This is a genomic window from Streptomyces sp. NPDC058246, assembly GCF_042881985.1.
In the GTDB taxonomy this organism is placed as follows: Bacteria; Actinomycetota; Actinomycetes; order Streptomycetales; family Streptomycetaceae; genus Streptomyces.
In genome coordinates this window covers 1-56475 of the sequence record NZ_JBHVWZ010000004.1, presented here as the reverse complement: position 1 = coordinate 56475, position 56475 = coordinate 1, and the positions used below count along the sequence as shown (strand labels likewise).

The window sequence follows — 56475 nt, the reverse complement described above, 5'->3', positions numbered from 1 at the left end:
GCGTGGGTCCTCGGCACCGATCAGCGCAACGCCGAGCTGGTCGCCGCGACACGGGACCGCGCCGACCTGGTCGTCGACGCGGCCGTCACCGAGGCCGCAGCTCCAGCTCACGCTCCGCACCCTGATCGCCGCCCGTCGGATCGCCGATCCGCGCGATGAACGCCTCGGCGCGGACGGTCAGTTCGGCCGAGGTGCGCTGCCCCTGGCGGGCGCTGACCGTCATACGGGCGGCACGGCGCCAAAGGAGGGCACGCTGACCGCCGGTTCCCGGAACGCGCTGGGACACGGTGACGTCCGGGTGACGGGCGGCGCCCCGCGGGCGCCCTGCCACGACGGCCCGGGTGCGCGGCGCCTACGCGTGCCGGGCGGTGCCCGTGGACACGGCCGAGGGGCTGTCCGTACGTCTGATCAAGCGCTGATCCTCGTCGTCCCACTTCAAGGGCCGAGGGCGGGCGCCATCGGCCCGGCGCGTGCCGTGCGGCCGACGGCAGGCGCCATCGGCCCGCGTACCGTGCGACAGGTCGATGTCCGGATCCCGCCGGACCCCGCGCCGGACACGCGGCAAAATGGCTGGTGAAGCGATACCTACAGCGCTTGAGGACCCGCGAGAGGACACGGCCGATGACGGTCTGCACCACCATGGACAGCCCACTGGGCGAGCTGCTGCTCGTGGGCGAGGAGTCGGCCACCGCGCGGGGCGGCACGGCGCTGGCCTCGCTGTCCATGCCCGGCCAGAAGCGCGGCGCCGTCGTCCAGGACGGCTGGGTCGAGGACGCGGCCGCCTTCGCCGAGATCATCTCCCAGCTGCGCTCCTACTTCGGCGGCGCGCTCACTCACTTCGACATCGAGTACGTCACGAGCGGCAGCGACTTCCAGCAGCGGGTCTGGAAGGCTTTGGAGGCCGTCCCGTACGGGACCACGCTCAGCTACGGGGAGATCGCCGCGCGGATCGGCGCGTCGAGGGCCGCGGTGCGCGCCGTCGGTACGGCGATCGGCGCCAACCCGTTGCTGGTCGTGCGCCCCTGCCACCGGGTGATCGGCGCGAACGGCGCCCTCACCGGCTATGCCGCCGGTCTTGAGCGCAAGCGGTGGCTCCTGGATCTGGAGCACGTGCCTTCCTGAACCACTTCCTGAACGCCTTCCTCAACGCCTTCCTGAACGGGGCACACCGGTGGCCCGGGCGTCACTTGATGACCGCGTTGGCGACGACGACGATCACGCCGAGGAGGGCGTCGACGCAACCGGTCACGAAGGCCACACCCCAAGTGCGACGCGCGGCGCGTGCCGCGGAGAGGCCCCAGCCGAAGAGGAACACGATGTTGTAGGCGAAGGCCGCGTACTCGATGTTCGCGGACGGCCACCAGCCCCAGCCCGCGCCGAGCAGCATCACCACCGTGGGCACGGTGGCCGTCACGAGTGGCCACTCGTCGAGGAGCACGCGCAGTGCGCCGATCGGTCCGGGGCGGGTCCCGAAGCCCCGGCGGGCGATGAGGTGCGCGTATCCGTGCGCGAGGGCCGAGGCGAACGCGGTGAAGAGCAGCCACTGGGCGTCGTACAGCCGGACCTCGCGTGTGGTGTGGCCGTACTGGGTGAGCGCGGCGACCATCGAACTCGCCAGCACGGCACCGTACACACCGCCGAACAGCACATTGGGCCGCGAGGCCTCGCGGCGCAGGCCATGGCCGCAGCGGTGGAGGATCTGCGGGGTGCGCATGGTGGAAGCTCCTCGGAGGTCACAGAGGTTCGGGCGTCACGTCATCACCCCTATGAATCCATAGGAATCCATGACAGTCGGCTCATGACCGGCGTCGCCATCCGTCACGTCACCGGAACCACCCCACCGGCGGGGCCCACGGCCTCCGGGATGTCACACCTCGGCCCTCCGACGCCCTCTTGGTAGGGAACGCGGCCCCATCCAGGAGGCAATCATGGAGCGAGAGATCGAGCTGTCCGCCGGGACGATCGAGTACGCGGACACCGGCGGTGACGGGCCCGTGCTGGTGCTGCTGCACGGCCTGCTGATGGACGCGTCCCTGTGGGACGGAGTAGTCGCGGACCTGTCCGCCGACTACCGGTGCGTCGTGCCGACCCTGCCGCGGGGCGCGCCCCCCCGGGGCGGGGGCGCCGGCGCCCATCTGGCGGTTCGCCGCGGGGCGCGGCGGGTGGGCGGGTGGCGAGACCGGCGCCGGCGGGCTTTGGGTCGGTTTTTGGGGGGCCCGTGCCCCCCCCTCCCGGGGGCGCGGGCCCCCCCCGCCGGCGGGGCCCCCCCCGCGGGGGGGCCCGCCCCGACGCCGATCTGTCGTTGCCCGGCGTGGCGCGTCTGGTCGGCGAGTTCCTCGACCGGCTCGACCTGCGGGATGTCGTCCTGGTCGGCAACGACACCGGCGGGGCGCTCGTCCAACTGCTGATGTGCGACGGCGCGGATCGCGTGGGGCGGGCCGTCCTCGTCTCGTGCGACGCGTTCGACAACTTCCCGCCCGGGCTGACGGGCAGGACGCTCGTTCTCTCCGGCAAGCTACCGCCGCGGCTGTTCGGGCTGTTCATGCAGCAGATGCGCCTCAGGCTGCTCCGACGGCTTCCGCTCGCGTTCGGATGGCTGACCCGCCGAGGGGACGCGGCGACGGCGCGCTGGATCAGGCCGGTCCTCCGGCAGCCCGAGATCCGTCGTGACGCCGTACGCGTGCTGCGCTCGGCCGCCGCCCACACCGGCCTGCTGACGGCCGCGGCCGAGCGGCTGCCCGGCTTCAAGCGCCCCGTCCTCGTGGTGTGGGCCGGCGAGGACCGGGTGATGCCGCCCGAGCACGGCCGACGCCTCGCCGGACTCCTCCCGGACGGACGGTTGGTCGAGGTCGCGGACAGCTACACCCTCGTCCCCCTGGACCAGCCGGGAGAACTCGCCCGGTCCGTAAGGGAGTTCACCCGCGCAGCGCACACGGACTGACACGCTGACGCCGAGCCGGTCGAGCTCACGAGGTCGTGCGGGATTCGAGAGCCGCGCGGGTGTCGTTGCCGTAGACGCCCGTCTCATCGCCCCGGATGCCGTACCAGAGCTGGAAGCGGGCCACGGCGGCGGTGAGCGTGAGGTCGTAGGTGCCGCTGGTGGCGCCGTGGTCGTACACGTCCGGGATGCGGAGCAGCCGTTCCTGGAGCTCTGTCACCTGGGGGCCGCTGTCTCCCTCGCGCAGGGTGCCCGCACCGTCCGGGTCGGAGGTCCGGGAGGGGGCCTGGGCGGTGGGCGCCGGCGTGGGCCGAGTCCCGGCCCCGGGAGCGTCGTCCCGTTCGCCGGGCGGCAGCAGGAGGGCGAGGGCGAAGCCGACCAGTGCCGCGGCCGTGATCGCGACGGCGATCGCGGCGCGCCCCGGGCCGGCGCCCCACCCGAGGCCGCGCCCGCCTCCGTACCGCCGCCGGGGCCTGACGGATCCGCCACCGTCACCGGCGTGTCCCTCCCCTGCCGGTACCGGCGGCAGCTCCTGCGTCTCGTACTCCTCAGCCCCGTAGGTCTCCGGGGGCGGCAGCAGTCTCGTCGAGTTCGAGGGGACCGGGACCGACTCGTACTCCTGCTCCGAGTCGGCTGCCCCGTCCTGCTCGCGCACCTGCCTCAGCAACTCGGCCAGCGTCTGCGAGCGGCGGCTGCGCTGGACATGGGTGGGTTCGAGCGCGGGACGCCTCGCCGGCTGCCCGGGCTCGGGCGGTATCGCCACACCGTTCTCCTTCCGTGCGCGCGGTCTCCCGCCATCCCCGTGGAGGGATACGAGGGTTGGGCCCCGGCGGTTCAGCGGTGGTCCGACGCATGCCGTGCGGGGTCCGGCAGCCGTCCGGCACACGCCGGGCGGCAGTCCGGCGGCAGTCCGGCGAGTGATTCCATCTCACCAAACGATCGATATGTTCAATTCGGTAAGAGTTATTGAGCGTTTGAACAAGAGCGTGCTACAAACCGCCGTCATGACGACTCGTTGGTCACGCCGCGGCTTCCTGGCCGCGAGCAGCGGAACCGCGCTCGCGCTCGGGGTGCACGCCACCGCCGATGCCACTCCCCTCACCTCAACCAAGAGAGCCGAAGCCGCCGAAGCCGCCGAGAGCGCCGAGGCCGCGGACGAGTTCGCGACCCTGCGCGCGAAGTGGCGCACGCTGATCCTCGGCGAGGGATTCAGCCCCACCGCCGAACCCTTCAAGACCCGGCTCACCGACCTGGGCACCACCGCGAGCGGGCTGCGGTCGACGATGGCCCCGGCATCCGGCTCGCTCTGGCCGGATCTGGTGTACGCCGACCCGGAACCCGACACCGACCAGGAGTCGTACGGCTACTCGGGCAACATGAACACCAGCTACACCCGGCTCAGCACGCTCGCCCAGGCCTACTCCCAGCAGGGCACCGGGCTGACCGGCGACACCGGCCTGCGCGACGACATCCTGACCGGCCTCGATCACCTCTACTCCGAGGTCTACAACGAGAACCAGGCCCGCTACGGGAACTGGTACAGCTGGCAGATCGGCGCACCGCAGGCGCTCCTCGACGTCTGCGTGCTGATGTACGACCAGCTGTCGGCCACGCGGATCGCCAACTACCTCACAGCGATCGACCACTTCGTGCCGGACTCGGCGGTCTCCAGTTACAGCGGTACGAGCACGGGCGCCAACCGGGTCGACCTGTGCCGGGTGCTGGCGCTGCGCGGAGTGGTGGGCGCGAGCTCCGCGAAGGTCGCGCTGGCCCGGGACGCGCTCTCCCCCGTCTTCCCGTACGTCAGCGGTGGCGACGGGCTCTACACCGACGGCTCGTTCATCCAGCACACCACCGTCCCCTACACCGGATCGTACGGTTCGGTGATGCTGGGCGGGCTCGGGATGCTCTTCGCGCTGCTGGCCGGGTCCACCTGGCAAGTCACCGACGCCAACCGGCAGATCGTGTTCGACGCGGTAGAGAACGCCTGGGCGCCTTTCCTCTACAACGGCCTGGTGATGGACGGCGTGTCCGGGCGGGCGGTGAGCCGCGGCCTGTCCGCGTCCGACGCCAAGCAGATCCAGCAGGACGACCATCTGCGCGGTCATCCGATCCTGGCCTCGATCGTGCTGCTCGGACAGGGGGCGAGCAGCACCCAGAACGCCCGCTGGCGCGGCCTGGTGAAAGGCTGGATGCAGCGCGACTACTACAGCCCGCCTCTGAGCGACCCCGCACTGGGGCTCACAAGTCTGGCCAGGCTCAAGGGAGTTCAGGACGACACCTCGGTCACCGCGATCGCCGAGCCGACCGGGCACCGGCTGTTCACCAACATGTCCCGTGCCACCCACCGCCGCCCCGGCTGGGCCGCGTCGATCAGCATGGCGGACCGGCGGATCACGTACTACGAGACGGGCAACGGCGAGAACCTGCACGGCTGGCACACCGGTTCCGGAATGCTCTACTGGTGGGGCGACACCTTCTGCAACGGCCAGTACAGCGATGCCTTCTGGCCCACCGTCGACCCGTACCGGCTGCCCGGGACCACGGCCTCCCGCAAGGTGCTCGCGGACGCGGCGGGCGGCGACTGGGGGGCCTCCCTGCCGGACGTCAACTGGGTCGGGGGCGCCACCGACGGGCAGCGGGCCGCGATCGGCCAGTACCTCAAGGGACTGCAGAGCACGCTGCTGGCGAAGAAGTCGTGGTTCTGTCTGGACGACTCGATCGTGTGTCTCGGCGCGGGGATCAGGTGCACGGACGGCACGGCCGTGGAGTCGACGGTGGAGAACCGCAATCTCGGGCCCACCGGCACCACGTCCTTCACGGTCGACGGCACCGCCAAGCCCACCGCCTCCCCCTGGTCGCAGACGCTCACCGGCGCCACGTGGGCGCACATCGGAGGCCACGGCGGCTATGTCTTCCCGGGCGGCGCCACCGTCAAGGCGCTGCGCGAGGCCCGGGACGGCAGGTGGAGCGACATCAACAAGGGCGGCACGACCACGGTCCTGAACCGCAAGTACCTGACGATGTACGTCGATCACGGCACCGACCCGGCCAACGCCACGTACGCCTATCTCCTCATGCCCGGCGCGAGCGCCGCACAGACGCAGACCCGGGCCGCCGCGGCGAGCTGGCTGACGATCCTCGCCAACACCGACAACCAGCAGGGCGTCAGCGTCCCTTCGCTCGGCTTCACCGGAGTCACCTTCTGGTTCGGCGGTACGGTCGGCGCGCTCACGGCGAGCAATCCGTGCTGCGTGATGATCAACGAGAAGAGCGACGGCACCGCGGTCATCTGTGTCAGCGACCCGATGCGGATGCAGACCGGTCTCACCCTCACCTGGAACAAGGCGGTCGCCTCGGTGACCTCCAAGCCGTCCACCGTCACCTCGGCGACCACCGGCTCCTCCCTGAAGCTCACCTTCGGCGACCTCAGCGGCACCGCCGGCGTCACCCAGAAGATCACCGTCAAGCTCGGCTGAACCGGACGAGCCCGGGCGCGGCCCGAGTGTGCGGGGCTCCGGGCGTCCCCTCCGACGCCCGGAGCCCCGCTGTCCCGATGTCCGCGAACGGACGGCCCTCGAGTGTCCAGTGACGGTCGGGTTCACACCCCAGCGACACGAACACCTGGGTGGCGATGTCGACTTGGCGTACTCGTGGGGGTGCCGAGCCGAGGCCGGGCCCCGCGGCGATCAGCCAGGCGGTGCGCTCCCACGGTGAGCGGCCGCCGTGGCCGCCCGCGTCGACATGGCCGTGGTCGGTGACGACGAGGACCGTCCACTGTTCGGCGGCGTACGCGGGCCGGGAGCGTACGGCGTCCAGCAGGCGGCCCAGGCGTGTGTCGGCGCGCAGGATCGCGGCCTCGTACGCCGCGCCGCAGCCGAGGACGTGCGCGGTCTCGTCGGGTGCGCCGAGGTAGACGAAGGACGCGTCCATGTCGTCGCCCGCGAGGACGCCTGCCGCCTCCTCGGTGATCTGTTCGTCGCAGGTCTCCCAGGCCTCGGGGGTGTCCTCGGCCGGGGAGACGTAGGCGGTCCTTGACGGGGCGCGGAACAGCGGGCCGCCGTCGCGAGCCTGCAGCAGCGGCTGCCAGCCGGCCGCGACGAAGGTGCGCCGCCCGTTCCGCCCGGCGAGCCGGGTGGCGAAGTCGGGGAAGACGTCGAGGCGGTGGCCGCTGAAGTCGTTGCTCCACACGCCGTGCTTCTCGACACCCACGCCGGTGACGATCGTCGCCCAGCAGGGGCCCGACATGGTCGGCGTGCGGTCGTCGACCTCGATCGGTGTGAGGAAACCGTCGGCCGCGAGGGAGTCCAGATGCGGGGTGGGCAGACGGTTGAGCGTGTCGAGGCGTACGCCGTCGATGCCGACGACCAGGACGCGGTGGACGGCCTCGGACATGGGCGATCCCTTCGATGAGTCGGTCACGGGCTGCTCCGTACGGCGGTCACAGGCCGCGCAGGGTCAGGTGGAGGGCGGTCGGCCCGGCGTGCAGGGTGTGCTCCGGCAGGGTGCCCGGGCCGCAGGAGGCGGTGCCGATGCCGTGGTGGGCCGCGTCGAGGTTGACGTACACCTGGTCCCCGGGTGTGAGGTCGCAGGTGTGGCGGGCCGAGTCGAGCTGCTCGCTGGTCCAGCGGCGGACGGTGAGGTCGAAGCCGCCGGTCACCTCCAGGCCGCCGCCGTCGCCGGTGAGCCGGGCCCGGCGCACCTCGCGCCGGTTGCCGTTCTCCTGCGGGCGGACGTACGGGGTCTGCATCGCGTCGACACCGCGGCGGAAGCGGCCCAGGCGCGCGGCGGCGGTCGTGTCGCGGTAGGCCTCGCCCGGGCCTCTGCCGTACCAGTCGACGGTGTCGATCCAGCCGGGCAGCGCGAGGCGCACCCCGAGCCGGGGGACGGGCAGCGGCCAGTCTCCGGCCGGCTCGACGGTGAGGTGCAGCCGGAGCGCGGTGTCGTCGGCCTGCCAGCGGTATGTGGTGGTCAGCGCCGAGTCGCCGCCCGCGGGCGCGGCGCGGGTGACGACGGTGAGTCCCTCCGCGTTCACGTCGACGCCGAGGACCCTGGTGGTGAGGCGGTGCAGTCCGAAGGCGCGCCAGCGGTCGGCGAGGCGTGGGCCGAGTACGTCGTTGTCGGTGGGCGCGCGCCACACGTCGAGCCGGGGTCCGTCGAGTGGCAGGCCTCCGAGGCGGCGCAGTGCGCCGGTGGCGGGGTCGAAGCGGGCCGGCCCGAGTTCCAGGCGGTCGGCGGTGCGCCGGACGGTCGCGCGGGGGCCGGGCTCGGGCGCTCGAGAGGGTTCGCCGGTCACCGCCTGGCCCCAGGCGATCTCGTGGCCGGCCCTGGCCCAGGGTTCGTCGTGGGCGAGTTCCGCGACCACGGTCAGGACGCGCTCGCCCTCGCCGGCGTCCGGCAGGTCCGGCCAGGGCAGTACGGTGCGCTCGCCCGGCGCCAGGACGGGCACGTCCAGGGCGGCCTCGGTGCACGGTTCGCCGTCGTCGGCAGCCTGCCACCGGAAGCGCAGATGGGAGGTGTCACGGAAGTCGTGTACGTTCCGGACCTCGATGATGCGGGCGTCCGCGTCGACGGCGATCCGTACGGGCTCGATGACCTTCTTGTACTCGGCCAGGCCGGGCGAGGGTGTGCGGTCCGGGAGGACGAGGCCGTCGGCGACGAAGTTGCCGTCGTGGACGGGCTCGCCGAAGTCGCCTCCGTAGGCGAAGAACTGACGTCCGTCGGCGGTCCGGCGGGCGATGCCGTGGTCGATCCACTCCCACACGAAGCCGCCCTGGAGCCGTGGGTGGGTCTCGAACAGCCGCTGGTACTCGGTCAGTCCGCCGGGGCCGTTCCCCATGGCGTGGGCGTATTCGCAGAGGATGAAGGGCAGTCGGCGCCGGTGAGCGTCCAGCTCCGGGTCGCCGGTGGGAGGTTCCGCGGCTAGGCCGATCAGCTCGGTCTCGGCGTGGTCGGCGTACATGCGGCTGTAGACGTCGACGTATCCGCTGTCCCGGTCGCCCTCGTAGTGGATCGGGCGGGACGGGTCGCGGTCGCGGGTCCAGGCGGCCATGGCGGCGAGGTTCTCGCCCGTTCCGCTCTCGTTGCCGAGGGACCACATGATGACGCTGGGGTGGTTCTTGTCGCGTTCGACGACGCGGCGCATCCGGTCCAGGCAGGCCTCGCGCCAATGAGCGTCGGCGGTGGGGTTGCCGCGCCAGTCGACCTGTTCGAAGCCGTGCGTCTCCAGGTCGCACTCGTCGACGACCCACAGCCCGTACTCGTCGCACAGGGCGAGGAATTCACTGCTGGGCGGATAGTGGCTGGTGCGTACGGCGTTGATGTTGTGCCGCTTCATCAGCAGGACGTCGCGCAGCATGGTGTCGTCCGAGAGGGTCCGGCCGGTCTCCGGGTCCCATTCGTGACGGTTGACGCCGCGCAGCAGCAGGGGGCGGCCGTTGACCTTCAGCAGACCGTCCTCCACGGCGACCGTGCGGAAGCCGACGCGTACGTGGATACGCTCGCCGTCCGTCGTCAACTCGCCCAGATACAGATGGGGTTGCTCCGCGCTCCACGGGACGACATGGTCGAAGACGTGCGGTCCGGCGGGATCGGCGTCGGTGAGACCGAGGGCGGGCACGGTGAGCCGGGCCGCGGCGCTCGTCTCGACGCGCAGGGTGCCGGCGCCCGTGGTGTGGTCGTAGTCGGCGTGCACGAAGAAGTCGTCGAGGCCGCCCGCCGGCCTGGACAGCAGACGGACCGAGCGGAAGATCCCGGACAGCCACCACATGTCCTGGTCCTCCAGATAGCTGCCCGCGGACCATTGGTGGACGCGCACGGCGAGGACGTTGCGGCCGGGACGCAGCGCGGCGGTGGCGTCGAACTCCGTCGGCATCCGGCTGCCTTTGCCGTCACCGAGGCGTACGCCGTTGAGCCACACCGCGAAGCAGGAGTCGACCCCGTCGAAACGGAGCAGACCGCGGCCCGCGGGCCAGTCGCCGGGGAGCGTGAACGCGCGGCGGTACTCCCCGGTCGGGTTCTCGTCGGGCACGCGCGGCGGGTCGATCGGGAACGGATAGGTGACGTTGGTGTACGCGGGCGCGCCGACGCCGTGCAGCTGCCAGCAGGACGGGACGGGCAGTCGGTCCCAGTGGGTGTCGTCGAAGGCGGGCGCCTCGAATCCGGGGGTGAGGTCGCCGAGCCCGGCGGCGGCGCGGAAGCGCCAGGGGCCGTCGAGTTCCAGGCGCGGGGCGTCGGAGTCGAAGCGGGCGCGGGGTGCGCGGCGGCCGTGACCGGGGGCGCGGTCCTCGACGTAGTCGGTGTCCAAGTCAGCCATGCGGAGCTCCTGTTCAGGCCGAGCGGGGCAGCTCGTCGGGTCCGATGGCGTACGTGAACGGGAGTCCCTGCGCGTAGCGCCGCACCTCGTCGACGGCCCAGCGGGTCATGCGGCCGAGTTCGTTGCCGAGGGAACCGGCGATGTGCGGGGTGAGCAGCACGTTGGGCAGCGTGTAGAGCGGGGACGCGGCCGGCGGTACGTCGGGTTCCGTCACGTCGAGCACGGCGTGGACCCGGCCGGTGACGAGGTGTTCGGTGAGGGCGTCGGTGTCGACGAGGGAGCCGCGTGCCGTGTTGATGAGCGTGGCGCCGTCCTGGAGGAGCGCCAGCCGGCGCGCGTCGAACATGTGCCGGGTCTCGGGGAGTTGGGGGGCGTGGATGGAGACCACCTGGCTGCGCCGGACGAGGTCGTCGAGGTCGACGAGTTCCGCGCCCAGCGCCCGGGCGGCGTCCTGGTCCATGTACGGGTCGTGGAGGAGGACGTCGAGGTCGAACGGGCGCAGCAGTTCGACGACGCGGCGGCCGATGCGGGAGGCGCCGACGATGCCGACGGTGCGGTGGTAGTTGCCGTAACCGGTGAAGTACGGCAGCAGCGCGGGCTGTTCGCGGGACTGGGCGTAGGCGCGCGCGATGTCGAGGACCCGCTTGTTGGCGAACAGGATCGCGGCGAGCGTGTACTCGGCGACCGGAAGGGCGTTGGCGGCGGCCGCCGAGGAAACGGTGATACCGCGCTTCCAGACCGACTCGGTGATGTGGTGCTTGACGGAGCCGGCCGCGTGGACGACGGCCCGCAGCCGCGGCATGCGGCGCAGCGCGTCCTCGGTGAGCCGAGGTGCGCCCCAGTGCGTGAACAGGACCTCGACGGCGGCCAGTTCGCGGACGTCGGCCGCGGCGAAGTCGCTGAGGGGGGTCGGGGGGACCACGGAGGCGACGGCCTGGAGGCGGTCGAACGCCCCTTCCGCGAGCAGCGAGCGATGGATCGCGTGTCCCATGGCGAGGGCGGTCCGCGGGCGGCGGGGCCCGGCCGGCCGGTCCGAGCTGTTCAGGAGGGTGCCTTCCGTTACGAGCATGGTCACTTCACCGCGCCGGCGGTCAGGCCCGAGCGCCAGAAGCGCTGGAGGCAGACGAAGGCGACGATCAACGGGACGACGGCCACGAGCGAGCCGGTGATGACGAGCGAGTAGTACTCGGGCTGCTGCTGCGTGACGCTGTTCCACATGAACAGGCCGAGATTGACCGGGTAGAGCTTCTCGTCGTTCAGCATGACGAGGGCGCCGAAGAAGTTGTTCCAGCTGGCGGTGAACGAGAACAGGAAGATGGTCATGAATCCGGGTGCGAGCATCGGCAGGGCGATCCGGGCGAAGGTGCGCAGCTCGCCGGCGCCGTCGACGCGGGCGGCCTCCAGGACCTCGTTCGGCACGTAGCCCTCGGAGAAGACGCGGGCGAGGTAGACGCCGAAGGGGTTGACCAGGGCCGGCAGCAGCAGCGCCCAGTAGGTGTTGACGATCCCGACCTTGGTGGCGAGCAGGTACATCGGCAGCTGGATCACCGTGGTGGGGACCAGGACTCCGCCGAGCACCGTGCCGAACAGCTTTTCCTTGCCCTTGAAGTCGTACTTGTCGAAGGCGTAGCCGGTGGCGACGCACAGGAAGGTGGAGGCGGCCGAGCCGACGACCGAGTACAGGACGCTGTTGCCGAACCAGCGCAGATAGATGCCGTCGTTGAAGGTGAAGACGCGCTGCAGGTTGGCGAAGAGGTTGAAGTCGCCGAGGGAGAAGCCGGAGGTGCCGAACAGGTCGCGGTCGTTCTTCGTGGCGGCGAACAGCAGCCAGGTGACGGGCATCAGGGTGTAGAAGGCGGCGACGATCAGCAGTCCGTTGACGACGCCCTTGGAGAGCAGGGCGTGGGGTGCGGTACGGCGGCGGGTGGCGGGTGCGGCCTTGCGCTCGGCCGGCGCCTGGGCGGGACTCGTGGTGTGCGTGAGGGTGCTCATGACGCCGCCTTCCATCGGTTGCCGAGCCGCGTGACGAGGTAGGAGAGGAGGACGCCGAGGAAGGCCAGCAGCAGGGACGCGGCGGCGGCGAGACCGTAGTCGTGGCCGACGAAGCCGGCCTTCCAGATGAAGAGGGTCGGCGACCACTCCGTGTCGATCGAGGGCGCTCCGCGCTGGTTGAGCAGCTTCGGCTCGGTGAAGATCTGGATGGCGCCGACGCAGGTGAACAGAACGGTCATGACGACCGCGGAGGCGATCAGCGGCACCTTGATCTGCAGGGCGGTGCGGATGGCGCCCGCGCCGTCGACGACGGCCGCTTCGATCATTTCGCGCGGAACGGCCTGCAGGGCGGCGTAGAAGATGACCATGTTGTAGCCGATCCACTGCCAGGCGCAGAGGTTGACCATGGAGGAGAGCACATGGTCGTTGCTGTAGAAGTTCCATGAGCCGCCGAGGGCGCCGATCCAGTCGAGCACGGGGCTCAGGCCCGGGGTGTAGAGGTAGATCCAGATGAGCGAGGCGATCAGTCCGGGGATCGCGTGCGGCAGGAAGAGCGCGAGCTGGAAGAACCGCTTGGCCCGGGCCATCGCGGAGTCGACCAGCAGCGCGAGGAGGAGCGAGCCGCCGATCATCACCGGGATGTACAGCGCGCAGTAGAGCGCGATGTGCACGAAGGAGTCCCGAAAACCCGCGTCGGACAGGGCCTTGGTGTAGTTGCCGAGTCCGGAGAACACCCGCTGGGTGCCGCCGAAGCCGAGCCCCGAGGAGTGCTCCTGGAAGAGGCTCATCCACACGGCGTAGCCGATGGGCGCGACCATGACCGCGGCGAACAGGACGAAGAACGGCGTGATGAGGAGGGCCGCTGCCCGGCGTTGACCGCGCCGGAGCTTCGCGGTGCCCGGGGGCTGGGGCGAAGAGGGGCGCCGGGCCTTCACGGCCGGGGCGAGGGGTGCTGCCACGGGGGCTCCTTGGCGGGGCTGGACGCTGCGGGGAGGCGGGGGCGACGCGCTGCCGGGGCGCCTCGGGGGAGGTCGGCGTCTGTGGTGAGGCTGGTGTCTCGAGGGAGGCCGGTGTCTCGGGGGAGGTCGGCGTCTCGGGGGAGGTCGGCGTCTCGGGGGAGGCCGGGGTCTCGAGGGAGGCCGGGGTCTCAGGTGAGGCCGGTGCGCACGGCGGCGGGGTCCGGCCGCGGCGCGTGTCCGAGTGCCGCTCGGACAGGAGCCGCGGGCGGCCGGACCCGGCAGGTCACTTGGCGAGCTTCAGCCCGCGATCCGTGATGCCCGACTCGGCCTTCCGCTGACCGGCGTCGAGGCCGCCGGCGAAGCCGGACTTGGCCGTCGCGTCCTGGACCGCGCTGTAGACGTCCAGCTGGTTCGGTCCCCAGGTCCAGCCCGGGACGATCGTGTCGACCTGCTCGGAGGCGAGCTTGTAGAGGTCCTGGCCGTTCAGGTACGAGGTGTCGAACTTGGCCGCGGCGACCGCGCGCATCTCCGGGTTGGCCGGGAGCGCGCTGCTGGGCGACTGCAGATCGGCGAGCCGCGCCTCGACACCGGCCTTGTTCGTGGTGAGCCAGGTGATGAACTCGGCCGCGGCCTCGGCGTGCTTGCTGCCCTTGAGGACGCCGTAGGAGGTACCGCCGTAGTTGCCGCTCGCCGCGGTTCCCCACTTCGGCATCGGAGCGGCGGCCCACTTGCCCGAGAGGCCGGGCATCGCGGTCTTCATGCTGCCCGCGGACCAGGAGGCGCCGAGGAAGGAGAGGGTCTTGCCGGAGATGCGGGCCTTCGTCTCCTCGATGCTGTAGGCGGTGAAGGACTGCACCAGATCGTCCTTGACGAGGCCGTCCCAGTAGGCGGCGACCTTCTTGCTCGGGACGTCGTTCACGGCGGGCTTCCAGGCGTCGCCCTCGGTGGTGAACCACTTGCCGCCGGCCTGCCAGGCCAGGGACGCCAGCAGCGCGGGGTCCGACTTCGGCATGGAGGCCAGCCGGACGTTCTTGTCCTTCTTCTTGACCTGCGCGGCGGCCGTCTTGAACTCGTCCCAGGTCTTGGGGACGGCGATGCCGTACTTCTTGAAGAGGTCGGTGCGGTAGTAGTACAGCTGCGGCGCGGCGTCGTAGGGGACGGTCCAGGTCTTGCCGCCGAAGGTCACCAGGCTCTGGATGGACGCGGGGAACTTCGACTTGACCGTGTCACCGGCGTACTTGGTCAGGTCGACCAGGTTTCCCTGACTCGCGAACTCCGGGACCATCTGGTACTCGATGGTCGACACGTCGGGCGCGTTGCCCGCCTTCACCGCGTTGGAAAGCTTGCTGTATCCCTCGGTCCCGCTGGGGATCTCGGTGAACTTGACCTGGATGTCCTTGTGCGTCTTGTTGAACGCCTCGACGGTCGACTTGGCCCCGAGCGTCCAGGTCCAGTAGTTGATGGTGACCGGCTTGCCGTCCGACGCGGTGTCGGCGGAACCACCGTCGCCACCGCATGCGGTGGCGAGCATGCCCAGGGCGGCGATGGTGGCGGTGGCGGCTATGCGGAACGAACGTGAAGTGCGCGACATGGCACGGCTCCTACGAGACCTCGTACGGGAAGAGGCGGTTGCAGGACATCTTTTGTGCGCACACGATCAGAGTCAAGAGCGTTCGACCAAGACAATCAAAACGATCGAACAGTGCTCATGAATCGAGCGCTTCGCCACCGCAGGAGGAACGGATCCTCAATTCGGGGAGGAGTTCAAGGTGCTGACGGGGTGCCGGACGCTGCCCGCCGCGGCGTTCCGCGAGCCGTTGGAGCAGCAGCTTCGCGGCCAGTTCCCCCACCGAGCGCTTGGGCGGGGCGACGGCCGTGAGGGGGACGTCGGCGAGGGCGGCCACCTCGTCGTCGTAGGCGATCAGCGCCAGATCCCCGGGAACGCTGATGCCGTGCGCCTGGAGCTTGGGCACCAGCACGATCGCGTCCTCGTCGCTGTGCACGAGCGCCGCGGTCACACCGCGCTTCTCCACGGCCTCGACGAGGTAGTCGATGCTGGCCTCGTAGTCGCCGTGCTCACGGACCGAGGGTGCCGTGGAATCGGCGTCCAGGCCCAGGGACTGCACGGCGGCCAGGTAGCCGGCCGAGATCTGTGCGGCGTGCGGACCCTCCTGGAGCACCGCGGTGATCCTGCGGTGCCCGAGGGAGGCGAAGTGCCCCACGGCCACGGCCGCTCCGTGCGCCCGGTCGGTCCGTACCCGGTCGAGGCCGGCCGCGGGGTTCCCGGCCGGCGCGGAGCGCTCGACCAGGACGGTCGGCACCGGGCACTCGACGAGCCACTTCTCCTGGCCCCCCACGGGCACACCGCCGAACCAGCTGGGCGCCACGAGCAGCCCCTCCGCACCGCCCGCGATCAGGTGTTCCGCCTGCACGGCGTCCTCGGTGTCGACGTATCCGGTCATCCCGAGGACCAGGCGGCCCCCCTGGGCGCCGATGGCCTCGCGCGCCCCGCGGACGATGTCCGCGAAGATGTTCACGGTGGTCGGCACGATCATTCCGATCACGGCGCCCTCCGCGGACTCCGGCCGGAGCTGCGCCGCGGCCGCCGTGTCGCCCGGCCAGACCACCGCGCCGTGCAGCCGGTGCACCCGGCCCTGTGCGGCGAGGGCCTCCACGTCACGCCTCAAGGTCACGGCGGAGACGCCGAGTTCGGCCGCGAGGTCGGCGACCCGGAGGCTGCCGCGCTCCCGGACGAGTTCGAGTACCCGCTCATGACGCTGGTCGACATGCAGTCGCATGGGCTCCCCCTGGGACAGGCCGGACGGACGAACTACGGGCGTGCGCGCAGCATGATCCCGTGTGCATACTGTACGCCCACAATCGTATCGATCATTTTCGATCGATACGATCAGCCTGAACCGACACCCCCTGCATCGCCGCACTCCGACACCCCGTCCACCCGCCGCAACCCCCACACCCCGTCCGACGGCCGCACTCCGACACTCCGCGTGTCCGCCGTACAAACCGCGACGGACTGCGACACTCCGCGTATCCGCCATACAAGGTCGGACTCGTCATACAACGTGAAGAATGGGCGTGAGGGGGTAAGACCACCTTCGGGGAGCGGAGAGGGTCGCAGTGAGCGAGGAACGAGACGTGCCGGCCCGTCGGCGCTTCGACGTGGCGGACGCCGCGCCACTGCTGCTCGATGCCCGTCTGTCGGTGACCAGCTGGACCGCGGACGCCGAGCGGCTGCTGGGTTACCCGGCCGCCGAGGTGCTGGGACGGCGCGCCGTCGACCTGCTGCTCCCCGATGACGCGGCGCGGATCTTGGAACTGGTCCAGCGGTGCCGCGAGGGCGACGGCTGGGCCGGGCTGCTGTCCGCGCTCCACCGGGACGGTCACCCGGTCCCGCTGATGGTGCGGGCAGTCGCGGTGCAGCAGAGCGGCGGCCCGGCGCACTGGGTGGTGCTGCTCGCGGATCTGGCGGGCGGTCCCGGCTGGGACATGAGCCGGGCCGTGCTGGAGCGGATGGCCGCGCGCTCGCCGGTGGGCATCGCGATCGTGGACACCGATCTGCGGTATGTGTGGTCGAACGCCGCGCTGGAGCAGTTCGGCGGGGGCGCGGCGCCGCGACGGCTGGGGCGGAGGATCGCCGATGTGCAGCCCGGCCTGGACGCCGCGCGGCTCGAGGCGCAGATGCGCCGGGTGCTGAAGACCGGCGAACCGGTGATCGGATACGAGCACGTCGGCCGGGTACGGTCCGCGCCGCACCGCGAGACGGCCCACGTCATGTCGTTCATCCGGCTGGAGGACGATGAGGGTCATCCGATCGGTGTCTACTACACGGTCGTCGACGTCTCGGAGCGGTACCGCGCCCGCAGGCGGCTGGCGCTGCTGGACCGGGCTGGTGAGCACATCGGACGCAGCCTGGACGTGCTGCGGACCGCGCAGGAGCTTGCCGACGTCGCGGTGCCGGGACTGGCCGACTTCGTCACCGTCGATCTGCTGGAATCCGTGCTGAAGGGAGCGGAGCCGGCGCCCGGTCCGCAGGGTGGCACGGATGGGGTGCCCCTGCGGCGCGCCGGACAGAAGTCGGTGCAGGCGGGGACCCCCGAGTCCGCCGTCGGGATCGGCGACGTGGCGTCCTACCTGACCGGGTCACCCCCGGTCCGGGCGCTGGCCGACGGCGAGTCCTGGCGCGCGGCGCGGCTCGACCCGCTGGCCAGGAAGTGGGCCACGGGCAATCCCGGCTGCCGGCCCACCACCTTCCTCGACCTCGGGCTGCACAGCGCGATGGTCGTGCCCGTCCGCGCCCGCGGTATCACCCTGGGCATCACCAGTTTCTTCCGGCGCAACCGCCAGGACCCGTTCGACGAGGACGATCTGAGCCTCGCCGAGGAGTTCGTCGGCCGGGCGGCCGTGTGCCTCGACAACGCCCGCCGCTACACCCGGGAGCGCGACGCGGCCCTCGTCCTGCAGCGCAATCTGCTCCCCCATCGCTTCCCCGAGCAGGACGCGGTGGAGGTGGCCGCCTGTTACCGGCCGGCCGACGAACTGACGGGGCTCGCCGGCGACTGGTTCGACGTCATTCCGCTGTCCGGGGCCCGGGTGGCCCTGGTGGTCGGGGAGGTCGCGGGCCATGGCATCGACGGCGCCGCGGCGATGGGACGGCTGCGGGCCGCCGTGCAGACCCTCGCCGACCTGGACCTGACACCGGAGGAGGTGCTCGCCCACCTGGACGACCTGGTCAGCCGCGCGGCCCGGGAGGAGGGCACGGGGGCGGACGACCGTACGAGCGGCATGCAGGCGGTGGGCGCCAGCTGTCTGTATGCGGTGTACGACCCCGTCAGCGGGGAGTGCTCGCTGGCCAGCGCGGGCCATCCCGCGCCCGCGATCGTCGCCCCCGACGGCACTGTCACGTTCGCCGAACTCCCCCAAGGCCCCGCGCTCGGCGTGGGCGGACTGCCCTTCGAGTCGGTCGAGTTGACCCTGGCGGAGGGCAGCGTGCTGGCGCTGCACACCGACGGACTCATCGCCACCCCGCGTACGCGACAGGATCCGGCGGCGGGCCGGGAGCGGCTGCGCCACGCGCTGGAGACGCACGGCCAGGAGCTCGAGGGACTGTGCCGGACCATCGTGGACGATCTCGTGCCGACGCGTCCGTACGACGACGTGGCGCTGCTCATGGCCCGCACCCGGCGGCTGGGCGCCGAGCAGGTGGCGACCTGGGACCTGCCCATCGACCCCGCCATGGTGGCCGACGCCCGGAAGGCGACGACCGGGCAGCTGGCCGCCTGGGGCCTGGACGAGCTGGCCTTCACCACCGAACTGGTCGTGAGCGAACTCGTCACCAACGCCATCCGGCACGCCGTCGGCCCGATCCGCTTGCGGCTCATCTCCGCACAGTCCCTGATCTGCGAGGTGTCCGACGGCGGCACCACCGCCCCGCATCTGCGTCATCCGAAGACGACCGACGAGGGCGGCCGCGGTCTGTTCCTGATTTCCCAGTTCACCCAGCGGTGGGGTACCCGCTACACCGCCGAGGGAAAGATCATCTGGGCAGAGCAGTCCCTCACGGAGCCACCGGTCTGACCCGCACGGGCGACGAACCGGTGGCTCTCCACGTCAGCAGTCGCGGAGCTCGGGTGACTGATGGAGGATCTGCGAGCGCAGCGAGGTGAAGCGGGTGTGGGTCTCTCCGCCCTGGGCCTCGGGACGGAAGACCGCGACCCGGTGGCAGTTCATGAAGGCCAGCGTGACCCCGAAGTGCCGCTCCAGACTGCCGCGGATCGCGTCACTGGCCAGCGCCCTGAGCAGCTGCCCGCGCTCCTTCTCGGAGGGTGGCGGGGTGTGGTTGTCGGCGAACTCCGCCGCGCCGCCGCGTAGTTCGGCGACCAGCCCGGCGATGAGGTCGTAGGCGTACGGCAGGGACGTACGAACCGTTTCCACGAAGTCCTCTTCGCGGACCTGACCGCGTTCGGCTTCGGCGAGCAGTTTCGGGGAGACGTCGAGTGACATGAAGACGGGAGTTCCTGTCGCTAGGTGGTTCGGTGGTATCCGGCGGGCGCTCAGGCGGAGGCCGGTTCGAGGGCGGCCGGCCCGTGCCGGAAGCCGGGGTCGACCTGTGCGGCGAGGTCGCTGCCGGTGGCCCGGTCGGCCCACGCCGCCGCGTTGCGGAGGTGGAAGGCGACCGCGTGCTCCTGGAAGGCCGTCCAGTCCTTGGTACGGGCGTCCAGCGCGGCCCGCAGAGTGCGCAGGGCGTGCTGGTTGTGGGGTTCGAGGTCGCCCTGCGCGCGTCCCTGCTCCTGGGCCCGCACCCAGGAGGAGTGCTGAAAGGACGTCAGGAGGTCGTCGCCGACGTGCTCCTTGAGGAAGAGGAGGTCGTCCTCGCCGGTGACCTTGTTGCCGACGACGGCGATCGGGATGCCGAACTCCTCTGCGTGGTCGCGGTACTGGCGGTAGACCGAGACGCTCTTGCGGGTGGGTTCGGCGACCAGGAAAGTCAGGTCGAAGCGGGTGAACAGCCCGGAGGCGAAGGCGTCCGCGCCGGCGGTCATGTCGACGACGACGTACTCGCCGGGGCCGTCGACGAGATGGTTGAGGTAGAGCTCCACGGCTCCGAGCTTGGAGTGGTAGCAGGCCACCCCCAGATCACTCTCGTCGAACTCACCCGTGACCATCAGCGGTACGCCGCGCACCTCCTGGATGTGGGGAGTGTGCACCGGGTCGTCGCCGCGCAGACGCAGCAGGCGTGAGCCACGTCCGGGCGGGGTGGTCTTGATCATGGCCTCGCGCGAGGTGATACGGGGGTTGTCGCCGCGCAGGTGGTCCTTGATCTCGCCGAGCCGTGTGCTGAGGGGCGGTGCCGTGAACGGTTCGTCGTCGCCGAGGCCGAGGGCCTGGGCCAGATGCTGGTTGATGTCGCCGTCGATGGCGACGAGGGGCGCTCCGGAGTGCGCGAGATGGCGGGCGAAGAGCGCGGACAGCGTGGTCTTTCCGCTGCCGCCCTTCCCGACGAAGGCGGCGCGCACGTCAGCCCTCCGGGCGCAGCAGGCCGCGCTCGTAGGCCTTGGCCAGCCGCTGCGGGACGAGGTACGACGAGCCGTCGACGGTGACCGGCACGAGCTGCGGCGTGGCGGCCTTCCACCGGGCTCGGCGATGACGGGTGTTGCTGCGGGACATCTTCCGCTTGGGGACGGCCATGGGGATCTCCTGGATGGGTGGGCTGGCGGGACCAGACGCTATATGAAAATGGATCTCATTACCAAGGCGACTCGCGGGGAGGTGTCCCGCGAAGCCCTCGCCGACCGACGGCCTTGAGAACACGCCGAGTTGACGGAAGATTGACCAAATCCTGGAGATCACTGACGTGCCGCGCCCATAAGGTCTGCCGCATGCCCCCACAACCTCCGAGAACACCGGCACTCCCCGTTCTCCCCTATCGGAAGCCCACCCGCGACCGCGACTACTGGGTCTTCGACAATGTGCTGCCCGATGTGGATGCCGTCCGGGCCCGGTGCGTCGACAAGGACGACTGGGTCAAGGGCTATCCGTACACGTCGGAGAGCTGGCCCGGTCTGCGGACGATGCCCGGGCTGGAACCGGAGGAGTTGACGCGCGTAGAGCGGTTGGTGAAGAAGGCCACCGGCGCCCAGAAGCTGTGGCAACAGACGACGCCGTCCGGCGCCACCCTCAACCACAACTGCGTCCAGGTGGTCGGCAAGGACGAGGGGCAGCCGCGGCCGCACACCGATTCCCGCGCGCTGTGCCGCTACGCCGCGGTGCTCTACCTGAATCCGAACGTGCCCAAGAACTGCGGCACCAGCTTCTACCGGCAGAACCTACCCGGCGGCCGGCTCGGCGGGAATGTGGTGGCCGCGCCGCACAACAACCTCGTCGAGGCCCTGGGCACGCGTTTCGTCCCGCCGGACTCCTTCGTCGAGGACATCGCCGTACCGCACCGCTACAACCGCCTGCTGCTCTACAACGCCAACCTGATGCACAGCGCCACCGAGTACTGCGGCAGCACCATGGAGGACAAGCGGATGACCGCGGTCTTCTTCTGGATGGCCTGACCGTGTGACCCAGGCCGGTCGCTCGGCCGACACGCCTGGCCGAGGCCGCACCGGACCGAGCGGGCCGCCCTGCTCGACCTCGCCGGGATCGGCCTCCGACGAAGTCCCGTACGGCCGCTCGAATTCGGCGTCCGTATCCGGGCATTCGGGCACTACGGCTCGGTTACGCCTTCCGCAAGTCCTGGTGGCCGGGTGGTGAGCTGGTCATGATGGGCGCATGACGTTGGCGTTGAGAGCCATGACGCGGCTGGCGGACTGGCCGGACCTGGCGGAGGCCCGGCCGAGCTGCGGCACGGGGCGGGCCCTGCGCTCGGCGCAGGGCGAGATCGTCCACTTCCATACGGACCACGACGTCGACCTGCACCTCACGGACCGGGCGATCCGGCGCTTCGAGGACCACCTCAAAGGGGTGACCGCGATCCGGATGGTGCCCGGTTCGCGCTGGGTCACCATCCATCTCGACGTCGACTCGGACATCGACCTGCTCCTGACGCTGGTGAGCGTCGCCCTCCAGGCCCACCAGAGGCGGCCGATACCGGGCGACGCGCCGTCGGCGGGCTGCAACGACCACTGAGCCCGCCGCCCCCGCTCTTCGTGCCGTCCCCTTCCCGGCCGCCCGGCTTCCGGGTGCGTACGGACGAGGCCCCGGCACTCGCGTACGAGCGGAGTGCCGGGGCCCCTCAAGAGGTCATCGGGAGGCGATGACGGTGCCCGTCAGGCGCGGGTGCCCGTCAGGCAGGGGTGCCCGTCAGACACGGGAGCCCTCAGGCGCGGGTGCCCGTCGAGCGCCGACGGCGGGCGGCGACGGTGATCGCGGCACCGGCCGCGAGGACCGCCACGGCACCGGCCGCGATCGGCAGGGTGTTGCCGCCGCCGGTCTCCGCGAGGTCGCCGGGCGCGGTCGACTCGCCGCCGTGGGGCGAGGGAGCCGACGAGGCGGTCGACTCGGACGCCGAGGGGGTGGCGGTGGTCTCGGACGCCGAGGGCGTCGCCGGGGTCGCGGGCGTCGAAGCGGTCGGGCTGCCGGGCGTCTCCGCGGGCGGCGTCGAGGCGGGCGGCGTCGTCTCCGGCGTGGTCGGCTGCGACGTGCAGTCGTTCTTGCCGCCGTTCCACGCCATGATCAGCTTGTCCTTGATGACCGCGTGGTCCGGACCCGCGGGCAGGTCGCCGTGCTCGAAGCCGTCCTTGGCGTCGTACTTGCCGTCGAACTTGACGGCGCCACGGTAGAGGTCGATCTGCGCGAAGCAGCCCGCGTCGGGCACCGAGATGTCGAGGGAGTCGGTGGCGCCCGGCTTGACCGTGACGGAGTCGAAGTCGTGGAAGACCTGGACGCCGGAGGTCTTGAAGGTGGCGCCGTGCGTGCGGTAAGCGGCCAACGAGGCGGTGCAGGTGCCGGCGTCACTCGCCGTACGGACCTTGATGTGGACCTTGCCGTCGTCGGTGGGCTTGAGGTTCTCGTCGTCGACGCGGACCGAGTCGTAGAAGTTCGTCCCGTCCAGGGAGAACTGGCAGCGATCGGTCGCGGTCGCCGTGCCCGCGCCCTGTCCGGGGGCGTAACCGCTGCCGGCCTTGCCCCATCCGTCGCCACCGGGCGTGCCGGTGGCCCAGGCGGTGGTGGTGGCCGCTGAGAGGGCGAGCGCCGCCGCGCCCGTCCCCAGCAGGCAGCGAAGGGTGACACGTCTCGCTATGGACATGCGGATCCCATCCTGATGATGCGAGACCCGGGCGACGACAAGGGAGCAGCACACGGCTGCCGGGGGCCGCACCGGGGCAAGTGGTCGAGGAAACGCCGGGCCCATTGGTCACATGGGCCACAGTGCGACCACATAGTCGATCAGCGCGCGGAGACTGTCAACCTCGTTGAATACACAAGGACTTCACAGTCCATCACATTTCGGCCGCATAAGGAATCTGGCGTTCCTGTGCGGTCGATGAGGCGGCGGCGTATGCGATCGACGACACGGCCGTCCGCCCGCGGGCGCGGCAGGCGCGGCCCCTACCGACAGTTCCCCACCGCTCCCCGGTCCCCCAGTCCCGCAGCCCCAGCCCGGCCCCAGCCCCAGCAGCGAGGGGAACGCCGAGGAACTCAGTTCCCTCCTCACGGCGCACTGAGTGCCATCGGGACCTCGCTTCGATGCTAGTTTGCCGTTCATGAACGAGGGACCCCGGCGACGCGAGCCCAGCGACGTGCCGACCGTGAAGCCGCCGATGCGGGAGGCCCTGGTCGCGGCGGCCTTCCAGCTCTTCCTGGAGCGGGGCTACGAGCAGACCACGGTCGACGACATCGTGGCCCTCGCCGGAGTCGGCCGCCGATCGTTCTTCCGCTACTTCCCGTCCAAGGAGGACGTGGTCTTCCCGGACCACGAGCGCTGCCTGGCCGACATGACGGCATTTCTCGGCGCCGGCGCCGACGCGGACGACCCGGTGCAGCGCGTCTGCGACGCCGCCCGGCTCGTGCTGCGCATGTACGCCGAGAACCCGACGTTCTCCGTGCAGCGCTACCGCCTCACCAAGAAGGTCCCGGGCCTGCGCGCGTACGAGTTGTCGGTCGTCTGGCGTTACGAGCGCGCCCTCGCCGAGTACCTGCGCGGGCGTTTCGCCGGCCGGCGCGACGGCACACTGCAGGCCGACGTCATCGCCGCGGCGGTGGTCGCCGCGCACAACAACGCCCTGCGGTCCTGGCTGCGTTCTGACGGACAGGGGGACGCGACGACGGCGGTGGACCACGCGCTCGGATATGTGCGGGGGACCTTCGGGAGCCCGCCGGGCGACGCGACGCACGACGAGCGGGATGACGTGGTCGTCGTCATCTCCCGGCGCGGAGCGCCGATGTGGCGCGTCGTCCAGGAGATCGAATCCACCCTCGGGCGGGACTGATCACGCCTGGCTCGGGCCGGCTCTTATTAGGGGTACGGAGTGCCTTTACGAGTGGCACTGAGTGCCATACTCTGAGGGTGTGCACGGCGATCCGGGCACCTTCAGATTCCGGCCGAGCGCAGGGAGATGACCACGTGTACCACCCAGGAATCGCCCTCCATCCGGGGATCGAAACCGCGCGTCCGGGGACCGGAAACGCCCGCCCGGAGGCCGGAGCCGCGCCGGACGTGCTCGACCCGGCCCCCGCGGAACACAGCGCGGACGCGCTCCGCTTCCAGCGCTGCCACTGGTGCGGCACCGCGATGTACCAGCGCCTCCTGTGCCCCGTCTGCGCCGGCAGCGACCTGCGGACGGAAGTGAGCGCGGGCTCGGGCATCGTGCGTCATTCCACGGTCATCCACCGCAACACCCCCGCGGCGCGCAATGTCTCCCTCATCGAGATGACCGAGGGGTTCACCGTCCGGGGCAGGGTCATGGGGTCACCCTCCGACGTGCACAGCGGCGACCGAGTCCAACTCGCCACCGCCCAGGACCCGGTACGCCGCCAGCCGGTGTTCCAACTCGTCGACGGCCCCTATCGGAGCTGGGTCTGACCACTCGCTCGCCGGCTCCCCGGCGAGGAGTTCGGAGGGCGTCGCCCAGAGTGCGCCCGGGGTGGATCGTCAGCGGAGGCCGAGGCTGGAGAGCGCGGTCGTCCAGTCGGCGATGATCGCGTCCTGGGCGCCGGTGAGGCTGACGGTCCCGGCACACACGGCCTTCTAGAGCTTGGGCTGAGGGGCAGTCAGCCACGGGGAGACGGAGCTTCTCCACGGGCGGCAGTGGCACGCGGCGCCCCTGCCCCGAACCGCTCGCCCCACTACCGAGACCCCTCTCGCCCGTTAGCGAGGCCGCCCCATTCGGCCACTTCCGAGGCCCTCGCGCCCCACTTCCGTGGCCCTCGAAACCCCCCTCCCGTCAGGACCCGTTTCCGAGGTGCTTGTCGAGGAACTTCACGATGTCGCCCATGACTTCCTCGGTCGACCATTTGAGGCCACTCTTCGGGTCGCCTCCCATGAAAGCCAGGTCGCCGTGGTCCGCGCCCTTGAGGACATAGCGGGTGCTGTCGACGCCCTTGTCCCGCAGGGTGTTGTGCAGGGTAAGGGTCTGACTCGGTGAGACGAGGTGGTCGTCGCTTCCGTGCAGCAGCATGAAGGCGGGGTCGGACGAGTCGGCGTACGTGCCCGGGTCGGCTGCCGCGACGGCGTCGGGATCGTCCTTCAGCGACGCCTTGCTGTCGGGGCCGAAGACGAACCGCGCGGAGCTGGTACCGGCAGCCAGATAGCTCTTCTGCGTGGCCGCGTCGAAGTCGGATGCGATCATGGACAGGTCGGACGCCCCGAACTCGTCGACGACCGCCTGCACTTCACTGCTCTGATCCAGATGGTCACCGGCCTCGAACGCCTTGACGCCATGGGTGGTCCCGGCCATCGCGGCGAGATAGCCGCCCGCGGACTGCCCCCAGACGGCGACGTTCGCCGAGTCGATGCCGTACTCGTCGGCGTGCGCCCGCAGATAGCGGATCGCCGACTTCACATCCTGGACGGACTCCTTGTAGGTGGCCCCACTGGTGACGGTCCGATATTCGATACTGGCGACGGCGTACCCCTGCTCGGCGACGTAGGTCCGCTGGTTCGCATTGGCGCTCTTGTCCGCCATGACGAAACCGCCTCCGGTCAGATAGACGACGAGGGGCTTCTTGCCGTCGGTCACGGGGACCTGGAGGTCCAGCTTGAGCTCCGCCTTCTTCCCGTTGGTGGTCGGGGTGGAGTAGACGAGGTCGCTGTGCGTGGCGATCTCCGTCTTCCCGCACCGGATCTGCGCGCCGGTGGGGTCGATGACCGTGCTCGTGCTGGTGTCGCTCGCCCTGACGGTCTTCGCGACCGGGATGGACGCGCGTCCGGCCGCCGCCCCACTCGGGGCTCCCCCCGCCGGAGTGCCCGCTGCCGGAGAGGACGGGCACTCCGTCGCCTTGGCGGAGGACGCCCCGGCGCCCGCACTCCCGCCACCGGAGGAGCAGGCCGCGAGGGTCAGTCCGAGCACGACGGATGCCGCGAGTCCGACACTCGCGCGCTTGACCCTCCCGCACCCGGCCACATCGCTGTTCTCTCCCTTGGGCATGGTTCTCCTCCGGTCGTCGCCCGAGCGCCATAAGTGGAAACGCTATTCCCACTTCTACCCTCACGGTAGCACTAAGTGGGAATGGGATTCCCGCTTGTGTCCGGGCAGGGTGACAGGCCGCAGGAGCGCGCGTGTCATCTGCGGGGAGGGAGGGAGGGACACGAGGTGGCGGGGGACGGTCGGTCGGCAGGGCCGCGCCCGCGCGGCTACCGCGGAGCCCGGTCCCGGGCCTCACGAGCGCTCGACTCGTCGAGCGCATCCATGAACTCGGAGTCCCCGAAGGTGACTTCGGGAAGGTCGGAGGCCGCGCCTGGCTCCGCGCGCAGGCCGTCCAGGAGCAGCCGCAGATAGCGGCGCCACAGATCGGGCCGGCCCGTGCGGTCGGTGACCGCGGCCACCATCAGCTGGATCATGGGCAGGTCCACGGGCACGACATCGGCGCGCAGCGAGCCCTGGTCCTGCGCCCGGGCGATCAGCGCGCCCATGACCGGCACGATCCGTGCCCGCACCTGGGCCTGCCGCTGCGGACTCGCCGCCGATCCGAGCATCACCTCGCGCAGCCCGCGGTCGAAGGCCTGGATCTCGCAGGCCCTCTCCATGCTCGTCACCAGCCCGTGCCAGGCGTCCGGGTCGGCCAGGGCTTCTTCCGCCACGGCGACGAGGGTGTCGGTCATGTCGTCGAAGAGCGCGTCCACCAGCTCTTCCTTGTTCGAGAAGCGCCGATAGACGGTTCCCAGACCCAGGCCGGCATGGGCGGCGATGTCGGCGAGACTCGCCTCCGTGCCCCGCTCCCGGAACACCTCACGGGCTGCGGCGAGGATACGACGGCGGTTGGCCTCGGCGTCCCGTCGCAGCGGGGGCCGGTTGGTGCCGGGGCTCGACGCCATCTCGATCGCTTGACTCCCAGAGCGGAGGTGAATGTCCGGTTTCATGCTACAGCCGGGCGACCACGCGATCAGCCCGGCCATCTGGCCGGACTCAGCAGTGTGGGCGGCAGATTCGCCGCGTACGCCGGCACCGCCCGCACCTCCACCTGCGCGCGGACGGCACCTTCGACCGCCGTACGAGCCTCGTCGTCCGCACCCGGCAGCAACAACTCCTGGACCCGGGGCCGGTCTACGCGTACTGGTCCACGCGTACTGGTCTACGCGTACTGGTCCACGCGTACCGACCGGGAGCGGTGCGCGGTACGTCAGGTCATGCGCGGTACGTCAGGTCAAAGGGACGTCGGCGTGATGCGGATGCCCACCGTGCCGCGCTCGCCGCGTCGCAGGCGGCTGCCGAAGAGGGTGAGACGGCCGATCAGCCCGTACTTGCGGGCGATGAGCTGCCGATAGCGGGCGGTCCCGGCGGCGTCGAGGATCTCGGCCGTGGCGGGGATCTGGTCGCCGGTCGGCCTGCCCCGCACATCGCAGGGGCCCACCAGGATGTCGGCCCGGTTGCGGATCCGCTTCACCTTCCAGGTGTCCGCGCCCGTCCAGGCGCCGAGCGCCGCGCCGTCCGGCACCACCCACACGGGCGTCGCGACGCCCGTCCCGTTCTTGCGGTAGCTCGTGATCAGCAGGTACTTGCCCGAAGCGAGCGTGTCCAGCGAGGCCTCGTCCATGGCCGAAGTGTAAGCGGGGTGGGTCCGGGCGCCGCACGGCGCCCGGACCGCCGGGCTCAGGACAACTGGCCGTCGTAGTCGGGCAGCTTGAAGGTGCGCTCGGCATGGCCTCCGACCAGGTCGGTGGTGTTGTTGCCGACGTTGGCGATGATCGTGTAGCCCAGGGACTCGATCTGCGCCCGCTTGCTGGTCTTGTAGGCGCTGACCTCGTCGAAGAGATCCGGCAGATCACGCACGTAGAGGCCGGAGACCGGGTAGCCGACGCTCTCCAGGTTCCACTTGGTCTCGCTGGCGATGATGCCGGGGCGGGCGGTGACGAAGAAGATGTCGACGCCCCGGGAGTGGGCGTAGCGCGCGAGTTCCAGGGAGGCCTCGACCGCCGGGGTGGGCAGTTCGTACCAGGAGTGGAAGTCCGTCTCCAGCGTGGTGTTGTCGATGTCGAAGACGAGGGCGAGCTTCTGTCCGGCGGCGTCGGCGGTGCGCTGCTCGACGTACGGCCGCGCCTGGTCGATGACGGCCTGGACGTCCCGCTGCCAGGTGGCGTAGTCGACGCCGGCCTGTGCCGCGGTCGTGCTCGCCGCCGGCTGGACCGGGGCCGCGCTGGCGGACCCCGCCGCGGTGACCGTCCCTCCGATGCCGAGAGCCACGACTGCCGAGATTGCGCCTATCCGGCGCCCCACACCGCGTCCTGTCATTCCCGTCCCCTTCTCACGCCTCGTCACGTCGGAGCGGCGAGGTACCTCGACCTCGCCGCGCCCGACATGATCGCGCATGAGGATGTACGAAAGGGGAAGAAGGAGTTACTGCCCGGTAGAGAATCCGGCGGCCGCGCTCCCCGCCCCGTGGTGGGGTGGCAGGCGGGGCCGTCCCATGTGAGCCTGGGCTCGCGGTCGGCGGGCCGCGGTGTCGGCTCAAGGAGAGAGGCTGCTCGGATGGACGCACCGAAGATCGTCATCGTCGGCGCGGGTTTCGCCGGTGTCGAGGCCGCGCGCGGGCTGGAGCGTACCCTCGCTCCCGGCGACGCCCGGATCACCCTGGTCAGCCCGAACGACTACCAGCTCTACCTGCCTCTGCTGCCACACGTCGCCTCGGGTGTGGTCACCCCGCAGTCCGTGGCGCCGTCGCTGCGCCGGATCCTGCGCCGCACCGAGCTGGTGCCGGGCGGGGTGATCGGCGTGGACCCGGGATCCAAGGTGTGCCTCGTCCGCAAGATCACCGGGGAAACAGTCGACCTGCCCTACGACTACCTGCTGCTCACCCCGGGCAGCGTGACCCGTACTTTCGACATCCCCGGCCTGCTGGACGAGGCGCGCGGTATGAAGACGCTCGCCCAGGCCGTGTATCTGCGTGACCATGTGATCGCCCAACTCGACCTGGCGGCGGCCACGTCGGACGAGGACGAACGGGCGGCGCGGCTGCAGTTCGTGGTGGTCGGCGGCGGTTACGCGGGCACCGAGACGGCGGCCTGTCTGCAGCGCCTGACCACCGCCGCGGCCAAGCGTTACCACCCGCGCCTGGACCCCGGCCTCATCAAGTGGCATCTGGTCGACGTCGCCCCCAAACTGCTGCCCGAACTCGGCGACAAGCTGGGCGCGAGCGCGCTGAGTCTGCTGAGCGAACGCGGGGTGCACATCTCCCTGGAGACCTCCGTCGCCTCCGTCACCGAGGACAAGGTCACCCTCACCGACGGCCGGGTGCTGCCCTCGCGCACGCTGGTGTGGACGGCCGGTGTCGCGGCGAGCCCGCTGGTCGACTCGCTGGGCGCGGAGACCGTGCGCGGCCGGATCCTCGCCGAGCCCGACTTCAAGGTGCCGGGTCTGGACGGGGTGTTCGCGCTGGGCGACGCGGCCGCCGTGCCCGACCTCGCCAAGGGCGACGGCTCGTACTGCGTGCCGACCGCCCAGCACGCCGCCCGGCAGGGCCGGCACGCGGCGAAGAACCTGGCCGCGCTGTTGCGCGGGCAGCCCACGACGCCGTACAAGCACAAGGACCTCGGTCTCGTCGTCGACCTCGGCGGCCACGACGCGGTGTCCAAGCCGCTCGGCATCGGCCTCAAGGGCGTGCTCGCGCAGGTCGTGGCCCGCGGCTACCACCTGTACGCGCTGCGCACCGGCGCGGCCCGGTTCCGTACCGGCGCCAACTGGTTCCTCAACGCGGTCGCCGGCGACGACTTCGTCCGCACCGGGTTCCTCGCCGACAAGAAGGGAACCCTGCGGGACTTCGAGCACACCGACGTCTATCTGACGCCGGAGGAGGTGGCCGCCCGCACACGCGTCTGACGCTCGTGCCCCGACCGGCCGCACGCCCCAGCGTCCGGCACACGCCTGGACCCCGCGTCTCCGTCGTGATCCGCCGCACGCGCCCAGACCCCGCGACTCCGTCATGATCCGCCGGACAGGGCCTAATACTCCAGCAGTACTTCGTGGCTTGACCTGGGGAAACGTCGAGCGGTGGGAGTGTAGCGGGCAGGATGGCGTCACGGACGGCTTCTGCCCGCACGCCCCTCGAAGGAGTGCCCACGACGGCAAGTCGCCCCGGGCCCTGGGAAGCCTCGGGTCGTGATCACCGAACAGACGGCCGAGACCTGGGACCGCGACCTGGACCATCTCCTCACCACCATCGGGCACCACTTCGGCCGCGTCGAGCCACGCCGCCGCATGCGGGACTACGTGCGCGCACTGCTCGCCCCGGTGGCCCGCAAGAACAGCTGGCAACTTGCCGAACACGCCGGGCACTTAACCCCCGACGGACTGCAGCACCTGCTCTCCCGAGCCCGCTGGAACCCCGACGACATCCGCGACGACCTGCAGACCTACGTCGCCGAACACCTCGGCCGCCCCGACGGGGTACTGATCATCGACGACACCGGGTTCCTGAAGAAGGGCACTACCTCCGCCGGTGTCCAAAGGCAGTACTCCGGCACCGCCGGCCGCACCGAGAACTGCCAGATCGGCGTCTTCGCCGCCTACGCCAGCACAGCCGGCCGCGCCCTGGTGGATCGCGAGCTCTACCTGCCCAAGTCCTGGACCGACGACCTCGACCGCTGCTGCGCGGCCAAGGTCCCCGATCAGCGGGAGTTCGCCACCAAGAACACCCTCGCGGCGACGATGGTCCGCAGGACCCTGGCCTCGCCGCTGCCGATCGCCTGGGTCACGGCGGACGCCGCTTACGGACAGGACAACCGCTTCCGCCGGATGCTGGAAGATTCCGGCGTCGGCTATGTCCTGGCCGTCCCCAAGTCCCAGTTCTCCCTGGCCGGCCCACGCATCGACAGGGCTTTCGAGCAGGCCCCCCACCAGGCATGGGAACGCCGTTCCTGCGGCGCGGGCGCGAAGGGGCAGCGCGAATATGACTGGGCGGCCGTCCAGTTGCGCCCAGTGGCCGAGTACGACCACCAGGATGGCGTGTTGATCCGTCGGCGGTGGGCGCTGGCACGGCGCAGCTTGAGCCGGCCGGACGAGATCGCCTACTACCTCGGCTACGCACCGCTGGATGTCGCAGTGGACGAACTGGTGCGCGTCGCTGGCGCCCGGTGGGCGATCGAGCAGTGTTTCCAGGCAGCGAAGAACGAGTGCGGCTTGGACGAGTACGAGGTCCGCCGCTATGTCGGCTGGTATCGACACATCACCCTGGCCATGCTCGCCCACACCTTCCTCGCGGTGATGAGCGCGCGAGCAGCCGAAAAAGGGGATCCGTCGGTGAGGATGCCGTGGTCATCGAGCTCACCGTGGCGGAAGTGCGGCGACTCCTGGCAGCTCACACACCCCGAGACCTTCACACCCTCACCCACGCGTTGAGCTGGTCGCACTGGCGCCGACGACGCCAAGCGGTGGCCCGTCGCTGCCATTACCGCCGTCGTGGGCACTCCTTCGAGGGGCGTGCGGGCAGAAGCCGTCCGTGACGCCATCCTGCCCGCTACACTCCCACCGCTCGACGTTTCCCCAGGTCAAGCCACGAAGTACTGCTGGAGTACTAACGCCCGGCGGTGCTCCGCAGCAGGGCGAGGTAGCGGCGGCCGAAGAGGTAGGCGTCTCCGGGCCAGCGGGCGGAGAGGTAGTGGCCGTCCTGGACGACGAACGCGTGGGTGTCGTCCAGGGCGGTGCCGCGCCGCGTCAGCGTGCGGGGACCTCGCGCGAACTGTGTGGCCGGGTCGGCGAGCGCCGCCCTGACCTCGTCCTCCACATAGGCGGGATAGGTGCGGTAGTAGCGGCCGAGGCGCCAGGCCGTGGTGAAGTAGGCGGTGCGCTCCATGTACTTGGGCAGGCAGGTGGTGCGCCGGCCGGCCAGGACGCTGCGGCCCGTTTGTGCGTCCTGGGCGCGGGCGAGCACGAGGACGCCGTGGCAGATTGCGCCGACCGGCCGCTCCAGCGCCCAGAAGCGGGCGATCCGCTCCCGCAACACCGCTGAGCCGAGGTACTGCCGCATGCCGGGCGCGTGGCCGCCGGGCAGCAGCAGTCCGTCGTACTCCTCGACGTCCACGTCCGCCCAGGAGACGGTGGCGCGGAACTCCGGCGCCTGGACGAGCTCCTGATAGAACCGCCGGGGTTCCGCCTCGGCGCCGAGTTGTCCGAAGAGCACGCCGGTCAGCAGCTTCGGATCCGCGGCGGGGCGGGTGGCCGCCCGCTCGGTCGCGAAGACGACCTCGTGCCCTGCTTCCGTCAGAATCCGCCAGGGTACGGCCACTTCGGTGACGTCGAAGTCGCGGTCGGGGACCGGAATCAGCACACGCATGCGCCCATCATGACAGGGCGGTCGTCCAGGGAAACCGACGCTGAACGCACCGGCGCGGGCGCGCGTATGAGAGGAGGGCTCTCGACCGGGGCCCTCGGCGGTGGTGACGCCGTGCCGTTCGGCTTCGGGAGCCCATGGATGAGGCACGCACGACGACGGATCGTCCGACGGGGGGCGCGACTCGCGGCCGTCGGCGGACTGCTCTGCGGAGGTCTGATGGTGACGCACGCGATGGCGAGCGAACCGTCCGACTCGTCGCGTGCCACAGGAGGTTCGGCGCAGGCCGCGGCCGGCATGGGCACCCAGTTGGTGTCGCGCCTGGGCACCGCACGCACGGCGGGCAGCTGGATCGCGTCCGACGGTCGTCCTGTCGTCGCCGTGACCGACGCGGCCGCGGCCGCCGAGGTGAAGGAGGCGGGGGCCCGCGCCAAGGTCGTCCGGCACAGCATGGCGGACCTCAAGTCCGCGACGGCGAGCCTGAGTTCGGCGCCGAGGGTGGCGGGCACCGCGTGGGCCGTGGACTACACGAAGAACGAGGTGGTGGTGCAGGCCGACAGCACGGTCTCCGCCGCCGACTGGTCGCGCATGACGAAACTCGCCGACGGCATCGGGGACTCCGTACGCATGCAGCGGACCCAGGGCACGTTCACCACGCGGCTGAACGGCGCGCAGCCGATCTTCTCGACCGGGGGACGCTGTTCGGCGGGCTTCAATGTGACCAACGGACAGAGCGAGTTCATCCTGACGGCCGGTCACTGCGGCCCGGCCGGGTCCGTCTGGTTCGCGGACAACCAGGGCACCCAGCAGGTCGGCCGGACGATCACCACGGCGTTTCCCGGCAACGACTTCTCGCTCGTGCAGTACGACAACGGCCGGCAGCCCACGACGGGCGCCGATGTCGTGGGCATCGGCGGCGGAAAGGGCGTACGGATCGTGGGCACCGCCGATCCGGCCGTGGGTCAGCGGGTCTTCCGCAGCGGGAGTACCAGTGGTCTGCACGACGGGAAAGTGACCGCGCTGAACGCGACGGTCAACTACCCCGAGGGCACGGTCACCGGGCTCATCGAGACCACCGTGTGCGCCGAACCCGGCGACAGCGGCGGCCCGCTGTTCTCCGAGGGCATCGCTCTCGGGGTGACCTCGGGGGGCAACGGGGACTGCGCCTCGGGCGGTACGACGTTCTTCCAGCCGGTCACCAAGGCGCTGACGGCGCTGGGCGTGCAGCTCGCGGGGCAGCCGGGGGCCTCCGCCGGAGCGGCGGGCCGGGCGTCCTCCCCCGCCCCGTCGGTCTCGGCGTCGCAGGGCGCGGCGGTCGCGCCGGGCTCCGCGGCACCGGGCGCCGTCGAACCGGTGGGGACGACCGGCGACGCCGAGACACTCGTGTCCCGGCTGACGGATCCCCGGAACCTCGGACCGGGCCTGCTGGTCATCGCGGGAAGTCTCATCGCGCTGGTGGCGACGCGCTACATCCGCACGGAACAGGACCGCAAGGCCTATCGACGGCAGTATTCGCAGAGTTGGGGCTGAGATCGGAGGGCGGCCGCCCCCGCGGAGATCAGCGGCACCCAGAGAGGAGGCCGGAAGCTGGGACCTGGACGGTCACGCCGCCTGTGTGGGCGACTGCGGAGAGGCTTCCGCCCACTCCAGGACGAGCCGCTGGTACTCCCGCCGCTCCTCCATGCTGAGCGTCCCGCCCGCCCGGAACCACAGGGCCCGGATCTCCTCGTTGACCTCGGCTGCGGAGCGCTCCGAGGCGGCTTCAGGAGTGGTGGACATGGTGTGAAGCATACGGGCCTTGGCGTGAAGACGATGTGAGTAAAGGTACACCGGACGACATTACGGACCGTGAAGCTCATCACTCACGCATCCGCCGCCCCCAGCACCAGGACCTGGATCGCCAACACCGCTGCTCCCCGCGCCCAGTCGTGGAAGTCGGACACCTTGGTCTCCAGGTTGACCGGCTCGGCCGGCGGATGGCGGTTCGCGCGGACGGTCTCCTCGACGAGCGGGCCCGCCACGTCGACGAGGCCGACGCCCTCTCCGGCGAGGAGGATCTTCTGCGGCATGGCGAAGTCGGCGATCTGCGCGACGAGGGTGCCGAGCGCGCGGACCGCCTCGTCGATGACCCGGAAGGCCATGGGGTGCCCTTCGGCGGCGCGGGCAAGGATCTCCTCGTACGTCATGTCGCGGCCGGTGGCGGCCCGGATCTGGTAGCGGATGCTGGGGATCGTCAGCAGGGAGACCGCGCTGCCGCGTTCGCCGTCGGGGCTGAGCGGGCCGTTGGGGTTCAGGATCCAGTGGCGGCCGAAGCCGCGGTCCTCCTCGGCACAGGGCACCCGCTCGCCGCCGAGGACGAGGCCGTAGCCGACGCCCGCGCCGGTGGTCAGGACGACGAAGCGGTCGAGTCCGCGTCCGGCGCCGAACCAGGTCTCGGCCTCCACGAGGGCGGCGACGTCGTTCTCGACCACCACGGGCAACCCCGTGCGCTCGTCGACGAGTTGGGCCAACGGGACGTCTCACCATCGCAGGAACGGGGACTCCCCCACCACGGCGCGGTCCTGGACCAGGCCGCCCACGCCGATGCCGATGCCGGCGAGCCGCGGGTGGGTGCGGGCCAGTTCGTCGGCCATCTCCGCGAGCAGGCCGGCGACTTCGTCGGGGTCGTGGCTGGTGAGCGGGCGATCGTGCCGGGCCACGATGTCGCTCCTGAGCATGGTGACGACGCCGTAGACCATGTAATCAGTGCTCCCGTAATTCAGTGGCCGGTAACCAGGGCCGACGGCTCAGCGTCACCAGCCACGGACCGACCACCCGTCATCAGCAGCCAGTCACCAGTGAAGGATGTCCCGCACATGACGTTCTCTCTCGGCATCGTCGGCGCCGGGCAGTTCTCCGGCCAGTTCGCGAAGCTGTTCCTCGCCCATCCCGGCGTGGGCGAGGTTCATGTCACCGATCTGCTCCCCGAGCGGGCCGCGGAACTGGCGGCCGCCGAAGGGCTGTCGGGCACGTTCCCCTCGTACGAGGCGATGCTGGAGTCGAAGGCGGTGGACGCCGTCGCGATCTTCACCCAGCGCTGGACCCACGGGCCGCTGGTGCTCCAGGGTCTCCGGGCCGGCAAGCACGTGTATTCGGCGGTGCCGATGGCGATCACCCAGGAGGAGATCGCGGCGATCATCGACGCCGTCCGGGCCACCGGACTGACGTACATGATGGGCGAGACCAGCCAGTACAACCCGGCGACGGTGCACGCCCGCGACCAGATCGCCGACGGTGCCTTCGGGCGCCTCTTCTACGCCGAGGGCGACTACGTCCACGACATGGACCTCGGGTTCTACGAGGCATACCAGTACAGCGGCGGCGAGAACTGGAAGGCGACCGCCAGCTATCCCCCGCTGCTGTACCCGACGCACTCGGTGGGCGGGGTGCTCGGGGCCTGGCAGACACACGCCGTGAGCGTGTCGGCGATCGGGGTGCGCGACGAGCGCGGGGACGGTGTGTTCGACAAGGAGATCAGCCAGTTCAACAACGACATCTCCAACGCGACCGCGCTGTTCGAGGTGGCGGGCGGGGGCTCGTTCCGTACGAACGAGTTCCGGCGAGTCGGCTACCCCTCGCACATCCGGGAGTCGCGTTTCCGGTTCTTCGGTACGGACGCCAGTATGGAGCAGCTCGCCACGGTGAGTTTCTGGCAGGACAAGAAGGGGGTGCGGGACATCACGGAGCTGCTGGAGCCCAAGCCGACGCTCGCGCCCGACGATCCGTCGCTCCAGCACATCGCGCCCGCGCTGCGGGCCGCCTTCACCTCCGGATCGGCGCCCGTGCACGACCGGGCGCGGCTCCCCCGGGAGTTCGACCACCTGCACAACGGCCACGAGGGCAGCCACCACTTCCTGGTGGACGACTTCGTGACCGCGGTCAACACCCGGACCCTTCCGTCGGTGAACGCGTGGGTCGCGGCCCGCTACACCCTGCCGGGCATCGTCGCGCACGAGTCGGCACGGCAGGGCGGGGTGCGGCTGGAGATCCCGGACTTCGGGGACGCGCCGGAGGCGTGACGTTTCGGCCCGTGCGTGAGCCGGGCTCCGTCAGGTGCCCGGCTTGCGGCCGTACACGAACACGTCGTCGCCGTTCTTCAGCAGCGACCAGTACTTCTTGGCGGTGGCCGTGGTCATGTTGACGCAGCCGTGCGAGCCGGGCGGGTTCCACATGCTGAGGCCGACCGAGTGGAAGGCCTGGCCGCCGTCGAAGAACTGGCTGTAGGGCATCGGCACGTTGTAGATGGTCGAGACGTGGTCGATGTCCCGCCAGTAGATCTTCTTCAGGCCGGTGCGGGTCTCGTAGCCGTCGCGCCCGGTGCGGACCGGGACCGGACCGTAGACGAGGGTGCTGCCGTCCTGGATCCAGCTGAGCTGGAGCGTCAGGTCGACGCAGGCGATGCGGCCCTTGTTGACGGGGCATTTGCCGTCTTTGTTGGGGTTGCTCCCTACGGCCTTCTGCTTGTTCATCAGGTCCATCACGCCCCAGGTGACGGATCCCGCGTACCCGATGTTCGGGGTGATGCCGTGCTTGGTCTGGAAGGCCTGGATCGCCTTGCAGTCGGCGGTGGACTGCCGGCCGTCGACCGGTCGGCCGAGGAACTTCTCCACCTGCTTCTGGTACGGACCGGTCTGCGTCGTGCAGCTCGCGGCCTGCGCGGGCGTCGTGCCCAGCGCCAGGGTGAGCGGCGCGACCAGCCCGGTGATCCCGAGCGCGACGGCACCTCGTCTGCGTATGTCCCCCATGGCGGGCCTTCCCTCTCGTCCTGTCTCCGTCTTTTTCTGCCTGCTAGACCCGCGTCGGGGGCTTCGCGTTGTAGGCCTGGCCGGGCTGCGACGAAACGGTGACATTCCTCGCCGCGGAGCCGGCCCGTAGGCAGCGCAGAGCCTTCCGATCAGTCCACTTTCCCTCGATTGGACCCCGATTTCGGTCCACCGCCCGCCTACGCTGCCGCCATGCACCCCACGCTCGCCGACGACCTCCGTCGGCTCCCGGAACTGCTGCAGTCCGCCCGCGACGTCGCCGCGCGGGAGGTGAGTGGTCTCGACGAGCGTCCCGTCGCCCATATCGAGGAGGCACCCTGCCCCGAGCCCCTTCCTGTCGAGGGATCGGGTGCCGAGGGTGCCCTGGCCCGGTTCACCGAGCGCTGGTCGCCGGGCTTCTCCGGCTCCGCGGGCCCGCGCTACCTCGGCTTCGTCACCGGTGGCGCGACGCCCGCCTCGCTCGCCGGGGACTGGCTGACCAGTGCGTACGACCAGAACGTGTCCGGCGGCGCCGGCTCGTCCGCCGCCGCCCTGGAGCGCGAGACGCTGGGGTGGCTGCGCGAGCTGTTCGGGCTGAGCGAGGCGCACGGCGGGGCATTTGTGAGCGGGGCCACCGTGTCCAACACGGTGGGGCTGGCCATCGCGCGGGAGTGGCTCGGGGAACGCCGGGGTGTGTCGGTTTCGCGGGAGGGCGCCGGGGCGCTCGGCCCGGTCGACGTGTTGTCCGGCAGCCCGCACTCCAGCGTCGCCAAGGCACTGTCCGTGCTCGGTGTCGGGCGGGACCGGCTGCGCCCGGTGCCGGTGCTGCCGGGGAACCGTGAGGCGGTCGACGTCGAGCGGCTCGCCGCCGCCCTCGACGCGCTCGACGGGCGCCCGGCCGTGGTGGTCGCGAACGCCGGGACCGTGAACACCGTCGACTTCGACGATCTGCGGGCCATCGCCGCGCTCAAGGAGCGGTACGACTTCTGGCTGCACGTGGACGCCGCGTTCGGCGGCTTCGCCGCGCTGTCCCCGGCGTACGCCCATCTCGTCGAGGGACTCGACGCGGCCGACTCCGTCTGCGTCGACCTGCACAAGTGGCTGAACGTCCCCTACGACGCGGCCGTCCAGTTCACGCGCCGCCAGGACCTCCAGGTCCGGGTCTTCCACAACGCGTCGGCCTACCTCGGCCTGCCCACCGGCGACCCCGACTTCCTGCATCTCACACCGGAGAACTCCCGGCGGCTTCGCGCGCTCCCGGCCTGGTTCTCGCTCATGGCGTACGGGCGGGCGGGGCATCGCGAGATCGTCGAGCGCAACGTCGCGCTCGCCCAGCGTCTCGGGGAGCGCATCGGGGAGGTTCCGCAGCTGCGGCTCCTGGCGCCGGTCCGGCTCAACGTCGTCTGCTTCACCCTCGCCGACGAGCCCGGCGAGGAGCGGGTGCGCGCGCTGGCCCATGCGGTCGCCGCCTCGGGTGAGGCCTTCCTGACGCCGACGTTCTACGGCGGGACGCACGCCTTGCGGGCGGCGTTCAGCAACTGGCGTACGACCGAGGCGGACGTGGACCGCGTGTCCGACGCCATCAGGCGTCACTGCGCGGACCCGCGCCCCTGACAGGGGCGCTGCCATGATCGTCCCGGGAACGGATACCGTGCGCCCATGTCCGCGTTCATACAACAACTCCCCGCGCTGATCGGCGTGGTGATCGGTGCCCTCGGCTCGTACCTGGCGATCGTGCGGGGCGATCAGGCCCGGTTCCGCCGGGAGCGGGCGGCCCGCTGGGAGGAGCGGCGGCTGTCCGTGTACGCCGACTACGCGCGGTCGCTGAAGAAGAGCGTCACTCTGACGTACCGGGTGGCTTCATACCTGGGCAACGACCCGCACCCGCACCCCTTGTCCCCGGAGGAGGCCGCCCCGTTGCTGGCCGAGGCCACCGTCGCGCGGGATCCGTCCGGGGAGGCGCTGATCCTGCTGGGCAGTCCGGAGGTGGTGGAGCAGGCGCGGACGTGGGTGGTCCTGGTGATGGAGATGGAGCAGTTCCTGCGCGAGGGGACACGTGACCCGGAGGCGTGGCAGGCCCTGCTGGAGCGGCAGCGCGCCGGGCGCGAGGGCTACTACGCGGCCGTGCGGGACGATTTGGCGCTGCCGCCGGGCCACTCCGCGCGCTGGCCACTGCCGCCGGTGCATCACACCTGAGTTCACCGGTACCCCGCCGTGTCGGCCGGCTTGCCCGCGTCCTGGACCTCGACCAGGTAGCGCCAGGCGTCCGGGCGGCTGCCGTCGCGGTCCGTGAAGCCGTACACCTGCGCGAGCTGCCCGCTGGAGAGCGAATCGCCGTTCCAGCGCGCGACGTCCGGGTCGGCGGCGAGGGCGGCGACGGCGCGGCCCACGTAGAACGGGGTCTCGGAGATACCGAAGTGCGGATTGCGCTCCAGGGCGTCGCGCCAGTTCTCCTCGGAGACGCCGTAGTTGTCGAGCATCATCTCCGAGCGCAGCCAGCCCGGGGTGAGCGCGAGCGCCGTGGCACCGCGCGGGCCCAGTTCCTGCCCCAGGGCGAACGCCATGCGCAGCACCGACGACTTGGCGAGGTCGTAGAAGAAGGAGACGCGGTAGGTGTCCCGGTTGTACGCGGCGGTGCCGTCGGTCATCTCGACGACCAGGCCGCCGGGCTTGCGCAACAGCAGGGGCAGCGCGTGATGGTTGGTGATCGCGTGCGTCTCGACGGCGAGGCGCAGCAGTCGCAGGCCGTTGTCGAGGTCGTGTTCCCAGACCGGGGTGTCCCACTCGAAGAGCTTTTCGCCGCCCCAGATGTCGTTGACCAGGACGTCGAGGCGGCCCTGTTCGTCCGCGACGCGGGTGACCAGGGCCTGGACCTCGGACGGGACGAGGTGGTCGGTGCGGACCGCGATGCCCCGGCCGCCCGCCGCCGTGACGAGGTCCGCGGTGTCCTCGACCGTCTCCGGGCGGTCGTACTCCGAACGCCGCTCGCGGGTGCTGCGCCCGGTGACGTAGACGGTGGCGCCGGCCGCGCCGAGCTCCACGGCGATCCCCCGGCCCGCTCCGCGCGTCGCTCCCGCGACCAGTGCGACCTTGCCTCGCAGCGTGCCTTCCAGCGGCCCTGACATGTCCGACCTCCGCGCTCGTGGAACCGGCGGTGCCTCCCCGTCGGTGGTGCTCCGAGCGTCTCCCGGAAGTCGGACATCTTCTGTCAGGTTTGGCCGAGCCGTTCGGCCGTGTCCCCACGCACCGGCACCACACTCGACAAACCCTTCGGACAGTGGCTGTCCAACCTCCGCCGCCCCGGCGCCCTGCAAGGGCGCCCTGCAAGGGCACCCGGCACGGGAAGCCGTGCTCGCAGCGATCGACCCGGACTGGAACCCGGCATGGCCGGCCGCCTGGCAACGCCACTACGCCGCCACACGAGAGCTGCTGCGCGACGAGGCCGGACTGGCCGAGCCCACCGAGGTCCTGCCCGGCGTCACCGCACGGCATGGACGTCGGCCCCCGGGCGGATAGTCGTGTCGCTGGCCTGAAGCCGCATGATCTTGAGCGCCTCCGCAGGCTCGCGGTCTTCCAGATCGAAGGAGTACCTGAGCGTGCCAGCGGCGAGAGACCCCGGACCTCCCGCCCGGGCTGTGGGCGCGGCGGAGTTGCGGCAGTGCGGACTCAATCCTCGGCCGCAACGCGCCGATCATCTCGTACGTCACCGGCTACAGCGAAGCCAACTCCCTTCAGCAGCACAGCCATTGGCGTGCCCACCAACTGGACCCGAACCTCCCGGACCGCCCAAGGACACCCTCGCCCAGGCTGCCGGCAGAGCAGGCTCAAGGGCCGCACGGGACAGTTCTGCTGCATCGACGAATCCAGTCCTGGTCCACCAAGGGGAGCGCCGCCGACTGGTACGCGGCGCCGGCCCGGATGGCGTCGTTCGTGGCGGACCAAGGCTGGGAGGTGGCCGCTGGATCACACACTCACTTGAGGTACCCGAGGATCGTCATCATGCCGCTCTCCGAGTGGTACTGGTTGTGGCAATGCAACATCCACAGGCCGGGGTTGTCGGCGTCGAAGTCGACGACCAGCTTGCGGTGGGGAAGCACCAGGGAGGTGTCCTTGAGCGCGCCGACGGCGTCGATGCCGGTGAGGGCGAAGGTATGTCCGTGCAGGTGGATGGGGTGCCACATGTCGGTGGCGTTGATGAGGGTGAGCCGTACCCGTTCACCGGCGCGGACCGGGTGGCGCTTGCGAGGATCGTAGGGTTGGTGGTCGAAGCCCCAGTCGTACTTCTTCATGCTGCCGGTGATCCTGATGCGCAGCTCGCGGTCGGGTTCGCGGTCCTTCAGCGCCACGGACTCGTCCGGTACGAGGCGGTGCGCGGGCACGACCTCCCCGTCCAGTTCGTCCGGGCGGACGTCCTGCCCGGGAATGGTTCTCCCCTTGTCGGTGCGCAGCACGGCGAGAGCCTTGCCCGGCTTCCCCTCGGCGAGTGCGACGAGGGGGAAGACGCCGTCCTTGGCGGTGACCAGGACGTCGTACCGCTCGGCCATGCCGACGAGGAGGGCGTCGGTCTCCGTGTGCTCCACGGGGTAGCCGTCGGTATGGGTGACGGTCATGGTGTGGTCGCCCAGCGCCACCCGGAAGGCGGTCTCGGAGCCCGCGTTGATGATGCGCAGCCGGACGCGGTCGCCAGGGCGGCACCGGAACACCGATGGACTGATCGGCAGGCGGCCGTTGACGAGGTAGTACGGGTAGGCCACGCTGCCCCCTTCGCCGTCGAGCATGCGGCTGTGGGACCCGCGCAGCACCCGGGAGGGGCCGGCCGGCACTGTGCCGGGTTCGGAACCCATGGCCATGCCTCCGCCCCCCATGGAGGTGCCCGTGCCGGGCTGGAGCTGGTCGAGCACGCCTTCCGGGGTGGAGCCGTCCACGCCGTCGAGCCAGTCGTCCAGGACGACGACCCATTCCTGGTCGTAGGCGAGGGGTTCCCTGGGGTCGTCGACGATCAGCGGGGCGTACAGCGCGCGGTCGGGCTGGAGTCCCACATGGGAGTGGAGGAGATACGTGCCCGGGTAGGAGACGGCGAAGCTGTAGGTGAAGTCGGCCCCCGGGCGGATGGCGTTCTGCGTCACGCCGGGGGCGCCGTCCATGTCGCAGCGCAGCCGCACCCCGTGCGAGTGGAGTGTGGTGGCGACCGGCAGGCGGTTGGCGAGGGTGAGGCTCAGTACGTCACCGGCGGTGACGCGCACCAGCGGACCGGGCAGCGTCTCGTCGTAGGCCCAGCTCCGCACGGTCCGCCCGCCCAGGTCCAGCGTGGACTCGGCGGCGGTGAACCCGACCCTGCGCACCGGGCCGGAACCGCGTCTCCGCTCGGCGGCAAGGACCTCCGGACCCGACGGGTCGACATACTCCCCGGGTTCCCCGAGCTCTGGCGAGGCGAAGCCGGCCTCGCTGAGCGCGGTCCCCTCGGGGCCCTGGTGGGGACGGAGAACGAGGTCGGGACGGGCAGCCAGGAGTCCGGCGCCGGCGGCAGCGAGCGGGGCACGGAGGAAGGTACGCCGCGAAGGTGTATGCATGGCTGTAATGAGACACTTTTTGCGGTGATTTGGTGGAGAATACGACAGTGCGTGTCGGCGATGTCGGCTTCCGGTGCCGGAGTCGCCGGATGGTGTCTCAGGCCGCGTCGTGGAACACCGGCCCCAGTGTTCGCGGCCGCCTGGACCGTACGCTGCTCACTCCGTGCCGCCTCACGCCCGCCGACCGGCCACGACCTGTGCGCCCGGGTGGTCCCTCGACTGGGCGCGCGGGCGCTGCTCCACCAGGAGGGACCCGCCGTCGGTGCAGTCGGTGCCGTACGCGTCCAGGGCGATCACCACCTGCAGCGGGAAGACCAGTACGCCCAACACGCCCCGGTGCAAGGCCTTCCAGGCGGGCCGCCCAGTCCCGGGCCGGCCGAGCATGGTGCGGAACAGGTCCGGCTTGTCGTTGAGAGCGTCGACCCCAGCACCATCCTCGAGAAAGGCATCACCGGCTGAGAGCGACGACGGCGGTGAGCCGGGGTCCGGTACCCAGCCTCGGCACCGTCCCGGGCAGCCACAGCCCGCGAGCGGAGCCGTCAGTTCTGCACACTGCCGGGCTCTGGCCTTCTCCTTGAGGGGGCCGGAGTCCGCCGACCTGGGCCGGTAACGTTCACCCGCTATCCCGACCCCGTCGCGGCGTACACGGACACCGCCTGGCAGCGGAACAGTGACGGCAACACCCGGCATCCGCAGCGGGAGCGGGCCACCGCCGTCGCGGACGTCACCTGCAAGCGCCGCCACCATACGTCCGAGCTCTGGCACGCCGTACGGGCGCAGAAGCAGCCGGCGGACATCACACGGCATCGCGACCGCTACACCGCCGGCCTGCAGGCGCTGCGGACGTACCGGGCCACCATCGCCGAGGTGCTGCGGAAGCTCGGCTAGCGCGGGCATGCCCGGCTACGTCGATGCTTGCTGCACTCTTGTCCCAGGCCTGGCTCCGCGAAGCCGGCGGGCTTGGCTTCCTGACGCGGGACACTGGGTATGGCGTCGTGAGTCGTACGGGAGGGGCCGTGGTGCAGGAGATGGGACCGGGGCGGACGCTCGCTGGGCGCTACCGGATCAGGAACCGGGTGGGATCCGGCGGACTCGGGTCCGTGTGGACGGCGTACGACGAGGCCCTGCGAGTGGAGGTGACGGTCGAGGCGGTGGGGGCGGCGGGCCCGGAGAGGATGGCACGGGTAGCACGGACTCTTCGCGGGGCCGCGCGGCTGCCGGACCATCCGAACGTCATCCCCCTATACGACATCGTGGAGACGGACGGCGTGCTGTGGACCGTCATGCCGCTCGTCTCGGGCCCGTCCCTCGCCGACCACCTGGCTGAGCATGGCCGGATGTCCGGCGAGCGGGTGCGGGAGGTCGCGGACCCAGTGCTAGGCGCACTGGAGGCGATGCACAGGGCCGGGCTCGTCCACGGGGATGTGCGGCCCGCCAACGTCCGCTTCGACGGGGGCCGTTGGGTCCTGCTTCCCGGAATCGGCGCCCTGGCGCGGGCAACCGAGCTCGAGACCACCCGGGACGACGAAGGGTGGATCTCCGAGGCGAACTACATCGCCCCCGAGCGCCTGCACGGCGCTCCCCGGGAGCCGAGCAGTGACCTCTTCTCCCTGGGGGCGACGCTCTACCACCTCGTCGCGGGGCACGCGCCATTCCACCGAGACAGCCCCATGGCGACATTGTCGGCCGTGGCCTTGGAGGAGCCACCGCCCCTGGGGGGTATCGGTGAGCTCGGGCGGCTCATCGAGGGGCTGCTGGAGAAGGACCCCGAGAGGCGGCTGACGGTGGCCGAGGCGCAGCGGATGCTCTACGGGGCCACAGGGGAGGCGCACGCGGAGCCTGCGGCTAGAACGGCGGGTCCGGCCCCCGTCGCGATGCGCCGGTTGTCGGCCAACCACGCTGTCGGAGCAGCCAGTTGGGGACTCCTATCGGCGGTCCTCGTGGTGGCGCTGACCTTGGCTGGGGCCCACCTCACAACGGCCGACGTCTCGGACACCTTCGCGACCCTACTGCCCTGGGCGCTATTCGCCCTCGGACTCTGCGTCCTCGCCGTACAAGCGCGCGCGGCCCTCACGCGGCGGCGCAACCACGAGCGGGTGCCCGTGTGGCGATGGTACGTCGGGTCGCTCGCGCCGCCCGCGCCGTGGACCGAAGAGGAGCGGGACCGGCGCCGAGCCGCCGCCGAACGGGCGGTGGACGAGGCGCTGTTGACGGTCGACCGACGACTCGCGGCAGCGTCGCCGGGCAAGGGTGGGGGCAGGGGGACGACCGATGTCTGACCAGGAGACGCCGCCCGCCGGGATGCCCGCCTGGACGGTGCCGTCCTTCCCCGAGGCCGACGAGGCGCGAAAGTGGCAGGAGATCGACCCTCAACACCTCGCGTGGCGGCGCGACCTCGTCGAGCGCCAGCTGCGCCGGGAGCGCCTCGACCAGTGGGTGGGCTACGGGTTCCGGCTGCTTGAGCACGTGATCGTGGTGGGGTTCGGCGTGGCCTTCGTCTGGCTCGGGTTCCACGCCGTGGACCACAAGGTGTCGATGCAGGTCGTACCCATGATCGGCGGCGGGATCGCCGGGCTTGCGGGCGCCGTGCTCGCGGTGCGGAACGGGAGGGGGTGATGGCTCGAGCCCTGGGGCTCAACGGGCGCCGTGACTACATACCCGGTGTGGTGCCGGCCTGCTTGACCTGGACGGCACCCCTGTCCTGCTGGACCTTGCCGATCCGCTGCCCGAAGGCGTCACCGGCACCGGTGACGTAGACGGTGGCGCCGGCCGCGCCGAGCTCCACGGCGATCCCCCGGCCCGCTCCGCGCGTCGCTCCCGCGACCAGTGCGACCATGCCTCGCAGCGTGCCTTCCAGCGGCCCTGACATGTCCGACCTCCGCGCTCGTGGAACCGGCGGTGCCTCCCCGTCGGTGGTGCTCCGAGCGTCTCCCGGAAGTCGGACATCTTCTGTCAGGTTTGGCCGAGCCGTTCGGCCGTGTCCTCAGGCGCCGGTGTCAGTGGCCGCGCGCGATCCACTCCTCCAAGTGCGGAGCCTCGGCCCCGATGGTGGTCGACTCTCCATGCCCCGTACGGACGACCGTGTCGGCCGGAAGGCCGAGCAGCCGCTCGCGGATCGACTCGACGATCGTCGGGAAGTGGGAGTAGGAGCGCCCGGTGGCTCCCGGGCCGCCCTTGAAGAGCGTGTCACCCGTGAACACCGTCCCCAGGCCTCGGTCGTACAGGCAGACCGCGCCCGGCGCGTGCCCCGGGGTGTGCAGGACGGTCAGGTCGGCGCCGGCCGCCTCGATCACCTGGCCGTCCTGGAGCCAGGCGTCGGGGAGGCGGTCGGGATGGGTCAGCTTCCACAGCGGCAGGTCGTCGGGGTGGAGCCAGATGGTGGCGCCGGTGCGCTCGGCGAGGGCGGGGGCGGCGTCGATGTGATCGTTGTGGGCGTGGGTGCACACGATCGCCAGGAGCCGGCGGTCGCCGACCGCCTCGGCGATGGCGTCGGCGTCGTGGGCGGCGTCGATGACGACGGCCTCGTGGTCGTCGCCGACGATCCAGACGTTGTTGTCGACGTCCCAGGTGCCGCCGTCGAGCGAGAAGGTGCCCGAGGTGACGAGGTGTTCGATGCGCGCGGTCATCACAGCACCACCACCGAACGCAGCACGTCGCCGTGGTGCATCCGCTCGAAGGCCGGCTCGATCTCGTCCAGGGCGATCGTCTCGGACACGAACGCGTCCAGGTCGAGCCGTCCCTGAAGGTGAAGGTCGATGAGCATCGGGAAGTCGCGGGAGGGCAGGCAGTCGCCGTACCAGGACGACTTGAGGGCGCCGCCGCGTCCGAAGACGTCGATCAGCGGCAGTTCGAGCTTCATGTCCGGGGTGGGGACGCCGACGAGCACGACCGTGCCGGCGAGGTCGCGGGCGTAGAAGGCCTGCTGGTACGTCTCGGGACGGCCCACCGCCTCGATCACGACGTCGGCGCCGAAGCCGCCCGTCAGCTCGCGGACGGCCTCGACGGGATCCGTCTCGCGGGAGTTGACGGTGTGCGTCGCGCCGAGCTTCTCGGCGGTCGTCAGCTTCCGGTCGTCGATGTCCACGGCGATGATCTTCGCGGCGCCCGCGAGCCGGGACCCGGCGATCGCCGCGTCACCGACGCCTCCGCAGCCGATGACCGCGACCGAGTCGCCCCGCCCGACGTTCCCGGTGTTGATGGCGGCCCCGATCCCGGCCATCACGCCGCAGCCGAGCAGCCCGGCCACCGCCGGGGAGACGGCCGGGTCGACTTTGGTGCACTGTCCGGCGGCGACCAGCGTCTTCTCGGCGAAGGCGCCGATGCCGAGGGCCGGGGACAGCTCGGTGCCGTCCGTGAGCGTCATCTTCTGCCGGGCGTTGTGCGTGTTGAAGCAGTACCAGGGGCGCCCGCGCAGACAGGCCCGGCACTGTCCGCACACCGCACGCCAGTTGAGGATGACGAAGTCGCCGGGCGCGACCTCCGAGACGCCCTCGCCGACCGACTCCACGATCCCGGAGGCCTCGTGGCCGAGCAGGAACGGGAAGTCGTCGTTGATGCCGCCCTGTTTGTAGTGCAGGTCGGTGTGACAGACCCCGCAGGCCTGGATCTTCACCACGGCCTCGCCCGGCCCCGGATCCGGCACGACGATGGTCTCCACGCGCACCGGCTCGTTCTTGCCCGGTGCGATCACGCCCCGTACTTCCTGCGCCATGTGATGAGCCCTTCCGTAGGTCGACGTTCCGTCAACCGACCCTACGGTGTGACCGACCGGTAGAAGGCGAGGTGGCGCTCGGCGGCCGCGCTCCAGGTGTGCCGCGCGGCCGGCTTCCGGCCGACCGCCGCGCGCACCGGGTCGTACGTGGTGAGGGCGCGGCCGCATGCGACGGCGAGGGCCCGGGAGGCGACCGCGTACCGCCGACGACGTCGCCCGTGCGGTCCTGCGGGTTTCTCCGTCCCGGTCCATGAATCCGTCCGGATCGGGTCCCACGTACGGGTAACCGGGCAGCCCGCGCTGCCGGTTGGGGGGCCCAGGCAGAAGGAGTCCCAGCGCCGTTCCACCACTCGTGGCCGACTCGGTTCGTCTCGATCACCACGTGTTCGACACCGCGCTCGCGCAGGCAGTGGCTGACGGAAAATCCCGCGCCGGAGTCGTCACCCCGGGCCGGCATCTCCCGTGGCGTCGGCCGGCGGGTCCGCTCCGCCGAGCAGGGCGACCGCCAGGGGCGCGAGTTCGGGATCGGCCAGGACCACGGGGGCCAGGAGGGCAGGGGTCCGCTGGTGGGCGGCGAGCATCCGGATGAGGTGCTGGCGGCCGCGCGCCGGATCGATGGCCGTTCCCGCGCTCGCCAGGGCGCTGAGCGCTCTGTCCTCGCCCGCGCCTCCCGCGCGGGAAGCGAGGCTGGAGAACGCCTCTTCCAGCGTGGCGGCCGCCTCCCGCGGGGCTCCGTCCCGGGCGAAGGCCTCCGCGCGAGCGGCCAGCGCCGGCACACGGTGGTCGGGGCTCGCCGACTCCAGGAGGCGCAGCGCCTCGTCGGCGCGCGACATCTGCCCCATCCGGGCCGCCGCGACGGCGATGTCGGACCATCCGCGGCTCAGGGCGTAGCGCGCGGCGTCCCCCCATCCCGAGACGGCGCGCAGCGCCAGACCGAGCAGGTGAGCGGCGCGGTCACTCTGTCCCCGGGCGGCGGCGATCTCCGCCACCGCGACCAGGGCGCGGGCCCGGTCCGGGGGCATGGAGACGGCCAGCGCTCTGCGTTCCGCCGCGTCGAGGTCCCCGCCCATCGCCAGGGACGTCGGCGCGCCCGTCTTCTCCTTGAAGAGATCGGGCGGGCGGATCAGGCCCGCGAAGTGCGCGGCCCACGCCTCTTCGCCGGCCCGCACCGCCAGGGACGCCGCGGTCGCCGCGGGATCCCGCTCCAGGCCGCGGCGGGTTCGGCCGCCCGAGCGCCCGAAGGCCTCTCGCGCAAGGGGCAGCAGTCGCGCGGCCATCGCGAAGTGTCCCGCCTCGGCGGCACCGATCGTGGCATCCTCCAGCGCGAAGAAGCGGTGGGAATCGTCGCTGCAGCGCACGACGAGGTCCTCGACGAGACGGATGTCTCCGGCCCGTGCCGCTCCCGCCGCGAGATGCGCCACCACACGGTCCGCGAGATCGGTCTCGTCCCCGGCGAGGGCGAGCATCGGCCCCGCCTGATCCAGCCGACCGCTCCGGGCGACCGCCTCGGACAGGGACAGCCTCTCCCAGAAGTGCCGACCCGTGGTCCTGGGCATGCCACGCATGATCCGCTCGGACCAGGCCGGATTCCCGCACCGCGCCACGGTGACGGCGAAGTCCTCGCGAGTGTCGTACTGATGGCGCGGACGGTCGAGCGACGCGGCCACCTTCCCGGCCCGTTCCAGGAGTTCGCGCGTCCGCTCCTCGTCGCCGACCTGATGGGCCGCCTCGGCGCAGCCGCTCAGCGCGGTCAGCCGGTCGTCACGGCCGGAGATCTCGTCCAAGGAGACGTCGGCCCGGGGGTGGTCCCGGAGCAGTTCGTGGACGCGGGAGAGGCTGATGTGCTGCTGGGCCCGGCTCGCTCGGTGGTCCAGCAGTGATATGGCCTCCGCCGCTTCCCGCGCCAGTCGACGGGCACGGTCCTCGTCGGCGGCGCGGACGGCGGCTTCGGCGAGCTCGCAGAGGGCCCGCAGCCGCTCGGTGCGGGGGACGTGCCGAAGGGACCGCTCGGCCAGGTTCAACAGCCGCCCGCTGTCGTCCGTGTGACCCAAGTGCGCGGCCGCGCGGGCACACTCCGCGTGGACGCGCACCCGGTGGACCGGGCTCCTGGCGGGCGGGAGGGAGCGCAGGGCTTCCTGGACGCCCCGGACCGCCACCGAGCTGAAGGCGATACGGCGAAGGCAGTCGTCCCGGTCCGGCGCGCGGGACGCGAGGTCTTCCGCCTCGCCGACGAGGTCGACGGCGTGTCCGCGCTCGCCGATCGCGGCGTAGGCCTCGGCGATCCGCGCGAGCGCCGCGGCCTTGAGACCGGCCGCGTCGTGCTCTCGTCTGCCGGGCAGGGAGTGTTCGGCCTCACGGAGCACTTGCCGTCCCCATGTCTCCGCGCCGAGGCCGAACGCCGTACGCCCGAGAGCCGCGAGGTGCCCGGCGTTCCACACGCTCATGGCCGACCTGTGCCGGGCCGCTGCCAGCGCCCGCCCGGCCAGCTGGTGGAAGCGCTCGGTGTCACCCTCCCGTGCCGCGATCCCGGCCAGGCCCGTGTACGCCTCAACGGACTTGTAGATGACGGAGGCCAGGTGTTCCGCCCGCGCCCACTGCCCCTGCTCGGCCCAGGCGATCGCGATCGGAGCCGGGAATCCGAAGCTCGGGTCCGACGGCACCTCGATCAGACGGTAGCGGCGCATCGCCAGGGCACACGCGGCGCGCAGGGCACCGGTGTCCATCGCGGCCAGCGCGTTCAGCACATCGGTGATCTCCTGCGTCGCGACTCCATCGTGGCCACCGCGGCGTTGCAACAACGCCAGCCGGTCCGGGGACGGCAGGGCCGCGAGCCGCGTGGGATCGGCGGCCGAGGCCAGCACCATGGGGTAGTGGACGACGAGATAGTCCGGGGTGTCGTCCGGCCATTTCCGGTGCGCGTACTCGTCCGCCCACGCGTGCAGAGCCGCACGGTGGCGCGCCACGACGGCCCGGCCGACTTCGTCGACGGTGGTGCGGCGCAGCTCGTCGTGAGCGAACCCGAAGCGCTCGGCCGGCCCGTCGGCGATGGAGAACAGCACCCGGGCCGGCACGCCCCGGATGACGGTCTTCAGGTCGTACGGGTCGAGCGTGCCGCCTTGCGCCTCCATGACCGCGCCCAGGTCGTCCACGGTCATCGGGCCGCCCACCGCGAGCGCGCCGAGTACCCACCGGACGTCGCGGTCGGGCAGCAGGCCGGTGAGTTCGTCCGTGGCCCGGTCGCGCAGCTGGTCGGCGAAGCGCGTCGGAGACAGTGTCGTGCGGGGCCAGCGTCGCCGGTCCCGCAGCGGATGCGACCGGGGCACCGCGGCCGGGATCGGTGGCATCGCGCGGCTGAGGACCAGGACATGGCTGTGGGTGCCGGTCCTGGCGGGCAGCAGGGCGGCGATGGGGGGTGCCTCGTCGTTCTCGTCCAGTCCGTCGACGAGCAGCAGCAGATGCCGGCCGCGGACCGCGGCCCGTTCACCGGCGCGCTCCCAGAGGCTGTCCAGTGCGCCCTGCCCGGAGAACATCTGGTGCGGTTCGTCGAGCAGTGCGGCGAGCTGGTCGCACACCTCCTGCTGGAACTGCCGTGTCTGTTCGCCGAAGCTGCGCGAGACGAAGAACGACACCACGTCGACGTCGTCCGGCGGGTGGGCGGCGAAGTGCGCCGCCAGAGCGGTCTTGCCGGACCAGGGCGGCCCGACCGTCCACCGGTACGGGTCGCCGGAGCGGGCGAACGCCGCAAGGTCCGCGCACTCCGCCTCTCTGTCCCGCAACTCCCCTATCTGTTCGGCGAGTTGGCGAACCCGGTCGGTGTAGGCGGCGGTGCGCCGCACGGGCCGTAGCACCGTCGGTGCGCCGTCGTCCGCCAGCAAGGACCAGAAGCCGTCGTCTTCGGCCAGGGCGGCGAGTGGCACGGCGTGCAGCACGGGGGCCTCTGTCTCGGCGGTCACGACCACGCCGATCAGGGCGCCTTCCGCGAAGACGGCGCCGCCGGACACGCCGCGCCAGCGGTAACCGGTGGTGTGGGGCCTGGCGCGGGGCCGGAGTTCGAGGCGGCGGGTCTTGACCGAGGAGTGGGTCGGGAGTTCGGCGATGACCTGGTAGCTGTCACGGATCTCACCGCCGGCGGGGTTCGGCACGCCCGCGAAGGACGGGAAGCCCGTCACGGTGACCGTCACCGTGCGCGCGGGGTCGGCGTGCAGCAGGCCCAGGCGCGGTGGACCCGAGACGCTGGGGGCGGGGCCGTCGGTCAGGCGGAGCAGGGCCAGGTCGGTCGTGGGCGCCGCGGCTCGCCAGACGACGTCGGCGGGGAGGGCGACGGGCTTGCCGGCGAGGCGTACCGACACACGGCTGCCCGCGGGGGCGTCGTCCACCAGGTGCCGGGCCGTGAGCACCAGCCGCGCACCCAGCAGGTACCCCGAGCCGAATCCGTACCCTCCGCCGTGCGAGGCGACGAGGATCTCCGCAACGCGTTCCAGGACCGGTTGCCACGCGGGTGGGCTCACGGTGAGGGCTCACCTTCTCCCCTACTGCGGCGGTTCGGCGAGCCGGTCGCCGACCTTCACCGGACCGGCCGTGCCCTCCGGGGTGAGGGACAGGGTGATCCGCTGCCGCGACTCGTGGGTCTGCCGGCCTGAGCCGCCGGCGCCCACCACCCAGAACTTGACCTCGCCGGTGGCTCCGGCCTCCCGCGTCGTGGCGATCTCCAGCTCCAGTTCGACCGGGCCGACCACGAAATGGAGGTCCTGGCCGGAGGCACTGTCCTGCGCCCTGCGCAGTTCCGTCCGCAGTGCCCCGATCCATTCGGCGAGTCCCACGGTGGGGGAGACATCCGTCATCGGCGACCTTCTCGGGTTCCGGGAACGGCATCCACTGAAATGCCGGTGAGATCACCATAGTTCGCTCAGCTCACCGGCGTCGCCGACGTAGCCTGAATGCCCCGCGCCGAACTCCCGCAAGGAGCACCGTGAGCCTCACCGATGCCGAGCCCGACGTACCCACCTGGCGCCTGCTGCTCGGGTACGTACGTCCGCATCGACGGGCGCTGTTCGCGGGCGCGTTGCTGGCGCTCGCGACCGGGGCCACCGGTCTGGTGCTGCCGCTGGTGGCGCGCGGGCTCATCGACGACCTGTCGCACGACCGGCCGATCGGGCGGGCGCTGCTCGGCATGGCGGCGCTGGTGGTCACCAACGCGGCCGTGGGGGCGCTGGGTTCGTATGTGCTGCGGCGCACCGCCGAGTCGGTGGTGCTGGGCGCGCGGCGCGCCCTGTCGTCGTATCTGCTGCGGCTGCGGATACCGGCCGTGGACCGCAGCGAGCCGGGCGACCTGATGGCCCGGGTCACCTCCGACACGACGCTGCTGCGCGAGGTCACCACCGATTCCCTCGTCGGCTTCGGCACCGGTGGTCTCACCCTGGTCGCGACCGTGGTGATGATGGGGCTGGTGGACTGGGTGCTGCTGGGCGTCACCCTGGGGGTGATTCTCTGCGCCGGCACGGTGCTCGGCCTGATCGTGCCCCGCATCAACCGGGCGAGCAAGCAGGCGCAGGACGCCGTCGGCGTGATGGGGGCCGCGCTGGAGCGGATCCTCGGCGCGCTGCGCACCGTCAAGGCGTCCGGCGCCGAGCACCGCGAGGAGCAGACCATCCACGCGGCGGCCGAGGAGTCGTGGCGGCAGAGCGTGCGGGCCGCCAAGTGGACGGCGGCGGCGGGCAACACGGCCGGTCTGTCGATGCAGATCGCCTTCATCACGGTTCTCGCGGTCGGCGGCGCGCGGGTCGCGACCGGCGCGATCGACGTGGGCACGCTGGTCGCCTTCCTCCTCTACGTGTTCTATCTGATGTCACCGATCCAGCAGGTGGTGGGCGCCATCACGCAGTACCAGACCGGCGCCGCCGCGCTCACCCGGATCCAGGAGGCGCTGCGGCTGCCCGCCGAGCCCGCCGCCCTGCCCGCGCCGTTGCCGACGCGGGGTGCCGAGCCGGCCGCGCTCGCCTTCGACGACGTCCGCTTCCGGTACGCCGACGATCTGCCGTACGTCCACCACGGGGTGACCTTCGCCGTCCCGGCCCGCGGCATGACCGCGTTCGTCGGCCCCTCCGGCGCGGGCAAGACCACCGTGTTCTCGCTCATCGAGCGGTTCTACGATCCCGAGGCGGGCCTCATCACGCTGGACGGCCGTGAGCTGGCGGACTGGGACCTGCCCCGACTCCGCTCGGCCATCGGCTATGTGGAGCAGGACGCGCCCGTCCTGTCGGGCTCCCTGCGCGACAATCTGGTGCTGGGCAACCCGGAGGCGGACGATGCCGACCTCACCCGCGTGCTGAAGACGACCCGGCTCGACGGGCTGGTCGCCCGGCTGCCGCGCGGCCTGGACACACTGGTCGGCCACCGAGGCACCAAGCTGTCCGGCGGCGAACGCCAGCGCGTCGCGATCGCCCGGGCCCTGCTCCGCCGCCCCCGGCTGCTGCTCCTCGACGAGGCCACCTCACAGCTCGACGCCGTCAACGAAGCGGCGTTGCGCGACACGGTCGCCGATGTGGCCCGTACGACCACCGTCCTCGTGGTCGCGCACCGGCTGTCCACGGTCACGATGGCGGACCGGATCGTCGTCATGGACGCGGGCCGGATCCGCGCCGTCGGCACGCACCGCGAACTCGTCGCCACGGACCCGCTGTACGCCGAGCTGGCGGCCACGCAGTTCCTCGCCACCGCCGGGTAGACACGCGTCGAGATCTGCGGACGGCTACAGGTGCCGGTGGAAGAAGCCGAGCACGGTCTCCCAGGTCGGATCGCACGGCCGCACCCCGGTCTCCTTGCCCTCGTTCGAGGAGACCGTGACCGCGTCCCGCTTCACGGCGGGATCGGTCAGGAAGGCCTCCCACGGACCGTGGTCGGCGTGCGGCAGGGTGATCAACTCGACGTCGGCACCCGCCGTCGCGAGCGCGTCGTAGAGCAGTTCGCCCTGGCCGTACGGGACGATCCGGTCGCCCTTTCCGTGCAGCACCAGGCAGGGCGGGGCGCTCTGGCCGGCGTACGTCAACGGGCTGGCCCGGCGCGCGAGTTCGGGCCGCTCCTGGAGGGGGCCGCCGAGCAGGCGGGACTCCGCGGACTCGGGGTCGTCGTGGCCGTAGGGGCTGCCGGGGAAGCGGGTGAACTCCTGGAGTGTGCCGGGGAGCATCTGCGCGTCCATGCTCAGCAGGTCGGTCGGCGGGCAGAAGGCCACGGCGGCACGGACGCCGTCCACGGTGAGCGCGCCGAGCGCCGCGGCCCAGCCGCCCGAGGACTCGCCGAACATCCCGACGCGCTCCGGGTCGAGGCCGTACCCGGCGGCGTTCGTCCGGAGGTGGCGGATCGCTTCTTCGATGTCGCGCAGCTGGCCGGGGAAGACGGTCTGCGCGCTGGAGCGGATGGCGAGCCCGGCCACGGCGAAGCCGCGCGGATTCAGTCGCCGGGCGACCACATCGGCGTCGTCGCGCCCGGTGTCGGCGAGCCAGCCCGAGCCCCGGCTCCAGATCACCAGCGGCCAGGGCCCGGCACCGTCCGGGACGTAGAGGTCGAGCAGCCGGCCCGCCAGCCCCTCCCAGTAGGCGATGTCCTTGAATTCCTTGGCCATGGATCAGCTCTCCTTCTATCGTGATGTTCTCTTTCCGCCAGGACGACCGGTCGTCCGCGTGGCGACCATCCCAAACTAGGCGGGAAGCGAAGCCCCACCCGGATACGCAGGCGACTGGTGATGGTCAGAAACCGACATGCGGCCGGAGACGTCATTCCCGAGGTCGCGTTCGCCGCCCCGGTCGGCACTCCGGCGGGCCTGGAAGTGATCTCGCTGGCCGACGTGCGCGCGAGGGCCCGCGCCCGCGGCGCCGACCTCGCCGCGCCGCAGCGCCCCGGCTTCCACCACGTCCTCACGCTCACCGCCGGCCGGCTGCGGCAGACCGTGGACTTCACTGCGTACGTCCTCGAGCCGGGCGCCTGGCTGTGGGCGCGGCCCGGCCAGGTGCTGCAGTGGGGCGATCTCGGGGAGGCCGAGGGCATCCTGATCGTCTTCGAGCGGGACTTCCCCGATCCTGCCACCGTCGGCGCGGCCCGGGTGGACGATCCGGACGCGCCCGTGCTGCGGACGCCGGCCGCCGACGACGCCGAGGCGCTGCGCCTCGCGGCCGCGCACCTGGAGCGCGAGTTCCGGGTCCCGGGGCGGCTGCCGGCCGACGCGCACATCGCCGTACTGCGCCACCTCCTGGATGTCCTGATCCTGCGCGTGGCCCACCTGGAGGACCCCGGCGGCCCCGTCTCCGAGCCGGGCGAGACCTTCCTGCGCTTCCGCGCCGCGGTCGAGCGGGACTTCGCCCGCACCCGCCGCGTGGACGACTACGCGGCCGCTCTGGGCTACTCCACCCGTACGCTGTCGCGCGCCGCCCTCGGCGCTGCGGGCGTCGGCGCCAAGGAGTTCATCGACCGCCGGGTCGTCCTGGAGGCCAAGCGGCTGCTGGCGCACACCGACCTCACCGCCGCTCGTATCGCGGACCGGCTGGGTTTTTCCAGCGCCACGAACTTCGCCAAGTACTTCCACCAGCGCGCCGGACAGGCCCCGATCGCCTTCCGCGACACCGTTCGGGGAAGGCCGACGGCGCCCCCGGCGGTCGGATCCGGACCGTCGGCCCTCTGACACTCGCCGCATCGAGTGAATGCCGCTTCACATGACGAACCGGCCTCCGGCCTGCGGTCCGGCGCGGGACAGACGGCGGGCCCCGGCGGAAC

At 71.3% G+C, this 56475-nt stretch carries 47 protein-coding genes and 4 pseudogenes (1 of these 51 only partly in view); 21 read left to right on the top strand and 30 right to left on the bottom strand.

The window, feature by feature from the left end:
- Both ACFVXA_RS07480 and ACFVXA_RS07475 read left to right on the top strand, forming a co-directional pair.
- Positions 1-159, top strand: the 3' end of a protein-coding gene (locus tag ACFVXA_RS07480; RefSeq protein ID WP_383748156.1) for a nucleoside/nucleotide kinase family protein. It extends 579 nt beyond the left edge of the window; only the last 159 of its 738 coding nucleotides appear in the window; its start codon lies off the left edge, out of view; the stop codon is at positions 157-159.
- A 462-nt stretch (positions 160-621) separates the two neighbouring features.
- Positions 622-1122, top strand: coding sequence for a methylated-DNA--[protein]-cysteine S-methyltransferase (locus tag ACFVXA_RS07475; RefSeq protein ID WP_362021476.1), 501 nt, complete (start codon positions 622-624; stop codon positions 1120-1122).
- Positions 1123-1183: 61 nt separating this feature from the next.
- Here the strand turns inward: ACFVXA_RS07475 and ACFVXA_RS07470 are convergent, their stop codons facing one another.
- Entirely contained in the window at positions 1184-1714 is a 531-nt protein-coding gene (locus ACFVXA_RS07470; protein ID WP_362021478.1) for a hypothetical protein, read from the bottom strand.
- A gap of 214 nt (positions 1715-1928) precedes the next feature.
- Between ACFVXA_RS07470 and ACFVXA_RS07465 the strand changes: the two are divergent.
- A pseudogene (locus tag ACFVXA_RS07465) lies at positions 1929-2134 on the top strand (alpha/beta fold hydrolase); the annotation flags it as partial.
- Between the two features lie 177 nt (positions 2135-2311).
- Positions 2312-2941 (top strand): alpha/beta fold hydrolase, encoded by a 630-nt coding sequence (locus tag ACFVXA_RS07460; protein ID WP_390024422.1) that lies wholly within the window; start codon positions 2312-2314, stop codon positions 2939-2941.
- A gap of 25 nt (positions 2942-2966) precedes the next feature.
- On the opposite strand, the gene ACFVXA_RS07455 is transcribed toward ACFVXA_RS07460, so the two are convergent.
- Positions 2967-3701, bottom strand: coding sequence for a peptidoglycan-binding protein (locus ACFVXA_RS07455; RefSeq protein WP_390024151.1), 735 nt, complete (start codon positions 3699-3701; stop codon positions 2967-2969).
- Between the two features lie 241 nt (positions 3702-3942).
- On the opposite strand from ACFVXA_RS07455, the gene ACFVXA_RS07450 reads away from it, so the two are divergent.
- On the top strand, positions 3943-6417 hold the full coding sequence (locus tag ACFVXA_RS07450) for a polysaccharide lyase 8 family protein (RefSeq protein WP_390024149.1): 2475 nt from the start codon (positions 3943-3945) through the stop codon (positions 6415-6417).
- Here ACFVXA_RS07450 and ACFVXA_RS07445 read toward each other — a convergent pair.
- From ACFVXA_RS07445 to ACFVXA_RS07415, 7 genes are all read right to left on the bottom strand, one after another.
- The gene (locus tag ACFVXA_RS07445; protein ID WP_390024147.1) at positions 6404-7360 is read right to left on the bottom strand and encodes an alkaline phosphatase family protein; all 957 of its coding nucleotides are present in this window, start codon (positions 7358-7360) and stop codon (positions 6404-6406) included. The two genes, ACFVXA_RS07450 and ACFVXA_RS07445, sit on opposite strands and share 14 nt — an antisense overlap.
- A gap of 19 nt (positions 7361-7379) precedes the next feature.
- Positions 7380-10253 (bottom strand): glycoside hydrolase family 2 TIM barrel-domain containing protein, encoded by a 2874-nt coding sequence (locus ACFVXA_RS07440; RefSeq protein WP_390024145.1) that lies wholly within the window; start codon positions 10251-10253, stop codon positions 7380-7382.
- A gap of 13 nt (positions 10254-10266) precedes the next feature.
- Positions 10267-11322, bottom strand: coding sequence for a hydroxyacid dehydrogenase (locus ACFVXA_RS07435; protein WP_389758643.1), 1056 nt, complete (start codon positions 11320-11322; stop codon positions 10267-10269).
- Positions 11323-11324: 2 nt separating this feature from the next.
- A complete protein-coding gene (locus tag ACFVXA_RS07430; protein WP_383910347.1) occupies positions 11325-12245 on the bottom strand; it encodes a carbohydrate ABC transporter permease in 921 nt (306 codons plus the stop codon).
- Positions 12242-13063 carry a carbohydrate ABC transporter permease gene (locus tag ACFVXA_RS07425; RefSeq protein ID WP_383746643.1) on the bottom strand — a complete coding sequence of 274 codons (822 nt, stop codon included), beginning with the start codon at positions 13061-13063 and terminating at the stop codon, positions 12242-12244. Before ACFVXA_RS07425 ends, ACFVXA_RS07430 begins: the two co-directional genes overlap by 4 nt.
- Positions 13064-13487: 424 nt before the next feature.
- Positions 13488-14795, bottom strand: coding sequence for an ABC transporter substrate-binding protein (locus ACFVXA_RS07420; RefSeq protein ID WP_390024143.1), 1308 nt, complete (start codon positions 14793-14795; stop codon positions 13488-13490).
- Positions 14796-14910: 115 nt separating this feature from the next.
- Entirely contained in the window at positions 14911-16002 is a 1092-nt protein-coding gene (locus ACFVXA_RS07415; RefSeq protein WP_389466237.1) for a substrate-binding domain-containing protein, read from the bottom strand.
- A gap of 340 nt (positions 16003-16342) precedes the next feature.
- Here ACFVXA_RS07415 and ACFVXA_RS07410 point away from each other — a divergent pair, with 340 nt between their 5' ends.
- Positions 16343-18799: a SpoIIE family protein phosphatase gene (locus ACFVXA_RS07410; RefSeq protein ID WP_390024141.1), complete on the top strand. Its 2457-nt coding sequence runs from the start codon at positions 16343-16345 to the stop codon at positions 18797-18799.
- Between the two features lie 33 nt (positions 18800-18832).
- Here ACFVXA_RS07410 and ACFVXA_RS07405 read toward each other — a convergent pair whose 3' ends face one another.
- From ACFVXA_RS07405 to rpmF, 3 genes are read right to left on the bottom strand one after another with little or no spacing between them, the layout of a single operon-like run.
- Positions 18833-19225 (bottom strand): SCO5389 family protein, encoded by a 393-nt coding sequence (locus tag ACFVXA_RS07405; RefSeq protein ID WP_362021513.1) that lies wholly within the window; start codon positions 19223-19225, stop codon positions 18833-18835.
- A 50-nt stretch (positions 19226-19275) separates the two neighbouring features.
- Complete coding sequence (locus tag ACFVXA_RS07400; RefSeq protein ID WP_390024139.1) at positions 19276-20238, bottom strand: ATP-binding protein; 963 nt, start codon at positions 20236-20238, stop codon at positions 19276-19278.
- 1 nt (position 20239) lies between these two features.
- On the bottom strand, positions 20240-20410 hold the full coding sequence (gene rpmF, locus ACFVXA_RS07395) for a 50S ribosomal protein L32 (protein WP_390024137.1): 171 nt from the start codon (positions 20408-20410) through the stop codon (positions 20240-20242).
- Positions 20411-20601: 191 nt separating this feature from the next.
- Between rpmF and ACFVXA_RS07390 the strand changes: the two genes are divergently transcribed.
- Together ACFVXA_RS07390 and ACFVXA_RS07385 are read left to right on the top strand one after the other, a co-directional pair.
- Complete coding sequence (locus ACFVXA_RS07390) at positions 20602-21282, top strand: DUF6445 family protein (RefSeq protein WP_362021519.1); 681 nt, start codon at positions 20602-20604, stop codon at positions 21280-21282.
- Positions 21283-21499: 217 nt separating this feature from the next.
- Positions 21500-21856: a luciferase family protein gene (locus ACFVXA_RS07385; protein WP_383746612.1), complete on the top strand. Its 357-nt coding sequence runs from the start codon at positions 21500-21502 to the stop codon at positions 21854-21856.
- Positions 21857-22046: 190 nt separating this feature from the next.
- On the opposite strand, the gene ACFVXA_RS07380 is transcribed toward ACFVXA_RS07385, so the two are convergent.
- Positions 22047-22976, bottom strand: coding sequence for an LAETG motif-containing sortase-dependent surface protein (locus ACFVXA_RS07380; protein ID WP_389514193.1), 930 nt, complete (start codon positions 22974-22976; stop codon positions 22047-22049).
- 514 nt (positions 22977-23490) lie between these two features.
- On the opposite strand from ACFVXA_RS07380, the gene ACFVXA_RS07375 reads away from it, so the two are divergent.
- Positions 23491-24159 carry a TetR family transcriptional regulator gene (locus ACFVXA_RS07375; RefSeq protein WP_384025090.1) on the top strand — a complete coding sequence of 223 codons (669 nt, stop codon included), beginning with the start codon at positions 23491-23493 and terminating at the stop codon, positions 24157-24159.
- A gap of 167 nt (positions 24160-24326) precedes the next feature.
- Positions 24327-24752 carry a hypothetical protein gene (locus ACFVXA_RS07370; RefSeq protein ID WP_362021615.1) on the top strand — a complete coding sequence of 142 codons (426 nt, stop codon included), beginning with the start codon at positions 24327-24329 and terminating at the stop codon, positions 24750-24752.
- A 361-nt stretch (positions 24753-25113) separates the two neighbouring features.
- On the opposite strand, the gene ACFVXA_RS07365 is transcribed toward ACFVXA_RS07370, so the two are convergent.
- The 4 genes from ACFVXA_RS07365 to ACFVXA_RS07350 all read right to left on the bottom strand — a co-directional run bounded on the left by ACFVXA_RS07365 (position 25114) and on the right by ACFVXA_RS07350 (position 28617).
- Positions 25114-26316 (bottom strand): prolyl oligopeptidase family serine peptidase, encoded by a 1203-nt coding sequence (locus tag ACFVXA_RS07365; RefSeq protein ID WP_390024135.1) that lies wholly within the window; start codon positions 26314-26316, stop codon positions 25114-25116.
- A gap of 206 nt (positions 26317-26522) precedes the next feature.
- The gene (locus ACFVXA_RS07360; RefSeq protein WP_362021527.1) at positions 26523-27203 is read right to left on the bottom strand and encodes a helix-turn-helix domain-containing protein; all 681 of its coding nucleotides are present in this window, start codon (positions 27201-27203) and stop codon (positions 26523-26525) included.
- A gap of 329 nt (positions 27204-27532) precedes the next feature.
- Positions 27533-27922, bottom strand: a complete 390-nt coding sequence (locus ACFVXA_RS07355; protein ID WP_383910369.1) for a PPOX class F420-dependent oxidoreductase — start codon at positions 27920-27922, stop codon at positions 27533-27535.
- A 56-nt stretch (positions 27923-27978) separates the two neighbouring features.
- Positions 27979-28617 carry an HAD family acid phosphatase gene (locus ACFVXA_RS07350; RefSeq protein ID WP_362021533.1) on the bottom strand — a complete coding sequence of 213 codons (639 nt, stop codon included), beginning with the start codon at positions 28615-28617 and terminating at the stop codon, positions 27979-27981.
- A gap of 237 nt (positions 28618-28854) precedes the next feature.
- Between ACFVXA_RS07350 and ACFVXA_RS07345 the strand changes: the two genes are divergently transcribed.
- A complete protein-coding gene (locus ACFVXA_RS07345; protein WP_362021534.1) occupies positions 28855-30201 on the top strand; it encodes an NAD(P)/FAD-dependent oxidoreductase in 1347 nt (448 codons plus the stop codon).
- A gap of 279 nt (positions 30202-30480) precedes the next feature.
- Positions 30481-31719, top strand: a complete 1239-nt coding sequence (locus ACFVXA_RS07340) for an IS701 family transposase (protein WP_390024133.1) — start codon at positions 30481-30483, stop codon at positions 31717-31719.
- 175 nt (positions 31720-31894) lie between these two features.
- Here the strand turns inward: ACFVXA_RS07340 and ACFVXA_RS07335 are convergent, their stop codons facing one another.
- A complete protein-coding gene (locus ACFVXA_RS07335; protein WP_390024131.1) occupies positions 31895-32653 on the bottom strand; it encodes a type 1 glutamine amidotransferase domain-containing protein in 759 nt (252 codons plus the stop codon).
- A 138-nt stretch (positions 32654-32791) separates the two neighbouring features.
- Here ACFVXA_RS07335 and ACFVXA_RS07330 point away from each other — a divergent pair, with 138 nt between their 5' ends.
- Entirely contained in the window at positions 32792-34180 is a 1389-nt protein-coding gene (locus ACFVXA_RS07330; protein WP_383746604.1) for a S1 family peptidase, read from the top strand.
- 72 nt (positions 34181-34252) lie between these two features.
- On the opposite strand, the gene ACFVXA_RS07325 is transcribed toward ACFVXA_RS07330, so the two are convergent.
- Positions 34253-34441 carry a hypothetical protein gene (locus tag ACFVXA_RS07325; RefSeq protein WP_362021542.1) on the bottom strand — a complete coding sequence of 63 codons (189 nt, stop codon included), beginning with the start codon at positions 34439-34441 and terminating at the stop codon, positions 34253-34255.
- A 71-nt stretch (positions 34442-34512) separates the two neighbouring features.
- Positions 34513-35397 (bottom strand): annotated as a pseudogene (locus tag ACFVXA_RS07320) (ROK family protein); the annotation flags it as partial.
- 108 nt (positions 35398-35505) lie between these two features.
- Here ACFVXA_RS07320 and ACFVXA_RS07315 point away from each other — a divergent pair.
- Positions 35506-36708, top strand: coding sequence for a Gfo/Idh/MocA family protein (locus tag ACFVXA_RS07315; RefSeq protein ID WP_383910378.1), 1203 nt, complete (start codon positions 35506-35508; stop codon positions 36706-36708).
- A 30-nt stretch (positions 36709-36738) separates the two neighbouring features.
- On the opposite strand, the gene ACFVXA_RS07310 is transcribed toward ACFVXA_RS07315, so the two are convergent.
- On the bottom strand, positions 36739-37434 hold the full coding sequence (locus ACFVXA_RS07310; RefSeq protein WP_383746602.1) for a L,D-transpeptidase family protein: 696 nt from the start codon (positions 37432-37434) through the stop codon (positions 36739-36741).
- A gap of 210 nt (positions 37435-37644) precedes the next feature.
- Between ACFVXA_RS07310 and ACFVXA_RS07305 the strand changes: the two genes are divergently transcribed.
- Positions 37645-39045 carry a pyridoxal phosphate-dependent decarboxylase family protein gene (locus tag ACFVXA_RS07305; RefSeq protein ID WP_390024129.1) on the top strand — a complete coding sequence of 467 codons (1401 nt, stop codon included), beginning with the start codon at positions 37645-37647 and terminating at the stop codon, positions 39043-39045.
- A gap of 45 nt (positions 39046-39090) precedes the next feature.
- Entirely contained in the window at positions 39091-39627 is a 537-nt protein-coding gene (locus tag ACFVXA_RS07300; RefSeq protein WP_362021553.1) for a hypothetical protein, read from the top strand.
- 2 nt (positions 39628-39629) lie between these two features.
- Here ACFVXA_RS07300 and ACFVXA_RS07295 read toward each other — a convergent pair whose 3' ends face one another.
- Positions 39630-40556 carry an SDR family oxidoreductase gene (locus tag ACFVXA_RS07295; RefSeq protein WP_384025078.1) on the bottom strand — a complete coding sequence of 309 codons (927 nt, stop codon included), beginning with the start codon at positions 40554-40556 and terminating at the stop codon, positions 39630-39632.
- Between the two features lie 223 nt (positions 40557-40779).
- Here ACFVXA_RS07295 and ACFVXA_RS07290 point away from each other — a divergent pair, with 223 nt between their 5' ends.
- Positions 40780-40947, top strand: coding sequence for a hypothetical protein (locus tag ACFVXA_RS07290; protein WP_390024127.1), 168 nt, complete (start codon positions 40780-40782; stop codon positions 40945-40947).
- 455 nt (positions 40948-41402) lie between these two features.
- Here the strand turns inward: ACFVXA_RS07290 and ACFVXA_RS07285 are convergent, their stop codons facing one another.
- Both ACFVXA_RS07285 and ACFVXA_RS07280 read right to left on the bottom strand, forming a co-directional pair.
- Positions 41403-43001, bottom strand: coding sequence for a multicopper oxidase family protein (locus tag ACFVXA_RS07285; protein ID WP_389466268.1), 1599 nt, complete (start codon positions 42999-43001; stop codon positions 41403-41405).
- Positions 43002-43098: 97 nt separating this feature from the next.
- Positions 43099-43364 (bottom strand): annotated as a pseudogene (locus ACFVXA_RS07280) (2OG-Fe(II) oxygenase); the annotation flags it as partial.
- 653 nt (positions 43365-44017) lie between these two features.
- On the opposite strand from ACFVXA_RS07280, the gene ACFVXA_RS07275 reads away from it, so the two are divergent.
- A complete protein-coding gene (locus ACFVXA_RS07275) occupies positions 44018-45280 on the top strand; it encodes a serine/threonine-protein kinase (RefSeq protein WP_390024125.1) in 1263 nt (420 codons plus the stop codon).
- On the top strand, positions 45273-45617 hold the full coding sequence (locus ACFVXA_RS07270; protein ID WP_362021570.1) for a hypothetical protein: 345 nt from the start codon (positions 45273-45275) through the stop codon (positions 45615-45617). Before ACFVXA_RS07275 ends, ACFVXA_RS07270 begins: the two co-directional genes overlap by 8 nt.
- 127 nt (positions 45618-45744) lie before the next feature.
- Here ACFVXA_RS07270 and ACFVXA_RS07265 read toward each other — a convergent pair.
- From ACFVXA_RS07265 to ACFVXA_RS07245, 5 genes and pseudogenes are all read right to left on the bottom strand, one after another.
- A pseudogene (locus tag ACFVXA_RS07265) lies at positions 45745-45870 on the bottom strand (short-chain dehydrogenase); the annotation flags it as partial.
- 127 nt (positions 45871-45997) lie between these two features.
- Positions 45998-46627, bottom strand: a complete 630-nt coding sequence (locus ACFVXA_RS07260; protein ID WP_362021573.1) for an MBL fold metallo-hydrolase — start codon at positions 46625-46627, stop codon at positions 45998-46000.
- Positions 46627-47712, bottom strand: coding sequence for an S-(hydroxymethyl)mycothiol dehydrogenase (locus ACFVXA_RS07255; RefSeq protein WP_383746595.1), 1086 nt, complete (start codon positions 47710-47712; stop codon positions 46627-46629). Before ACFVXA_RS07255 ends, ACFVXA_RS07260 begins: the two co-directional genes overlap by 1 nt.
- Before the next feature lie 440 nt (positions 47713-48152).
- Positions 48153-52220 carry a trypsin-like peptidase domain-containing protein gene (locus ACFVXA_RS07250; protein WP_390024123.1) on the bottom strand — a complete coding sequence of 1356 codons (4068 nt, stop codon included), beginning with the start codon at positions 52218-52220 and terminating at the stop codon, positions 48153-48155.
- A gap of 21 nt (positions 52221-52241) precedes the next feature.
- Complete coding sequence (locus ACFVXA_RS07245) at positions 52242-52553, bottom strand: trypco2 family protein (protein WP_362021581.1); 312 nt, start codon at positions 52551-52553, stop codon at positions 52242-52244.
- 128 nt (positions 52554-52681) lie between these two features.
- Between ACFVXA_RS07245 and ACFVXA_RS07240 the strand changes: the two genes are divergently transcribed.
- A complete protein-coding gene (locus tag ACFVXA_RS07240) occupies positions 52682-54436 on the top strand; it encodes an ABC transporter ATP-binding protein (protein ID WP_389749269.1) in 1755 nt (584 codons plus the stop codon).
- 24 nt (positions 54437-54460) lie between these two features.
- Here ACFVXA_RS07240 and ACFVXA_RS07235 read toward each other — a convergent pair whose 3' ends face one another.
- Positions 54461-55330 carry a prolyl oligopeptidase family serine peptidase gene (locus ACFVXA_RS07235; RefSeq protein WP_390024121.1) on the bottom strand — a complete coding sequence of 290 codons (870 nt, stop codon included), beginning with the start codon at positions 55328-55330 and terminating at the stop codon, positions 54461-54463.
- 120 nt (positions 55331-55450) lie between these two features.
- Between ACFVXA_RS07235 and ACFVXA_RS07230 the strand changes: the two genes are divergently transcribed.
- The gene (locus ACFVXA_RS07230) at positions 55451-56383 is read left to right on the top strand and encodes a helix-turn-helix domain-containing protein (RefSeq protein WP_383746592.1); all 933 of its coding nucleotides are present in this window, start codon (positions 55451-55453) and stop codon (positions 56381-56383) included.
- The last annotated feature ends 92 nt before the right edge of the window (positions 56384-56475 follow it).

What these genes read in the sequence shown, in the direction of transcription:
- ACFVXA_RS07270 (WP_362021570.1), top strand. Translation starts at nt 45,273, where the DNA reads ATGTCTGACCAGGAGACGCCGCCCGCCGGGATGCCCGCCTGGACGGTG.
- ACFVXA_RS07260 (WP_362021573.1), bottom strand. Translation starts at nt 46,627, where the DNA reads ATGACCGCGCGCATCGAACACCTCGTCACCTCGGGCACCTTCTCGCTC.
- ACFVXA_RS07310 (WP_383746602.1), bottom strand. Translation starts at nt 37,434, where the DNA reads ATGGGGGACATACGCAGACGAGGTGCCGTCGCGCTCGGGATCACCGGG.
- ACFVXA_RS07435 (WP_389758643.1), bottom strand. Translation starts at nt 11,322, where the DNA reads ATGCTCGTAACGGAAGGCACCCTCCTGAACAGCTCGGACCGGCCGGCC.
- ACFVXA_RS07255 (WP_383746595.1), bottom strand. Translation starts at nt 47,712, where the DNA reads ATGGCGCAGGAAGTACGGGGCGTGATCGCACCGGGCAAGAACGAGCCG.
- ACFVXA_RS07345 (WP_362021534.1), top strand. Translation starts at nt 28,855, where the DNA reads ATGGACGCACCGAAGATCGTCATCGTCGGCGCGGGTTTCGCCGGTGTC.
- ACFVXA_RS07285 (WP_389466268.1), bottom strand. Translation starts at nt 43,001, where the DNA reads ATGCATACACCTTCGCGGCGTACCTTCCTCCGTGCCCCGCTCGCTGCC.
- ACFVXA_RS07295 (WP_384025078.1), bottom strand. Translation starts at nt 40,556, where the DNA reads ATGTCAGGGCCGCTGGAAGGCACGCTGCGAGGCAAGGTCGCACTGGTC.
- ACFVXA_RS07315 (WP_383910378.1), top strand. Translation starts at nt 35,506, where the DNA reads ATGACGTTCTCTCTCGGCATCGTCGGCGCCGGGCAGTTCTCCGGCCAG.
- ACFVXA_RS07365 (WP_390024135.1), bottom strand. Translation starts at nt 26,316, where the DNA reads ATGCCCAAGGGAGAGAACAGCGATGTGGCCGGGTGCGGGAGGGTCAAG.
- ACFVXA_RS07450 (WP_390024149.1), top strand. Translation starts at nt 3,943, where the DNA reads ATGACGACTCGTTGGTCACGCCGCGGCTTCCTGGCCGCGAGCAGCGGA.
- ACFVXA_RS07350 (WP_362021533.1), bottom strand. Translation starts at nt 28,617, where the DNA reads ATGACAGGACGCGGTGTGGGGCGCCGGATAGGCGCAATCTCGGCAGTC.
- ACFVXA_RS07235 (WP_390024121.1), bottom strand. Translation starts at nt 55,330, where the DNA reads ATGGCCAAGGAATTCAAGGACATCGCCTACTGGGAGGGGCTGGCGGGC.
- ACFVXA_RS07305 (WP_390024129.1), top strand. Translation starts at nt 37,645, where the DNA reads ATGCACCCCACGCTCGCCGACGACCTCCGTCGGCTCCCGGAACTGCTG.
- ACFVXA_RS07475 (WP_362021476.1), top strand. Translation starts at nt 622, where the DNA reads ATGACGGTCTGCACCACCATGGACAGCCCACTGGGCGAGCTGCTGCTC.
- ACFVXA_RS07430 (WP_383910347.1), bottom strand. Translation starts at nt 12,245, where the DNA reads ATGAGCACCCTCACGCACACCACGAGTCCCGCCCAGGCGCCGGCCGAG.
- rpmF (WP_390024137.1), bottom strand. Translation starts at nt 20,410, where the DNA reads ATGGCCGTCCCCAAGCGGAAGATGTCCCGCAGCAACACCCGTCATCGC.
- ACFVXA_RS07330 (WP_383746604.1), top strand. Translation starts at nt 32,792, where the DNA reads ATGAGGCACGCACGACGACGGATCGTCCGACGGGGGGCGCGACTCGCG.
- ACFVXA_RS07300 (WP_362021553.1), top strand. Translation starts at nt 39,091, where the DNA reads ATGTCCGCGTTCATACAACAACTCCCCGCGCTGATCGGCGTGGTGATC.
- ACFVXA_RS07425 (WP_383746643.1), bottom strand. Translation starts at nt 13,063, where the DNA reads ATGGTCGCGCCCATCGGCTACGCCGTGTGGATGAGCCTCTTCCAGGAG.
- ACFVXA_RS07385 (WP_383746612.1), top strand. Translation starts at nt 21,500, where the DNA reads ATGACGTTGGCGTTGAGAGCCATGACGCGGCTGGCGGACTGGCCGGAC.
- ACFVXA_RS07380 (WP_389514193.1), bottom strand. Translation starts at nt 22,976, where the DNA reads ATGTCCATAGCGAGACGTGTCACCCTTCGCTGCCTGCTGGGGACGGGC.
- ACFVXA_RS07230 (WP_383746592.1), top strand. Translation starts at nt 55,451, where the DNA reads ATGGTCAGAAACCGACATGCGGCCGGAGACGTCATTCCCGAGGTCGCG.
- ACFVXA_RS07335 (WP_390024131.1), bottom strand. Translation starts at nt 32,653, where the DNA reads ATGCGTGTGCTGATTCCGGTCCCCGACCGCGACTTCGACGTCACCGAA.
- ACFVXA_RS07245 (WP_362021581.1), bottom strand. Translation starts at nt 52,553, where the DNA reads ATGACGGATGTCTCCCCCACCGTGGGACTCGCCGAATGGATCGGGGCA.
- ACFVXA_RS07420 (WP_390024143.1), bottom strand. Translation starts at nt 14,795, where the DNA reads ATGTCGCGCACTTCACGTTCGTTCCGCATAGCCGCCACCGCCACCATC.
- ACFVXA_RS07440 (WP_390024145.1), bottom strand. Translation starts at nt 10,253, where the DNA reads ATGGCTGACTTGGACACCGACTACGTCGAGGACCGCGCCCCCGGTCAC.
- ACFVXA_RS07390 (WP_362021519.1), top strand. Translation starts at nt 20,602, where the DNA reads ATGCCCCCACAACCTCCGAGAACACCGGCACTCCCCGTTCTCCCCTAT.
- ACFVXA_RS07325 (WP_362021542.1), bottom strand. Translation starts at nt 34,441, where the DNA reads ATGCTTCACACCATGTCCACCACTCCTGAAGCCGCCTCGGAGCGCTCC.
- ACFVXA_RS07470 (WP_362021478.1), bottom strand. Translation starts at nt 1,714, where the DNA reads ATGCGCACCCCGCAGATCCTCCACCGCTGCGGCCATGGCCTGCGCCGC.
- ACFVXA_RS07355 (WP_383910369.1), bottom strand. Translation starts at nt 27,922, where the DNA reads ATGGACGAGGCCTCGCTGGACACGCTCGCTTCGGGCAAGTACCTGCTG.
- ACFVXA_RS07360 (WP_362021527.1), bottom strand. Translation starts at nt 27,203, where the DNA reads ATGGCGTCGAGCCCCGGCACCAACCGGCCCCCGCTGCGACGGGACGCC.
- ACFVXA_RS07405 (WP_362021513.1), bottom strand. Translation starts at nt 19,225, where the DNA reads ATGTCACTCGACGTCTCCCCGAAACTGCTCGCCGAAGCCGAACGCGGT.
- ACFVXA_RS07415 (WP_389466237.1), bottom strand. Translation starts at nt 16,002, where the DNA reads ATGCGACTGCATGTCGACCAGCGTCATGAGCGGGTACTCGAACTCGTC.
- ACFVXA_RS07375 (WP_384025090.1), top strand. Translation starts at nt 23,491, where the DNA reads ATGCGGGAGGCCCTGGTCGCGGCGGCCTTCCAGCTCTTCCTGGAGCGG.